We start from the raw sequence: 57,671 nt of genomic DNA, 5'->3' as shown, positions 1-57,671 counted from the left end.
GGCCATAATGCGTTATCGACCGCCGGCCTGGGCGAGGAGATGGCGGCCAAGAGCTGGCGCTCGATCCTGCGCCAGCTCGTGGCGCTGGGCTATGTGCGCGTCGAGCATGCCTATGGCGGGCTACAGCTGGACGGCTCATGTCGCGAATTGCTGCGCGGCGAAGAGACCCTGGAACTACGCATCGATCGCAAGGCCAAGAAAAGCCGCACGCCGCGTGTGAAAAAAGAGCTGCCACCAATCGAGATCGAGGACGAGCCGCTCTGGGAAGCACTGCGGGCGGTTCGCACCGAGCTCGCCCGCGAGGCCGATGTCCCGCCGTACGTGATTTTCCACGACGCCACGCTGCGCCACATGCTGGCGGCGCGGCCAACGGATATGGCCGCCTTCGCCGAGGTCCCGGGCGTGGGCGAGAAAAAACGCGAAGCCTATGGCAAGGCTTTTCTCGACGCGATCGCCGAGCACGCCTGACTCGGTGTGGTGCAAGCGCGCCGACAAACCCGGTGAGTTGCAACTAGGCCGGCGTACCGGCAAGCTTTCGCGCAATCCAGGCCAATGGCGTCGCGACCTGCGCGATCTGCCTGGCGCCCGTGCGATGCGAAATTCGCGCACGTTGGGGCAGGTGGACCTGAACGTGCTTGATTCATCGAAACGCTTTATCACCGGCCGCTAAGTGCCGTGCGCGCTCGATCGACATCACGCCGATGGTTATCTGCTCTCTTGTCGGACCCGAATGAGGTTTCATGAGCCAGAGCAACAATCAGATCAACGAAGACAGCAAGAAGCCGACGAAGGATCGCCTGAATCCGATCGTCTTCTACGGGTCCGCGGTTACGATCGTCTTTTTCTCGTTATGGACGATCCTGTTCACCAGCCAGGCTCAATCGGTCATCTCACTGGTTCAGGGCTGGATATCCAGCACGTTTGGCTGGTATTACTTCCTGACCGTTCTGATCTATCTGGTCTTCGTGCTCTACGTGGCCCTGTCGCGTTTCGGCAAGATACGGCTCGGGCCGGAGCAGTCCCGACCGGAGTTCAATCTGTTCTCGTGGTCGGCGATGTTGTTCTCGGCCGGTATCGGTATCGGTGTGATCTTTTTTGGCATCGCCGAACCGATCATGCAATACAACAACGCCCCCGACCGGCCGGTTGACGATGTGATGGCCGCGCGTCACGCCATGGAGCTGACGTTTCTGCACTGGGGCATTTCCGGCTGGGCGATCTATTCGCTGGTCGGCATGTCGTTGGCGTTCTTTTCCTATCGTTATGACCTGCCGCTGACGATCCGCAGCGCGCTGTACCCGCTGTTCGGCCAGCGTATTCACGGCTGGATCGGCCATACGGTCGATATCGCGGCCGTGGTCGCCACGGTGTTCGGGATCGCCGCGGCACTGGGCATCGGCATCGTCCAGCTCAATTTCGGGCTGGAGTACATGTTCGGCATCGAGGCCAACATCTGGACACAGGTGCTTCTGGTCGTGGCTATCGTCGGCTTCGCCACGATCTCGGCGGTCACCGGCGTCGAAAAAGGCATTCGTCGACTATCCGAGTTCAATATCCTGTTGGCCGTCGCGCTGCTGGTCTTCGTGCTGATTGCCGGTAACACCTTGTTCTTGCTGAACACGCTGGTGACCAACATCGGCGACTATCTGACCAATTTCCTGAGTCTGTCGACCGACACCTATTCGTTCCAGGGCGAATCCGCCCAGGGCTGGCTCGACGGCTGGACGCTGTTCTTCTGGGCCTGGTGGATTGCCTGGGGCCCGTTTGTCGGTCTGTTTCTGGCACGTATTTCGCGCGGGCGCACGATCGCTGAATTCGTGGCCGGCACGATGACGCTGCCCATCGCGTTCATGATGATTTGGATGTCGTTGCTGGGTAACTCGGCGCTCGACATGGTCATGAGCGGCAACGCCGAGTTCGGCGAAGCGGTGATGAACAACCCGCCATCGGGCATCTATCTGTTCCTTGCCCAACTGCCGATGCCGATCATCTCGACCATCGCCGTCACCGTGCTGGGCATTGTGTTCTTCGTCACCTCGGGCGACTCCGGCGCGCTGGTATTGTCCAACTTCACCTCGCATCTGAAGAACGTGAACAGCGATGCGCCGGTCTGGATGCGTATCCTCTGGGCGGTCATCATTGGTGTGCTCACCCTGTCGTTGCTTCTGGCCGGCTCGGGCACCAGCGGGCTGACAGCGCTTCAGAGCGCGGTCGTAGTTACAGGCCTGCCGTTCTCGATCGTGCTCTTTTTCATGATCGCGGGGCTGTGGAAAGGCTTGCGCATGGAGGCGTTCAAGTTCGACAGCCAGCGCGTCAGCCTGCCCGGCCATCTGTCGGGTCGAACCGGCGGACGCGATTCGGTCAGCTGGACACGGCGTGTCTCGCGGGCGATGAGCTTTCCCAGCTATCGCAACGTCATGCGCTATATGGATTCGGCCGTGCGCCCGGGCATGGAGGATGTGGCCGCCGAGCTGCGTGAACAGGGCATGACGATCGATGTCTTCACCCAGGGCGAGGGCGATGAGCGCCATGCCGGGCTGCATATCTCGCTGGGTGATGAGCAGGATTTCAATTATCAGGTCTGGCCGCGCAAGTTCCAGACGCCGACGTTCGCGATCCGGGCCTCGCAGGCCAGCTCGTATTATTACCGGCTTGAGGTCTTTCTGACCGAGGGGACACAGGGGTATGACCTGATGAACTACTCCAAGGGCCAGGTCATCGACGATATCCTTGACCAGTACGAGTCGCATCTGCATTTTCTGCATTTGAATCGTGTGGCCCCCGGTGACTCCAGCCTGCCCGACGGGCCGGAGCAGGCCGGTAACTAGGGCGTGTCGTCATGAGATAGGGCGGCGCACCGGCGGCCAAGCCGCGGCAAGACAAGGCATCGCGAGTGCAGCGTGGTTATTCCACGTAAAGGAGCGATAACGCAGGATTGCCGGGGCTTGGCCGCCGGCCCTCCGGGTTGCCCGCGCCGGACGCGCCATGCCGCGTTGCAAGCCTTGACCGTGGCACGCCACGCTCGGCGGCTCGCGCCTTGCCTGACACGCCCGGCGCGGGCAATGCGACGGCATATCTCACGACGACACGCCCTAGATCCCGGCTCGCACCTGCTAGACAAGTAAGCCCGGCCTTCGCGCCGGGCTTTTTCATGGCAAGTCCGCGAACGAATCGATGTTTGCGACAGGTTAGAATGGCGCCTCACTCAAGAGATGACCGATGCCATGGGCGTATTCGCCGAGATCGAGGCCGCGGCGGCGGCTCTGTCAGGCTCTGCCGAGGCCCTTGAGGCCCGGCTGGTCAGACCCGAGCCGCCCGAGTCGCTGGCCATGATCGGCAACGATCGATATCTCTCGGTCATGTGTCGGCGAATCTTTCGCGCCGGGCTCACGCATCGTCTCGTGGATGCCCGCTGGCCGGCCTTCGAAATCGCCTTCGACGAGTTCGAACCGGCCCGCGTGGCCGCGTTTACTGATGACGATCTCAAACGCCTGGCCACGGATGAAACGCTCATTCGCCACCGCAAGAAGCTGAACGCCGTGCGCGAGAATGCGATCGTCATGCAGACACTCATCGACGAATTCGGCACGTTCGGTGTCTGGCTGGCAGATTGGGAGGTCGATGAAACGATCGATCTCTGGCTGGAACTCAAGGCTCGCTTCGTGCAGCTCGGCGGCCAGTCGGGGCCGCGTTTCCTGCGCATGATCGGCAAGGACACGTTTCTGCTGACCGATTGGGTCAAGCAGGCGATGACCTACTGGGGCGTGGCCGACGACAAGCTGCATACCAAGGCCGGCATGGCCGCGGCCCAGGCGCGTTTTCTCGATTGGCACGAGGAAACCGAGCGGCCTCTGTGCCAGCTCAGCCAGATTCTGGCGTTTTCTATTTCCAAGCTATAGGGCCCGTTGATGTTTCGTACGACCCAACACGACACGACACAACGACAACGACGCTTTCTGGCCGGCGGTCTGAGCGTACTCCTGCTCGGGTTGAGCCTGGCCGGCTGCGGCTCGGACACGCCCGAACAGATCAAGCTGACCGGCCAGCTCGAAGCCAAGGCCGAGGCCCCGCATCTTGACGAGCAGACCAGCGCGCGTATCAGTCTGGTCGAGCATTCGGCCGCGTCCGGCCAGGATCAGATCGTGGCCGAGCGCACGGTCCACGGCATCCAACGCCTGCCGACCGGCTTCACCATGCGCGTCGGATCAGCACTACTGGACACGGCCAACGAGTACGGCCTGAGCGCTCAGTTACTGGACGACGACAGCGAGATCATCTGGCAAACGAATGCGCCGGTCGCCGTGGATGTCTTTTCCAAGGACAAGACAACACGACTCACGCTGATGCCGTATCGCGTGGCCCCGGAAGGCCCGTTCGTCACTTACCGCTGTAGTGACGGGTTCCAGTTCCAGCTGTCACATGATGCCAAGGGCGCCGTGGTACGGCTGGGCAAGCGTCAGATCAGTTTGCATGTCGCAAAGAGCCTGACCGCGGATGCCACCCGCTATGTCGATGCGCATAACGACGAGATCGTGAGCGAAAACGGCATGACCTCGATCTATTTCGACGGTATATCCCACCACGACTGCTCGGCCGTGTCCGAGGAGTCGGGGCCGGACAGCCCTGAATGATCCGTGGGCCAGGCGTCCACACCGATCAATGAATCCAGGGCCACGCGGTCGGCCCAGCCGGCCTCGGCCAGCATCGGCCGGTCATAGAACGCCGGAACATGGCCCAGGCACAGGATCGCGATCGGGCGGGCATCGCGCGGCATATCGAATAGATGCGCGATCGCGGCCGGCTCGAACATCGAAACCCAGCCCATGCCCAGGCCCTCGGCGCGCGCGGCCAGCCATAGATTCTGGATCGCACAGGCTGCGGATGCCAGATCCATCTCGGGCATGGTCCGTCGGCCGAAGACGTGTCGCTCACGCCCGTCGGCCAGCGCCACGATGAACACCTCGGCGCACTGATCCAGCCCCTCGACCTTCAAGCGCATGAAGGCATCGCCGCGCTCACCAAGTGCTTCGGCCGTACGTTGGCGTTCAGCCTCGACCGCTTGCTTGAGTGCCGCGCGCTTGGTGCTGTCACAGACACGAATGAAGCGCCAGGGCTGCATGTAACCCACGCTCGGTGCCTGGTGGGCAGCGGCCAATAGACGCTTGAGAACATCGGTATCAACCGGGCGATCGGTAAAATGACGCATATCGCGGCGTTCGGCGATCACGCGATAGATCGCCTGTATTTCCTCGCGCGCGAAATCGCGGGTGTGCGGTGTCTCGGACATAACAACACGCTGTTGAATCGAAACCTAGCCGTTGCAACTTGCAGGCGCCTTTGTAAGGCTTGCCGCTTTCCCGAGCCCGGTACGCCGCGTCCTTGTGATGACAAAGCCGCATCCTCCCAACGCGCTTGACGAACGCTCGCCGGTCCGCGGCTGGTGCCCCCGGGGGGCACGCCCCATGTGGGCCGCCGATGGGGCGTTGATCCGTCTGCGCCTGCCCGACAATCGTATCAGGGCCGGGCAGCTGGCTGCGCTGGTGCCGATTGTCCGTCGGCATGCCGCCAACGGGGTGATGGTGACCCGGCGGGCCAAGCTCGAGCTGCGCGGCGTGGCCAAGCCCGAGGCCGCGATCGCCGAACTCGGCCGGGCCGGTCTGCTGGAGCGTGGCCCGGCCGCCGATATGCCGGACGTGCTCGTGCTGGCTGATCGCCGCGACGAGCGCGGCGCGCATCGCCTGGATGAATCACTGCGTGATCGCCTGGCCCATGTTGACGGTATTGAGCGCCTGGCCGACAAGTTCTTGATTGTTATCGACGGCGGCGGGCCGCTGGCCGCACCCGCGCTCTCGGCCGATATACGCCTGGATGCGATCGGCAACGGGCGATGGCGGCTGGGCCTGGCCGGCGGGCGGTTTGATGCCGCGCCGGTCGTCGAACTCGGCGCTGATACGGTGGCGGATGTCGCTGCCCGCATCATCAAAAAACGATTGATGGATACAACCCCGGAACGCCTGCGCGGCCTGCCCCGCACGATGCTCCAGAATTTTCTGGCCGGGCACACGCCGGTGGGCGCGCCTGTCCCGGCCGCCGAGCCCCTGGCCGGGCTGGGGTATGATGCCGCGCTGGGCTGGCGGGTTCGTTTCGTCTTTGGCGTGCTGTCGATCAAGGCCCTGGCAGTACTGGCCGAAATCATCGACAACGGGTCGATCGGCCTGTTGCCGGATCGACGTCTGGTGCTGCCCAAACAAGCGTGGCTTGCGCGCCAGCGCTTGTATCAACACGAGGCAATCGATGATGATGCCGATCCCAGAAACGGCTTGAGCGCATGTATCGGCCAGGTCGGCTGTCGCTGGGCCAGTACCGATACCCGCGCCGATGCACTGGCGCTGGCCGCCCGGGCCCCGGAGATGGCTCGTCGCGGCCTGCATGTTTCGGGGTGTGCCAAGGGCTGTGCCCGGCGGGCGGCCAGTAGCGCCACGCTTGTCGGGCGCGACGGGCGCTATGATCTGATCCGTGGCGGGGCGCCCGGTGACGCGCCGCAGGCAACCGGCCTTACGCTGGCCGAGGCCGGCCACGCGCTGACCCGACGCGCCGGCCAGGCCGGCGAGCGCTGATTTCAACGAAAAGAGAGTCTGATACCGGTGACCGATCCCGTGATGCCACACGACTATATCCGCGACGGCCGCGCCATCTATGAGCGCTCTTTTGCCATCATCCAGGCCGAGGCCGATCTGGCGCGTTTCCCGGCTGATCTGCAGGATGTTGCCGTGCGCATGATTCATGGCTGTGGCCAGATCGATCTGGCCGCGGATATCGGCTACTCCGAGCACGTCGGCCAGGCCGCCCGCCAGGCACTGCGGGCCGGGGCGCCGATTCTCGTGGATAGCGAAATGCTGGCCCGCGGGGTCACCCGCAAGCGTCTGCCGGCCGATAACGAAGTCATCTGCACCCTGCGAGATCCGGCCACGCCAGCGCTTGCCCAGCGTATCGGCAACACCCGCTCGGCGGCGGCGCTCGAGCTGTGGGGGGATCGCATGGCCGGCGCGGTCGTGGCCATCGGTAACGCGCCGACAGCACTTTTTCATCTGCTGGATCTGATTGCCGCCGGTGCGCCGCGTCCGGCCGCGATCGTGGGCATACCGGTCGGCTTCGTCGGCGCCATCGAAAGCAAGCAGGCACTGGCGGCCAATACCCACGGCCTTGAGTGGCTGAGCGTGTTCGGCCGGCGTGGCGGCAGCGCCATCACCGCCTCAGCGCTCAACGCCCTGGCAAGTGACAGCCTGTGAGCCAGCCCATATCGCATCCGACATCATCGGCCATCTTGTACGGCGTGGGCACCGGCCCGGGCGATCCTGAACTGGTCACCGTCAAGGCGCTACGCGCACTCGAGACGGCACCCGTCGTGGCTTATTTCTGTAAACACGCCGGGCGGGGCAACGCGCTGGCCACCATGCAGCCGTATCTGCGCGCGGATCACGTCATGCTGCCCATGGCCTATCCCGTAACGACCGAACTGGCGCATGACACCGCGGCCTATTGCGACTGTATCGAGGCCTTTTTCGATCACTCGGCCGAGGCCGTGGCCGCGCACGTCACGGCCGGGCGCTCGGTGGCCGTGCTTTCCGAAGGGGATCCGTTCTTCTACGGCTCGTTCATGCACCTGTTTCTCCGGCTGCGCGAGCGTCTGCCCTGCGAGGTAATTCCCGGCGTGCCGGCAATGCTGGCCGGGGCGGCGCTGTTGCCGCGGCCCATCACCATGCGCGACGACGTCCTCTCGGTGATTCCCGGTACATTGCCGGATGCCGAACTGCATCAAGCGCTTGCGAGCGCCCAGGCCGCGGTGGTGATGAAGGTCGGGCGCAATCTGGGGCGTATTCGTGCCGCACTTACAGCCCTCGATGCCCTCGACCGGGCCTGGTACGTCGAGCGGGCCAGCCAGGGCGCCGAGCGGGTCATGCGCCTGGCCGACGCCCCGGTCGACAAGGCCCCGTATTTCTCGATGATTCTAATGCCGGGCACGGGGCGGCGGGTATGAGCGCGGCGCACGACGACGACGCCTGGTTGGCCGTGATCGGCACCGGGCCGGGCACGAGCGACTGGCTGACGCCGGAAACATCCGCGCTGGCGGCCCGCGCCACGGATCTCGTGGGCTATGGCCCGTATGTCGCTCGCCTGGCCGGTGCAACCCAGCGTGTGCATGCCTCGGATAACCGCTACGAGTTACAGCGCGCAGCCCACGCGCTGGATCTGGCCGCCGATGGGGCACGGGTCGCCGTGGTGTCCGGCGGGGATCCCGGCATCTATGGCATGGCCGCGGCCGTGTGGGAAGCACTCGAGCGAGCCGATCACACGCGCTGGGCCGGTGTCGCGATCCATATCGCGCCCGGCGTTTCGGCCATTCAGGCTGTCGCGGCCGCTGCCGGGGCGCCGCTGGGCAACGATTTCTGTGTGATCTCGTTATCGGACAACTTGAAGCCCTGGTCACTGATCGAGCAGCGCCTGCACGCCGTGGGCGCCGGCGATTTCGCCGTGGCGTTCTATAACCCGATCTCCCGGGCACGGCCCTGGCAGCTGGGCGCGGCCCTGGATATCCTTCGCGGCTACCGAACAGAATCCACGCCGGTCATCGTCGGCAGCGCCATCGGCCGGCCGGACGCCGATCTGTGCATCACCGATCTGGCCCGCGTCGTCCCGGCGCAGGCTGATATGCGCAGCCTCGTGATCGTTGGCGCGAGCACCACACGGGTCATCGCGACCGCCAACGGGCCCCGGGCATACACGCCGCGGGTTTATCCGGCCGATTATTGATGCGCGTCCAGGGCCGTTATCACCGCACCCGGCGCGTCGAATACCCGATCGGCCGCGGCCAGCACCGGGCGTTCGATCATCACGACCGGTACATTCAGGGCATGTGCTGCGGCCAGCTTGGTTTCAAGCATCGGCGCGCCGCTGTTCTTGGTGACCAGCACATCCACGCCGTAATCCTGCATAAGACGATATTCATCGGTCTCGGTGAAAGGCGGGCGGGCCCGGATGACGCTCGCCGGCGAGAAGACCGGGGTGGCCGGCGGGGCCTCGATGCTGCGGATCACCCAATGCTTGTCGGCCACATCGGCAAACGGGGCCAGCGAGCGTGCGCCCACGGTCAGAAACACATGCCGGCCATAGTCGCCGAGTGCGGCGGCCGCGGTCCGGGCATCGGGCACCGAGTGCCAGCGCATGCCCGTTTCGGCCATCCAGGCCGGGCGCGTCAAACGCCACAGCGGGACGCCCACGATCCGGGCCGCGTCGCCGGCGTGCGCCGACATCGTGGATGCAAAGGGGTGGGTGGCATCAATCACGAGAGCGATCGATTCGGTGCGCAGATACGCCACGAGCCCATTGACCCCGCCAAACCCGCCGCGCCGCGTGGCGATCGGCGCCGGCACGGGCCGGCGCGTGGCACCGGCAAGCGACAGTATGGCTCGGCAATCGTTGCGCTCGGCCAGTGCATCACAAAGCCGGCGGGCTTCCAGGGTGCCGCCAAGCACCAGCAGATTGATCACGGGCTTGTCGTTGGAGGCCATGGTGTCCAGTGAAAACGGGGCGATAGAAACACGCTCGAAAACGCCCTGGTTGTCGATCGTCGGCATCGGGCTGGGCGGCTGGCACGAGCTGGGCGCCCCGGCGCGTCAAGCGCTTCTGGACGCCGAGTTGATCGTGGGCGGCGAGCGCCACCTGGCCATGCTGCCGGGCGAGGTCGTGGGTGCCCGCACGGCCTGGCCCCAGCCGTTCACGGCCGGGCTGTCGATGATTCTGGCATATCGCGGCCATCCGGTCGTTGTGCTGGCCACGGGGGACCCGTTCTGGTTCGGCGCCGGGGCCAGCCTGTCGCGCCTGGTCACGGCCACGGAAATACAGGCCTGGCCCCAGCCGTCGGCGTTTTCTCTGGCCGCGGCACGCCTGGGCTGGACGTTGCAATACGTCGATTGTCTCTCGGTCCATGGCCGGGCCTTGACCGACGTGGTGCCGGCTCTGGCTGATCGGGCACGCCTGCTCGTTCTGTCCTGGGATGGCAGCACGCCGGCCGCGCTGGCCCGGCTGCTTACCGAGCGCGGCTTTGGTGCCTCGCAGCTGACCGTGGTGTCTCATCTGGGCGGGGCCGACGAGACGCGCGCCTCGGCACGGGCCGACGCCTGGCCGGCCGGCGACACGCCCGATCTCAACGTGGTCGGCGTGGACTGTGTCGCCGCCCCCACCACGCGCGTGCTTGGGCGCTCACCCGGCCGCGCCGAGGATTGGTTCACCGATTGCGGCCAGATCACCAAGCGCGAGATCCGGGCGATCGTTATCGGCCTGTTGGCCCCCGCGACCGGCGAAACACTCTGGGATATCGGCGCCGGCTCCGGGGCGATCGGTATCGAATGGCTGCTGGCCGATGCGCGCAATCAGGCCACCGCGGTCGAGATTCGCGCGGATCGGGCCGCTGCGATCGAATCAAAAGCCGCCGCACTCGGCGCGGGGCGTCTTCGGCTTCGCACCGGTGCGGCTGCCGAGGTGGTGGCTGATCTGGACGAAGTCCCCGAGGCAATCTTCATCGGCGGCGGGCTGACCACGCCGGGGCTTGTCGATACCTGCATGGCCCGTCTTGGCCCGCGCGGCCGGCTGGTGGCCACCAGCGTGACGCTCGAGGGCGAGGCGATCCTGCTGGCCGCGCATGCCCGCTGGGGCGGTACGCTGCGCCACGTGGCCATTGCCCGCAGCGCGCCGCTGGGCACGTTCACCGGCTGGCAGGCCCAGCGGCCGATCGTCATCTGGTCGAGCCAGGCCGAGGAAGCAGTCAAATGACGGTGTATTTCATCGGGGCCGGGCCGGGCGCGGCCGATCTATTGACCCTGCGTGGGCGGGATCAGCTGGCCGGCTGTGGCCTGTGTCTGTATGCCGGCTCGCTGATTCCGCAAGCGATTCTGGCGCACGTGCCGCCCGGCGTGCCCTGTATCAACACCGCCGGCATGGCGCTTGCCGATATCGTCGACCATATGGCGCGAGCCACGCGCGAGGGCCACGATGTCGCGCGGCTGCACTCGGGTGATCTTTCGATCTACAGCGCGCTGGCCGAGCAGCTGGCCGCACTCCGGGCGGCCGGTATCGCCTATATTCTGACGCCCGGCGTGCCGGCGTTTTCAGCGGCTGCGGCGGCGCTCGGCCAAGAGCTGACCGTGCCCGAGCTGGGCCAGTCACTGGTCATCACCCGAACCCAGGGCCGTGCCTCGGCCATGCCGGCCGGCGAGACGCTGGCGCGGTTCGCCGCGACGGGCACCACCCTGGCAATTCATCTGTCGTTGGCGGTCGTGGCCGATGTGGTGGAACACCTGGGCGGCTATTACGACAGGGATTGCCCGGCCGCGATCGTTCAAAGAGCCTCCTGGCCCAACGAACGGATCGTGCGGGCCCCGCTGGCCGAGCTGGTAGAGGCCGCACGGACATTGCCCGCACGGCGCAGCGCGATCATCTTCGTGGGCCCCGTGCTGGGACAGCACGACGACGGCGTGCTGCGGCGAAGCGCGCTGTATGACCCCACGCATATCAGCCAGTACCGCTGGGCCGATCAGGACCGTGGCAGCGACGTTTAACCGGGCATTTCGCCGCGGCTGGCGCGGGCCAGCACGTTGCCGGGTTTGTCGATGAGCACGATCTCGAGCGCGGTCGTGGCCGGCAGATAACGCGCCGCGACCTGCCAGACCGCGGCCGCAACCCGCTCGGCCAGCGGAATACCGGCGTGCCGGGCGATCGCCAGCGCGGCCAGGCTGGTGTTGGCCACGCGCATGGCGTCTCGGGTGGCCGTATCGGCCTCGGTGGCCAGGCCGGCCAGCCAGTCGAAATCGATACCGCCGCGCCGGCTGTGCAGATCCAGCCGGCCGGTGGCCAGCTTCGAGAACTTGCCGAAGCCGCCCACCAACGACAGCCGCTCGACCGGGTGGCGGCGCAGATATTTCAATACCGCCCCGGCAAAATCGCCCATCTCGATGAGCGCCATGTCGGGCAGGGCGAAGAGTTCCTGGGCCACGCGCTCGCTGGTGGCGCCGGTACAGGCCGCCAGATGGGGCACCGCGTTGGCTCGGGCGACATCGATCGCCTGATGAATCGAGGCGATATAGGCCGCACAGGAAAACGGGCGCACCACGCCGGTGGTGCCGAGTATCGACAGGCCACCGAGAATACCCAGGCGTGCGTTCATGGTCTTTTCGGCGATTCGCGCGCCGTCGTCGATACCGACGGTGACATCGAACCCGCCGTGATAATCCAGATGCGTGGCCGCACGGGCCAGGTGTTCGACGATCATCCGGCGCGGCATGGGGTTGATCGCCGGCTCGCCGACGGGCAAGGCCAGGCCGTCGCGGGTGACCGTGCCCACACCGGCTCCGGCATGAAAGATCACGCCCGGGGCATTCCGACGGGCGACTCGCACCCATACTCGTGCCCCGTGGGTGGCGTCCGGGTCATCGCCGGCGTCCTTGATACACCCGGTCTCAACGGTGGTGCCGTCATCGCAGACACGCTGGTCGTGTACGGCCAGATCGGTTTCGCGATTCTTGGGCAGCCACAGATGCACTTGACTCAACGCCTCGTTGGCCAGCAGGCGATAGGCCGAGGCCACGGCCGCTGCCGTGGCCGTGGCCCCGGTCGTCCACCCCGTACGCAGGCGTTTGATATCACCAGTGGGTGCCGCGGGCTGTTTCATCGATGCCCGGCGCCGGCCATCGCCCGGGTGATCGCCCAAATCACCGCCCGGCGCATCAAATCCCGTAGGCGCGGGGCGAGCCCGGCGCGCGCGCTGTCTGGTCCGCGCTTTCGATCAGGCGGGCCTGGCCGATCACGCCGCGCAGGTTGACCACATCCCCCACGATCAGAACCGCGGGCGGCGTCACGGTGTGCCGGGCCGCGATGCCGGGCAGGGTGCTCACCGTGCCGGTCAGCACGCGCTGTTCAGGCGTGGTGCCGCGCTCGATGAGCGCGGCCGGCGTATCGCGTTGCATGCCGTGGCGGGTCAGGGCCGGGCACAGGTTCTCGAGCGCCATCACCCCCATGTAGACCACCAGCGTATGGCCACCGCGCACCAACGAGGTCCAGTCATGATCCAGCTCGCCGTCGCGGCCGTGGGCCGTGAGAAACTGCACGCTGGCCGCCACGCCGCGATGGGTCAGCGGGATATCGGCATAGGTGGCACAGCCTGATCCCGCGGTGATGCCGGGAATCACACGGGTGGCGATACCGGCCCGGGCCAGGTCAATGAGCTCCTCGCCGCCACGCCCGAACACGAACGGATCACCGCCCTTGAGCCGCACCACGCGCTGGCCCTGACCGGCCAACTCGATCATCAGGGCATTGAGCGCGGATTGACGCATGTGATGATTGTCGCGCTGCTTGCCCACGAAACGACGCGTGGCACCGGCCGGGGCAAAATCCAGCAGGGCCGGGGCGACCAGCCGGTCATAGAGCACCACGTCACAGCCGGCCAGCGCCTGGCGCCCGTCGAGCGTGAGCAGGCCCGGATCGCCGGGGCCCGCACCGACGAGACACACCTGGGCGTGTTGCCAGAGATCATCGCGCTTTTGATCGTCGTGGCCGGTATCCAGAAGCTCAAAGTCGCCAAGGCCCGTGGTGGCATCCAGAAAGAGTTTGTCGGCGCGACGTGCCGCATCGCGCACGCGGGTGTTCACGGCCGCCTCATCATCGGCGGCAATGACAAGCCGTGCGGCTCGAATATCGTCCGTGGTAAACGCCCGCGCACACCAGTCCACATCGCTATGATCGGTCAAACCGGTCGGATCCGGCGGCCTGCGCGTCGCACACAGCCGAACCGGCATGCCGGCCCCGCGCAGCGTGGCCACCGCGGCCATTGCCTTGGCCGAGGCACCGACCACAAGCGCCGCTCGATCCCCGCCGGTCAGTCGTAGAGTCACACCCTGCATGCAAGACGATACGATCAATCCAGTGGGTAGTTTACGTTATCGATTGCCCAGTCGGTTGCGCAGGTCGCCAAAGCCGCCGTGGCGAGATCGGTCTGCCGGCGCGGACCCGCCAGCGCGCCGGGCTGCCCGCCGGCCAGGCGATCGGCCAGCACAAGTGCGGCCGCCTCGGCCACGCTATCGATACCGATCAGGGCCCGCAGGCGCGGCGAGCGGGTCAGCACACGCGGGCCGACGCGTGCCAGCTCGGGGCGTTCCAGTCCGACGATCGAGCAATCCAGAGACGCAGCCAGCGCGTGAATCGCGGGGGCTTTGATACGGGCCTGCCAGGTGGCAATGCCGGCCAGATCCGTCATCGCCAGCCCGTGATCGGCGGTGATTCGAGTGACCAGGCTGATCAGATCATCCGGCGGACATTGCGCTCGCAGACCGATCCCCAACACCCAGGATGTGCGGTGTCGCATTGACGAGAGATCCGTGCTCATGGCGCCTCCGTGACATGGCCTCGAGCCGAGGCCTGATTTGACCGGCCGACGCGCCTTGCTAGACTCGGCTGATCGGGTGCTCTGCCGGTTCGCCGCGCAGAGATAATCGGGAAGATGGTACGTGCGTTTTCGTGCCAGGCCATCACTGCCCCCGCAACGGTAGACGAGACAAGGTTCGTTGGTAACGCCACTGCGCCAAGAGCGTGGGAAGGCACGAACCGGATCGGCAACGATCGCTCGTGAGTCCGGAGACCGGCCCGCCACATCGACAACAGTACGGGTGAGTACATGAGCACAACCGCAACGACGACACACGCGCCGAGCACGCCCGCGCAATCGGCCACGCGCCAGATGGCGCAACTGGGCGGGGCCGCACTGATTGGGCTGTTCATCGTTTACGGCGTCGGGTTTTCACACATCATGCCGGTCCATAACGCGGCCCACGATGTGCGCCACTCGGCTGTCTTTCCCTGTCATTGATGGGCGTTGACCGGTAGTACACCGGGCACGCGCGGCGCGATCCGCGGCGCGATTTCATCAACAACAGGAATCGATATGCTGTTCCGACGACTGATCCTCTGCGCCGTGGCAATCGGCGTGGTGGCCGGCGTGGTGCTGGGTCTGGCCGAGCAGGTCACCACGGCACCGCTGATCGAGGCCGCCGAGCAATACGAAGTGGCCGACCACGCGGCGGCCGGTCATCATCACCATGACCACGCCTGGGCACCCGCCGACGGTGGCCAGCGCATGTTTTTCACCGTTGTCGCCAGTATCGGGGTCGCTATCGGCTTCGCCTTGATGCTGCTGGTCGCGATGAGCCTGGCCCGTGTGCTGCACGGCCGGCCAACCACTCCGTTGCGCGGGCTGGTCTGGGGGGCAGGCGCCTTTGGCGTCGTATTCGTGGCCCCGGCGCTCGGGCTGGCCCCTGAGCTGCCCGGCGCGCCAGCCGCCGATCTGGCGGCACGCCAGCTCTGGTGGATCGCCACGGTCGGGCTCGTCGGCTTTTCGCTGTGGACCGTGATCTTTGTGCCGGGGCGCATGAAATGGGCTGCTTTGTTGTTGCTGCCTCTGCCGTATCTCTACGGGGCACCGCTGCCGAGCGCCGAGCCGGGCAGCACGAACGCCGCACTCGTCACCCTGCATCAGCAGTTTGTCTGGGCTACGGCCGGTACCAATCTGGTGCTCTGGGTGATCCTCGGCGTGCTGTGTGGCTGGGCAATGCAGCGCTGGATCGCCCCGGCCCTGATCAACACGCCACGCCCGGAACCGGCCCGTGCCTGATCACGTGTCGGCGCCCGTACCCGCTCCCGCGCTGCCGTTCACGGCCGTCGTCGGCCAAAGCAGGCTAAAGCGGGCGCTGATTCTCGCCGCGGTCGAGCCGCGGCTGGCCGGTGTACTGATCTCCGGCCCGCGGGGCGTGGCGAAGTCGACGTTGGCGCGCGGGCTGGCAGCGATCGACCGTCGTGCGGCCGGGCGCTTCGTCACGCTTCCGCTGGGCGCCACGGAAGAGCAGGTCGTGGGCACCCTTGACCTGGCCAGCGCGCTGAATGGCGGTGAGGTGATCTTCAAACCGGGTCTGATCGGGCGAGCACACGGCGGTTATCTGTATATCGACGAGGTCAATCTGCTGGCCGATGCGCTGGTCGATGTGTTGCTCGATGTCGCCGCCTCCAAGACCCATCACGTCGAGCGTGACGGCATCAGCCGAACACATGCCGCCGAATTCGTGCTCATCGGCACGATGAACCCGGACGAAGGCGCGCTCAGGCCACAGCTGTCTGACCGCTTCGGGCTCTGTGTCGAGCTGGGCGAGAGGCTTTCCCCGACCGAGCGGCGTGCCATCGTCGATCAGCGCCTGGCCTTTGAGGCCGATCCCACGGGGTTCGTCGCCAGCTGTGAACACGCCGAGGCCGAGCTGGCCGCTCGAATCGAGACCGCGCGAGGCCATCTTGGCACGGTACAGACCCCGGACGCGGTCAAGGATGAGATCGCCCGGCGCTGCCACGAGGCAGCCGTCGAGGGCGTGCGCGCCGATCTGCACTGGCGCCACGCCGCGCGTGCCCACGCCGCCTGGCAGGGCAAGGACACGGTCGAGGGCGAGGATATCGAGGCCGTGGCGGATTTTGTGCTTTGTCATCGTCGTACGAGCGCCAGCCCGAGCCATGGCAACGGCAACAGCGAGACCAATGCCGACAATGACGACGGCGGGGCCGGTGACGCTGCCGATCACGGGCGCGAGCCCCCGTCACCACCGGCGACAGACACGACCGCGGGCAACGACGCCGGGAGCGACTGGGGCCACATGCCCCCGCGCCATGTCCAGCCCGCCGGCGCGTACGCTCTGGATACGACACGGCTTGTGCGAACCGGCGCGCCATTCCGGGCCACTGAGGCCACACCGGCCGGGCGTCGGCGCGGCCGTGACAGCACGTCGCAAGGCCCGGTGATGGCCGGGCCACGAGGGGCGCGTATCGATTGGTTTCAGACCCTGTCTCAGACAGCGCGCGACCCCGGCCGCCCGCGAGAGGCGGTCTATCGGCCCCGCGCGCAGCGCGAGTCGCTACTGGATTGTGTGCTGCTCGATATCTCGGCTTCGACGCTGGGCCAGCACAGCCAGGCCCGGGCACGGGCCGGCGTGCTGGCGATCGCGGCGGCCGCCTACCGCACGCGGCGTCATTTCGCACTCCTGGTTTTCGGCGGCGCGCGTATAGAGTGGCTGGTCACGCCACAGCGCGCACCGCGGGATATCAGCGATCGATTGGCGGCTTGTCAGACCGGCGGGGGCACGCCGCTGGGCCCCGCGCTCGCCCAGGCCGAGCGAGACCTGGCCAGCCATGCGGCCCAGACGCCGGGACAGCCGATCCGCAGCTGGCTGGTCACCGACGGCCGCAGCCGGGATCATATCCAGGACATTGCCTGGCCGTGGGAGATGATCGTCGTGGATGCCGAGACCGCGCGGGTTCGGCTGGGCCGGGCGGCTGGCCTGGCCGCCACGCTGGGTGCTCGGCATATCGATCTGGCGCATCTCGAGGCTGGCGCGTCGTGAGCCAGCACACGACGGTTTGCCCGGCACTATTCATCGCAGCCCCGGCTTCGGGCCAAGGCAAGACAACGCTCACTGCCGGCCTGGCGCGTCATCTGCGCGGTCAAGGCAAGCGCGTGGCCGTGTTCAAGACCGGCCCGGATTATCTCGATCCACAGGTGCTGGCCGCAGCCGCCGGTGAGCCGGTCGAGCCGCTCGATCTGTGGATGGCGGGTGAAGCTTACTGCGGCCAGCGGCTGTTCGAGGCGGCAAGCCGGGCCGATATCATTCTGGTTGAAGGCGCGATGGGCCTGTACGACGGCCAGCCCTCGAGCGCGGATTTCGCTGTACGTTTTGGCCTGCCGGTTGCCCTGATCTTCGACTGTCAGGGCATGGCCCAGACCGTCGGCGCACTGGCGGCCGGACTGGCCGGCGCCCGTGCCGCTCTCACCGTGACCGGGCTGTTGGCCAACAACGTGGGCAGCCAGCGCCACGCGGCTCTGATCGCCGAGGCCCTGCCGGGCGATATCCGCTTCCTTGGCCACGTGTCTCGTGACCAGGCTTTGACCTTGCCACATCGTCATCTCGGGCTTGTCAGCCCGGATGAGCCGGGTGCGGCACTTGACCCCGCGCTGTCGCACGCCGCCCAGATGATCGCGACGACGACGCTGATGGATGCCGCCCGCGACGTGGTGTTTCAGGCGTATCCGGCGGCCGTGCCCGGCCGATGGTTGGCAGGCCGGCGGATCGGCATCGCCCGCGATACGGCCTTCAGCTTCGTCTATGAAGCCAACGAGCGCTTGCTGGAAGCCATGGGCGCCGAACTCGTGGCGTTTTCGCCACTGGCAGACGCCAGCCTGCCGCCGGTCGATGCGCTCTGGCTGCCGGGGGGGTACCCGGAACTGCACGGGCCGGCGCTTGCCGCCAATACCGCAATGCGCGAGGCCTTGCGAGCCTTCCATGCCGATGACAAACCGATCCTGGCGGAGTGCGGGGGCATGCTCTATCTACAGGATCATCTGACCGAACTGGATGGCACCACGCACGCCATGATGGGCTTGATTTCCGGCCACGGCATCATGCGCGATCGCGGCGGTTGCCAGGGCATGCAGACCGCGCCTCTGCCCGAGGGCGATATCCGCGGGCATGCCCATCACCGCACACGGACCGAAGACGGCCCCACGCCGATCGCCCACGGCCGCCGGGCACGTCATCCCGCGCCCGGTGAGCCCATCGTGCGTGATCGGCGTTTGACCGCGACTTATCTACATCTGTTTTTCGGCGCCAACCCGCCGGCCGTGGCCCAGCTGTTCGGCGCCACATCGATCTGACCCGTTAGGAGCGTTTGCATGCAACTCGACAAGATCCACGCCACGGTCGTGACCGGCTTTCTGGGCAGCGGCAAGACCACGCTGCTATCCAATCTCATCAAGAACGCGACCAACAAGCGCATCGCTGTGGTCGTGAACGAGTTCGGCGAGATGGATATCGATGCCGAACTGCTGCGCGGCTGCCCGCTGGCCTGTGATGATGAGGCGACTGAAACCGAGGACGGCATCTTCGAGCTGGCCAACGGCTGTATCTGTTGCACGGTCGAGGAAGAGTTCGTGCCGGTGATGAAAAAACTGATCGAAAAACGCGACACTATCGATCATATCGTCATCGAAACCAGCGGCCTGGCCCTGCCCAAGCCGCTGGTTCAGGCGTTCAACTGGCCCGAGATCAAGCGGCATTGCACGGTGGATTCGGTGATCGCCGTGCTCGATGGCCCGGCGATCGCCGCCGGCACCTGGGCCCATGACCCCCACGCGGTGGATGCGGCCCGCCAGGCGGACGAGTCGCTGGATCATGACCCGTCGCTGGAAGAGCTGCTGGACGACCAGATCTCGGCCGCCGATCTGGCGATCGTGTCCAAGGCCGACCAGCTTTCCGACGACGAGCGACAAACCGTCGAGGTATGGCTACGCGAGCGGCTGCCGGCGCGGGTGAAAACATTGTTCGTGGAAAACGGCCAGGCCGATCCGGAAGTGTTGACCGGCCTGGATGCCGCCACCGAGGATCGTATCGAGAGCATCACCACGCATCACGATGCCCATCACGCCGCCGGGGAGTCCCATGAGCACGCCCACGATCATTTCGACTCCACCGTGGTCACGCTCGGCCGCGTGGATGCCGACGCGCTTTTGAACGGCATGCAGGAGCTGATCGCCGAGCAGACCATCTATCGCGCCAAGGGGTTCGTGGCCGCCGGCGACAAGCCGATGCGCCAGGTCGTGCAGGGCGTGGGTGAGCGAATCGCGCACTATTTTGACCGGCTGTGGGAGGCCGACGAGGCCCGCCAGACACGCCTGGTCTTCATCGGACACGATCTGGATCACGAGCGGATTCGCTCACGCCTGGCCACGGCTGAACTGGCGGACTAGCCCTTGTGCGCTGCCATGATAATCTGACTAGGCATCTCGTATCGTCTCGGTTCAATGTCCAATAAACAGAAAATCGTTGAAGAGATTGCTTACCTGAAACTTTGGTTGAGTGTGTTCCTGGTCACTTTATTGAGCCTCGGCGGATGGATCATGACGCGCGTTGGCACCACGTCGCCTGGTCTTGTCATATGTGCAGCAACGGCGTTTATCGGATTTTTCGTGATGTGCGCATTGCTTCATATCCGAATCAAGCTGGAAATCGACCGGCTGGAGAATGAATAATGGAAATTCTTGCCTCTATGGTTGTTTTGAGCATCAGCGGTTTTTTCGCTTATATCGCCTACGATCTGATGCGCTTCACGCGGCGTGACGATAAAAAATAATCGTTTCTTTTCATTGACTGTAAGCGTGGCGTTCAAAGTTTTAATTAAATGCATCTTCTAGCCGCCCAGCCCGGTGGTTTCAGCGATGATGAGGGCATCATCGATCTCGATCAGTCGCCGGGGGATGTCGTCATCATGGCCGCAGCCGACGGCATCCTGGGCCTGCTGGCCGAAACGCTCGATGCGATGCCCGCGGACATGCCCTCGGTGCGCCTGGCCAACTGGCGCAATCTGGCCAAGCCGGCCGCTCTGGATCTGTATCGCGACAAGACACTCGATCATGCGCGCGTGGTGATCGTGGCGCTCACCGGCGGGCGGGCCTATTGGCCCTACGGCGTGGAGCAACTCACGGCCTGGGCCGCCGAACACCCCGACCGTCAGCTGATACTGGTGCCCGGCGAGGATTATCCCGACGATGATCTGTTCGCCGCGAGCACCGTATCGCACGACACGGCCCGGCAAGTCTGGCGCTATCTGCGCGAGGGCGGGGCCGCCAATGCGCGAGCGCTGCTGAACTTCGTCGCGGGCCACTGCCTGGGCCATGACCGGCACTCGCCCGCGCCACAGCGCCTGGCACGAACCGTGATCTATCACCCGGGCCGCGCGAATGCCGACCTGGCCGACTGGCGGGCCAAGTGGCCGCGTGACCCGGCACGCCCGGTGGCACTCGTGGTGCTGTATCGCAGCCATCTGCAGAACGGCAACATGGCCGTGTTCGATGACCTGCTCGATGTGTTGACCGAGCGCGGACTCAACCCGGTGCCCGTCGCCGTGGCCTCCTTGAAAGAGCAGGGGTGTCTCTGTGCGCTCAACGGGGTGATCGAGGCCAGCCATGCCAGCGTGGTACTGAACACCACCGGTTTTGCCCTGCGGGCCGCCACCAATGCCGCCGCGGCTTCGGAGCCGGGCACCGGGCGCGCCATGTTCGAGCGTGATATTCCGGTGCTGCAACTCATCCTGGCCAGTACCACGCAGGCTGCCTGGCAGGCTCAGGATGCCGGGCTGCGCGCGCGGGATCTGGCCATGTATGTCGTGCTGCCCGAACTGGACGGGCGCATCGTGACCCGCGCGATCGGGTTCAAGACCCAGGCGTATCGCAGCCCGGCGGGCCAGATTGATGTGGTGCGCCATGCGCTGTTGCCCGAACGCGCGGCCGCCGTGGCCGACCTGGCCCATGCCTGGGCCCGGCTGCAGACCACGGACAACGCCGACAAGCGTGTCGCGCTGGTGCTGGCCAACAACCCCGGTACCGACGGGCGAATCGGCAACGGTGTGGGCCTGGATACGCCGGCAGCCACCCTGAACCTGCTCGGCGCCCTGCGGGATGCCGGCTATACCACCGGCACACTGCCCGTTGATGCCAAGACATTGATGGACCGTCTGCTGGCGGCGCTGTCCAACGACGCGCGCACCAACGATGCCAAGCCGACGCACCAGAGCATCGCGCTGGCCGATTACGAGGCCTGGTTCGCCGAACTGCCGGCGGCTGCCCAGCGCGCGGTGATTCAACGCTGGGGCCCGGCCACGGCCGATCCGAAGTATCAGGCCGGCCGGCTCCAGGTTGCCGGCCTGCGCTTTGGCAATGTCTTCGTGGGCCCACAGCCCGCCCGCGGCTTTGATATCGATCTGGCGGCGAACTATCACGACCCGGATCTGGTGCCGCCACACGGTTATCTGGCCTTCTATGCCTGGCTGCGCGCGGTCTATCATATCGATGCGCTCGTCAACGTCGGCAAGCACGGCAGCCTCGAATGGCTGCCCGGCAAATCCGTGGCGCTGTCGCAGACATGCTGGCCGGATATCGTGCTGGGCGCCATGCCCCAACTCTATCCCTTCATCGTCAATGACCCGGGCGAGGGCGCCCAGGCCAAACGCCGCAGCCAGGCCGTGATCATCGACCATATGACGCCGCCGATCGTGCGCGCCGAGACCTATGGCGATCTCGCCGAGCTGGAAGGCCTGGTGGATGAATACTTCGAGGCGATGGGCCTGGACACCCGCCGCGAGGCGTATCTACGCGACGCGATTCTGGCCCTGGCCCGGCGCAGCCATGTCGCCGAGGAGATCGCCGGCGATGACGGCTGTGATCAGGTCATTCTCGACCGGCTCGATACTTATATCTGTGACCTGAAAGAGGCCCAGATCCGTGGCGGCCTGCATCGGTTCGGTGAAATGCCCGAGCACCAGGTGCTGGCAGACACCCTGGTCTCGCTCGTGCGTATGCCGCGGGGGGACAGTGCGGCCGACCAGAGTATCGTCCAGGCACTGGCCGCGGATCTCGGCCTGGGCGATTTCGACCCGCTGCAATGCAGCGGCGTCACGTGGGATGGGCCGCGCCCCGATCGTCTGGCAGCGCTTAGCGATGCGGGCTGGCGGACCGATCACCACACGCGCACGCGTCTGGAAACACTGGCCGCCAACCTCGTTGCCGACAGCGTCCTGGCCGATACGCCGATCGACGCCGATGCGCTGCCTAAAACGGCTGCCTTGTTGAGCTATGTGCGGTCCTCGCTGCTACCCGCGCTGGAACGCGGCATCGCCGATGAACTGCGTCATACTCTGGCCGGCCTTAGCGGGCGTTTCGTACCGCCGGGCCCGAGCGGGGCGCCCACGCGCGGCCGGCTCGATACATTGCCCACGGGCCGCAACTTCTATGCCGTGGACAGCCGGGCGATCCCCACACGCACCGCCTGGGCGCTGGGCGAGCGCTCCGCCGAGGCGGTCATCGCCCGTCATCTTCAGGATCACGGCGATTACCCGCGTGAACTGGGGCTATCGGTTTGGGGGACGGCGACCATGCGCACCGGCGGCGACGATATCGCCCAGGCGTTCGCGCTCATGGGCATTCGCCCGGTCTGGGCGGGCGGCTCGAATCGCGTGGTGGATTTCGAGATCCTGCCGGCGTTCCAGCTCGGCCGGCCGCGGGTCGACGTCACGCTGCGCGTCTCGGGCTTCTTCCGCGATGCCTTTGCCAACCTCATCCGCTTGTTCGATGCGGCCGTCGAGGCCCTGGCCGATTTCGACGAGCCGGGTAATACCAACACCGTGCGCCAGAACATCGCCGCGCGCCAAGCCGATCTACAAGCCGATGGTCAGACAGCCGAGGCGGCCGCGCGCCAGGCACGGTATCGTGTCTTCGGCGCCAGCCCGGGCGCTTACGGGGCCGGCCTGTCCGAGCTGATCGAGCAGGGCGCCTGGCAGGACAAGACCGACCTGGCCAACGCCTATATCCAGCGCGGCGGCCATGCCTACGGCCAGAGTGCCTACGGTGAGCCGGCCCACGCCGCGTTCGTCGATCGCCTCGGCCGCTTGGAGGGCGTGATTCAGAATCAGGATAATCGCGAGCACGATATTCTCGATTCGGCCGATTATTTCCAGTTTCAGGGCGGCATGGCCAACGCCGCGGGTGCAGCCCGCGCCGGCGACATGCCGGCGATCTATCACGGCGATCACAGCAACCCGGCTGCACCGCGTATCCGCACCCTGAACGAAGAGATCAACCGCGTCATGCGCACGCGCGTCACCAATCCGAAATGGATCACGGCCATGCAGGGCCACGGCTACAAGGGCGCATTCGAAATGGCCGCCACCGTGGATTATCTGTTCGCCTACGATGCCACCACGGATACCGTGGCCGATTATCAATACGCCGCCGTGGCCGATGCGTTCGTCCACGACGACGACAATCGTGCGTTCATGGAGGAACACAACCCGCATGCTTTGGGCGACATGACCGAGCGCCTGATCGAGGCCATGCAACGCGGCCTGTGGGCCGAGCCCGGCGCTCATCGCGAACGCCTAGAAAACACGCTACTCGATCTGGAGGCGTCTCAGGAGGGCGCATCTCAATAAGCGCCTGATTCTTTATCTATCCGCAGATTTTGCCCGAACGCGGATTACCTCAAACACGAAGGCCAACATGTCGATTTCTGAACAAGACACGAAACATCTGGAGCGCTGTATCGAGCTGGCCACAATAGCGCTGGAGGCCGATGATGATCCGTTCGGCTCGGTGTTGGTCGATGCGCAGGGCATCGTGCTGCGCGAGGAACGCAATCTCGTCGGCGGCGGTGACGCCACCCAGCATCCGGAGTTCGCGTTGGCGCGTTGGGCGGCACAAAACCTGTCGCCCGAGGCACGCCGTACGGCCACGGTCTATACCTCGGGCGAGCATTGCCCGATGTGCGCAGCCGCCCACGCCTGGGTCGGGCTCGGGCGTATCGTTTATGCCAGCTCCATGGACCAGCTCGTCGAGTGGCTGGCCGCATTCGACGCCGCGCCGCCGCCGATCGCGCCACTGGCAATCAACCAGGTCGCGCCCGGTCTCGTCGTCGATGGGCCGGTGACGCATCTGGCCGAACAGGTGCGCAGGCTGCATGCCCGCGCACAGGGTAGTGTGTGATTCAGGCGTTTTTTGATCGAGCAATATAGTCGCGCGTGATATCCATCAGCGTCTGGTAACCGCGCTGGCCACGGACACGCGCCAGCCAGCCGTCCAGAGCCGGATACCTGCCCTCGCTCGGCAACACATCGGCAATTTCAGCAGTCGACAGATCCGAGGCGATCGCGATATCGGCATAAGAAAACGCCTCGCCGATCAGCCAGGGGCCACGATGGGCCAGGGCCGCGTCGAGTTCGGCGTAGACCGGCGGCAGTAATTCGCCCACGGCCGTTTCCACGCGTGCCTCGTCCGTGGCCTGGCCCAGGCGAACCGGTTTCACCACGCGCTCGAGCAGCGGCGCCAGCAGGGCCGGGCCGAGATCAGCATCGCCCCAGGTCTCCCACTGCACGATACGCGCCTGGCGCTGCGGGCTGGGGCCGCCCATCAGTTCACTACGCTCGCGGGTGACGAGATAGCGACAGATCGCCGCGGAATCCGCGATCTGGAAATCACCGTCAGCAAAACCGGGTATACGCCCGGCCGGGCTGGTCTTGCGAAAAGCCGAATTGTCACTGCCCGGCGCCAGTTCTTCGTGATCGCAGCTCAGATCCAGCGCATCGAGGGTGAATAGCACTTTGCGTACGAAAGGCGACAGGGGTACGCCGTAAAGTTTCATGGGCTTGGGTGTCCTTTCCGTATCTTGGATTGAAGTAAAACCAAACAAAGCCCGGCGACGGCCAGCATCACCAGGGCGGATACACCGGCCAGCATCGCATAGCGCGCTGTCACGCCCGCCTCGCCAGACAACGACTCGCTCGGGTGGTGGCCGATCGCAACCACGGCACCGGCCGCTGCGACCGCCAGTGCGGCCGAGCCGATACGCACGGTCTGAAATAGACCGGCCGCCATGCCGGCGCGTTCGGGCGCGATGGTGGCCATCGCCAGATTATCCATGCTGCCGTTGGCCGTGCCGCCGCCGAGCCCGATCAGCGATAGCCCGGCGACAAGGCCTATCGTGGGCCAGGGCGCCGGCGCGGTAAGGCTGGCCCAGACCAGCGCATCGCCAAGCGCCATCGTGGTGATACAGGCCAGTACAAAACCACGGATACCGGCGCGCGAGACAAGCCAGGGCCCCAACGGCGTGGCCGCGAACAACAGTACCGCCATCGGCAGAATCGAGGCGCCGGCTGCCGCGGGGCTGGCTCCCAGGCCGGCCACGGCCACCGCCGGCACATAGACCATGGATATGGCCACGCCGATCTGCCAGCACGTCATCGTGAGCGACATGACGCGAAACGTGGGGTTGGCGAACAGGCCCGGCTCGACCGCGGGGTGCGTTTGTGTCCGTTCAACCCAGACAAGCAGAACGAGTAGACCGATCGCCACGCCCACGAGCCCGGCGCGCAGCGTGGCCGTATAGCCGGAGCCCTGGATCGCCAGCACGACGAGCCCGAGACAGGCGACAAACAGCCCGATGCCGGCCGCGTCGATCGGCGGCGCGTCGGGGTTGCGCGAGGGCGCGATACGGCCCAGCAGGAGCGCGGCCAGCACGATGAACGGCAAATACACAGCAAACACCGCACGCCAGCCGAATTGATCCATGACCAGTCCGCCCACCAGTGGGCCAAAGGCGATACCGCTGCCCGCGGCCGAGCCGAACGCCGCGAACGCACGTGCCCGGGGTTTGTCGTCGTCGGGAAAACGGGCCGCCAGCAGCGCGGGACCGGTGGCCAGCAGCGTGCCGGCACCCAACCCGGCCGCCGCCCGCAGGCCGATCAGCCAACCCAGGCTGGGAGCGACGATCGCCAGGGCGTTGGCCAGGCCCACGACTAGAAGCCCTGCCGCGAACAGCCGGCGTCGCCCGAGCTTATCGGCTGCCACGCCGGCCACGAGGATGCTGGTGGCAAACGTCAGCATATAGCCGTTGACCAACCACTGCAGCGGCGCGCCCCCGGCATCGAACGTACGCCCGATCGCCGCCAGCTGAACGCCTATGACCGACTCACCGAAGGGCAGCGTAATCGCTGCGGCCACAACGGCCACGACCGTCCACAGGGCCGAGCCCCGAGCCGCGCCCCGCACGCTCATGGCGTGCTCGGGTCGGCGGAATCGCTGGCCTGCATGGCACGGCGCTCGTAGCGACGTGCGACAAGCGCACCGACGATGATCTGGGTCTGGTTATAGATCATGATCGGGAGAATAATCAGCCCCAGCCCTGGCTGATGGGCGAACAGGACATTGGCCATCGGCAGGCCGGAGGCAAGACTCTTCTTCGAGCCGCAGAACAACAGCGCGGCCTCATCCGCCCGGCCAAACCCCAGAACGCGCGCCAGTGCGACCGCCAAACCCATCATAAACGCAAGCAATACCGCACACAGCACAAGTGCGGCGGCCAGGGCGCCAAGCGGTGTGTCACGCCAGTAGCCGCTGGCCACGAACTGAGAGAACGCCGTATAGACAATCAACAGGATCACCCCGCGGTCATAGCGCGCCGCTGCGGTGGCATGGCGATCCATGAAACCGGCCAGCCACGGCCGAAGCGCTTGGCCGAGAGCAAACGGCAGCAATAGCTGGATCACGATCTGTACCAGTGCATGGCCCACATCCAGCCCGGCGCTACCGCTGGACTGCGCCAGGAGCATGAATACGAACGGCGTGGCCATCATGCCGAACACGTTCGATGCCGCAGCCCCGCAGATCGCGGCCGGCACGTTGCCGCGGGCAATGGCGGTGAAAGCGATCGACGAGGTGACAGCCGAGGGCAGGGCGCCAAGATACAGAAACCCCAGGCCCAAGGCGCTCGGCAAAAGCAGCGGCGCCGCCCAGGAGATCGGCAGCACGACCAACGGAAAAATCCCGAACGTCATGCCCAGAATCGCCAGCTGCAACCGCCAATGACCGGCGCCTGCGCGCACCGAGTCCGGCGAGAGGGCAGCCCCGTGCGAAAAGAACAGGCCCGCGATGGCGATTTCGTTGATCCAGCCCAGCACCGCGGCGGCCGTACCGTGTACCGGAGCAACCGCGGCCGCAACGATCACGGCCAACAAGAGCAGGGTGAACCGATCGATATAGCGCATCATGGCCCGAGCCAACTGAAAGACGGCGCCAAAGAATACGCGAAGGCGAAGCGCTTGTGAGCAGAGCTCGGTCGTCGTTCGAACGCCAAGAAACCAACCGTATGGTATTTTTAGTCGTGTTTTACTTGGAATGATGCATGCGCGAGCTTGTCTGGGCCTATGGTTTGCTGGTTTTCGCCATCGCGGCCGAAGTGGTGGGCACCACCTGCCTGGCCAAGTCAGCACAGTTCACACGCCTGTGGCCAACCCTGGGCATGATCGTGGCTTATATTCTGTCTTTTTATCTTTTGACGCTGGTACTTAGAACGATACCGCTAGGCGTGGCGTATGCCATCTGGGGCGGGCTCGGCATTGTGGCAACCACCGTGATCGGTGCCTTGGTGCTGCGCCAGCCGCTGGACGCACCAGCCGTGGCCGGCATCGGCTGCATTATCGCCGGCGTCGTGCTGATCAATGGATTTTCTGCTGCCGCGAGCCATTGATATGCCGGGCGCGCCAACGCGCATCACACGGCGCGTTCACGAATCAGGTTGCAAAAAGACATCTCATGAACAACGCGCATCAACGCCCCAAGGAACCCGCCCGCGTCAGGCGAGCTCTATTAGACGCCGCGCAGCAGATCGCGGTGGCCCAGGGCTTGCAGAACGTTACCGTCCAGGCCGTGGCACAAGCCGCCGGCGTCACCAAGGGCGGACTGCTGCATCACTTTGCCAGCAAACAGCGGCTGCTCGATGCGTTGTTCGCGGATCTGATCGAGGCTTATGAACAAGAAATCACCTCGCGTATGGCCAGCCAGACACAGACATACGGCGTATTCAGCCGGGCCTATATCGAGACCACGATGGCAGACATCACCGAGCCGAATCGCCATCCACGCGCAGCACTATGCGTGCTGGCGATCAGCGATGCAGGCATGCGCAAACTGTGGGCCGACCGGATGAACACGCTACGCCGCGCTCACGACGACACTGATGACGACATACAGCTTGCGATCGCGCGTTTCGCGGTCGATGGTTACTGGTTGGCGCAAATGATCGGCAGCGATGAGCGAGCGCCGGAGATAGTGCGCAAACACTTGATATCGCTGACGCGCTTTTCCTGAGCCGCGCGAGATGGAGGATCGACGAGACATGGGCCAGATGACGTAATCATCCTCGCACTATCGTACTTCCAAAAAGGTGCAACTTCGGAGACTGTTGTGAGAGAAATCCACGCTTGGGACTGGACTGATGCTCTTGCTATGTCGAAAAAGTGTTGCTCAACGTTTTGTCGACAGCTTGTTGCGCCTATGTCCCCAGTCGAGCGCAACATTTGTATAGCAAGCGACATTGAACCAAGCGAGTGTTGGATTACATTGTTGCGTTTGCGCGCCGATCGTATTCGGTCAGCCGTTTTCCAACGGTGAAAGCCGTTCGTGTTGTTGATTTGTAATCAAATAACAAGCAAAACCGTCGTGTATGGACTTCGAGCTACCCACTACGATGGCTAGGAAACTAGTCAGTCCATGATCCCCATCAGAAAGGTTTTTAGTAAAGGAGGTGACATCCAGCTGTGAAAGGGAAGGATTAGCTTCGGGATGTGTGTGCCAATAACCTACGAATAGCAAACCGCGCCGATTGGCGTCTTGGATTTCTTCACAGCAGCGCTTATGCGCTATTTCGAGCGAATTACGACGCGACCTGTCCGTTGAATGTGGCGGAGTTGCCTCAGAGATTAATATTTCGCTCCTCGAAGCATGACTGCGATCAGCAAATAAAAGGCCACCACGTTCTGGCTGCCAGAAACGGCGTTGCCGATGAACTGCCATCGAACTGCAAACGTCGTCAGACAGCAGAACTCGGCTGCTCAGATCGTTGCTAACTAGGATCATCATTCTTGGAATGGAGATCCGCCAATCTCGACCAGTCGATTTTATTGATTGCATTCTCAGACAGCGTTTCAGATTCCACTGAAATTTCGCCTCCAAACTCCCTTGTTCCCGCCGCGCTGGTCCACCAGGTCCATAATTGGCCACGAGCTATCTTGGACTGCAGGCTTGCCAAGGCCATTTGCGCGACCATATTTGCCACCGGTTGAATGCCGAGTAAGCCTGCGGGCTGAAATGTTGCCTGGCAGGCAGGTAAATTCCGCACTGTCGTACCTGCCGGCCAAACGCTACAACGGCGATGAAAGTGTCCCTTATCGGTAAAAAGAGATCGAAAGTTCTCATGCTTGCTACGGCGTAAAAAGGCGTGACCAGCGACACCGTATGGCTCGATCCAAGCGCAAACCAGTGGCGGAGCAACTGCAACGCCGAACTGCGAATCCAATAGAAATTGCTCGCAACGCCAGTCAGCTGTCGTGGAGATTACGAGATCGTAAGAACTTATATCGACCTCTGCACGAGCGGCATCTTCGAGTTTCCGTTTGACTGGAATGATCTCGACATCTGGAATGATCCGCTCGAAATGTCGCGCCAGGGCGGCGGTTTTATACTGGCCGATGGAGTCAACTCCGAGTACGTGACGACCGATATTAGCGGCTTCAAGCTGATCTGGGTCCACTAGAGTTATTCGCCCAATGCCCGCCCGGACAAGCGCTTCGCCTACTAAACTACCCAGAGATCCGCAGCCGACTAGCAGAACCCGCGAGGTCCGTAATGACAGTCGCTTTTGATCAATTGCACGGTCCAGAAGCCATGCTCGATCGGCCCTCATCACATCTATTGCACGAGGGGCCCAGGTGACAGGGCGCATTTTGTCCGCGTTTCGAGTTTCTTTCGCGCTCCTATACCCCGTACGAGGAGGCCACCGTTCGATATGCGGTTTTAGCTCGACAGCGACGTAAGCAGATCCGGCTTCGAAAGTGGCGCCGAAAATAACCCAGACGTAGGTGCGCTTAACGCTAGCCGAGTTCAATGTATCGCTTAGAAGCTGTGAGGCAGAGTCATCCAAAAGTGAATGGATGTCGACAAGCGTTCTAGGCATCCCGACCGGCAACGGTGTTGTTAGCGGGACATAAATAGCGACGGCTTGAGCCTCGGGGTCGTCTAGGCGAGTAAAATGGGCTCCCCAGCGCTCCATTTGCAGCGGATCACTCGCCACTAACACCAGCTGATCCCATTGCGCCATTTTTGACCGCTCACTTCGCTCTCTGCGGCCAGGTTTGATGACTAGCTGAGCGTCTAACTGACTTAAGCCATCCGGTACATCCAGCATCAAGACTGATCTGTGCCCGCGATATTTTTTAGGGTTGTTTGGTGGCCAATACGACAACCACTCGCTTTCGAATTCTGACTGCCGCTCCACATCATCGGTTGATGGGTGCACCAGATGGAGTACGTAGCTAATCCGATCGAAGATCATGTCTACGATCTGTTCAATAGGGGAGGCCTGGGGCTCGTTGTTTTCCGGCCACAAGCAAAGCAGCCCGCTTCGTTCGCAATGCGGCCACTTTTGATAGGCGCTAGGCTGAATAAAAACGCGCGGCAAGACTGACGGAAAGTCCGCCGGGATCAGAATTGTAAGTCGACGTTGTTGATCCAAGTAGTCTAAATCTGGCGGCAGTTCGATCCGAAACGCAGCACTCGGCTGAAAGTCGAGCTCAAAGCGGGGTAGCTGCCCCCCATGCAGAAGCGTCACGAGTCCTCGCTCTTTCAAGGGCTCAACGCGCGCCTCAATAAGTCCGATTAGCTCGCCGGATGGTTCGATCGAAGAAGCTCCGTTGTGACAGCCGGCCGTGCTAACCAAGTCGCTCGAGTGGCTCAGTCGACTGCGATTTCTTGCTTGCGCCGATACCAAAAGTCTTCTGGATTGCATCCGAATTTCTTTGGCGATCGGTTGCGTGAAGACTCAAGCCAAGAGGATCGTAATCCGCGATAATGGATTCGTCACAGAACGACTCCGCAAGTGATTTCGAGCGATGGCCGAAAGCACGATCGAATTGCTCGGCGAATTCTCCTTTGGAGTCAAACCCAAGCAATCCAAGTCGAATATCTCTTGATATCTGCCCGTGCCAGCTGCGAAACGCGAGCACCAGCATTTGATCGTCGTTCCATCGCTCGGCAAAATTCTCATCACGGCTCACTGGATTTTCTACACGGTACTGCTCACCTTGGCGTGGCTGATCAAAGCATCGAGGAAGCTCATCGATGATGGCAGTGATGGCGTCTATGGGACGCATCGGCTGTCCAGTTGATGCGTGAGCTACGCGTAGATATGAGTGACAGGCGAGCGTCGTAAGAAGCACAGAAATAGGCTTCTGTTTCGCATTCCCCGCGAGAGAGAAATATCTGTCCCGATGTGCTTTGAGCATTTTGATCGTGGCACGAAGCGGATCAAAAGCCGTGAGATCGCTATGACTTGGTAAAGGCTCTGCTTTTGCGGCCTCTCTGAACTCGATCGAGCCGTCATACTTCTCAAGAACGTACACGTCTTCTTCTGAGGCTCGCTGCACCCACTTAGCGAAATCGACCGGATTGCTTGGCTTGTAGCCGGTTTCGCGCGGGTTTTCGCACGCGCGCAGATCGGATACTTCTAACTCGCCCGAACCATCGGCGTTTGCATTGCATACGGCGTTGCGCGCCGGCGTGACATCCATATGGAAAGCCGGATCTTCATCGGCATAGAGGACGCGTATGCATCGGTTTTTCTCCTCGATGCCTTGTTCAGTACGCACTCCCTTATCCAACTCGTCTCGAACTAACTGGTAGAGAAACTTTGCGGGCAAGCCTTGGCCTCGCGGCAGCCAGGCAACAGCATCAACATCGACCTCGCCATTCTCCGGACGTATCACGGTCCGGGTTCGGAATGACCCTTGTGGCAAGAAAATTATGCCTTCCAACAGAGGATCGCTGGATCGATCAAGAATATCGGCAACCGTGTTATAGCGTCCATCAATGAGCTCATACTGTGCGGGTGTCAGTGAAATTCGTTCAAGATATTTCAGCAGCAGTTTTTCCCAAGTGGTGGTCTTTGAGCTCGGTGCTATGTTTTTCTTAAGACGACGGAACGCGTCTTCGCTCAGAAATACGTCACTGGTCATGGCTATCACTCGCTATATGGTCTAGCGGCAAGGTAATAGCCGCTGTGAATGCTCCGTCTCGTCCACGAGCGTCGTAGACACGTAGCGAGAATGAAATCTTGGGATTAACACATGCCCCAAACGCCAGTGCTAGCGGAGCCGGCATAGCTGGAAACACATGGACTGTGCCGTGGCCGATTCCGATATGTGATTCGATCGAATCAAGACAACGGCGCACGGCGTGACGGAATGCCTCAATGGTCTTGGGATTGCGAACCAGATCAGTTCCGGGGTTTGGCGTTGTCAACTCGAAGATCGGTATGTCGTCTCGGCCCAGCCCCTTGTGGACACGGGCGTGTTCTACTCGTGCAGTTAGTGACAAAACCAAGGCGACATCGTCAGAGTTCGAGAACGATGTTGGAGCCGTATGTTCAAAAGACACAGGGGGATCATCTGGTGCCTGAAAAGACCAGGATCCGCTACTCCGCTCGTATTGAAATGGCAGTGTTTCGCGCTTATCTCCGAGCCTATGTCCGATAGCCATTAATGCTGGCATCTCAGCTAGAGCGAAGACAGCGAGAGGTAAGCTCAACCGGTCGGCTTGCTCGAGCACAGGCTCAAGTTTGCGTCTGATGACAGAATCATGAGCTTGCCACCAGGCCTTTGTACCCGGTTCGGCCACATGATTTGGAAGTTCGATTTTTTGCGGTGCTCCACTAGGAGCTAGGCGAGAACTCTGTAATGCCTTTAGCGCGGAAGTCTCATCGATACTGAGGGTATGCCCCCCAATAGGGCCGTCGATCAGTAAGGGAATAGCTTGCTTTGATTGCGTAAAAGTCGCCGCGATTTCGACATTCTGCTCATGCTCTGTTTTCCATTGCCTGAGCAGTGATTCGCCATAATCACGGCCGTTGTTTTTATCAATCAAACCATGGCAGCTGCGGCACAACAGAATTAGATTCTTGGGATCGTCTGCCAATTTCTCTGAACGGTTTTCATCGCCACGTGGGCCGTTCTTGCTAGCACCAACGTTGTGCGCTAACTCACCAAGTTTCTTCGCGCCTAACAGATTAGGGTCCCTATGCAAGACGGCCCCACACCCTGGTCGGGCACATACGCCGGCCGACCGAACCCACACAATTAGAGCGGTTGCGTCGCTTAGGGGTGGGCGAGCATTAGACTTCGACCGCCTAGGTTGGCTTGCGCGTGTATTTTTGGGCTTGCTCATAATGATCATAATGTCTTATCATTTTGATCATGTCAAAGGCGTTCGAGTGAAGCACTCCAAAATGATGGTGAACTCAGAAGATCCCCGTGTCGCACATTTGAGCCGGGCGCAGTTACAGCGATTAATGGCGATAGATTTTCGGGCATACTTTTTGGGTCAGTTCAGCAGAGCCGAGATTGCAGAACGATTCGGTGTCGCTGCGGTATCGGTGACGAGGGATATTGCTTACTACAGAGAAACCCTGGGTGGGCATATCGAACTCGAGAAAAGAAGTAAACACTATCGCCCCGGCAAAGAATTCCAGCCCGTCTTCACTCATGATCCGGCACGAGCGTTACGAACGTTAAGTCGTGGTGGAAACGACGGCGGTTGGGAGACTGGGGAGGCTCTATTAATCGCGGAAGTACCTCCACGGTTGTCATTGCCTTCCACTAATATTTTAGCTGCCGTATCACGTAGCGTATTTCGAAGATATCCGCTGCGTATCCAATACCACTCTTTTAGCAGCGGCTGCGTAGAGCGTGAGATCGTGCCTTTCGCTCTGGCTTTCAACGGCCTTAGATGGCATGTCCGAGCATTCGACCGTCGACGAGAGAAGTTCAGCGACTTTGTTCTGACTCGTATTGATACAGCCAACGCGGGTACTGGAGGAGCCATCCAGGATTTCGAATGCCCAGAACATGACCTCGAGTGGAATAGAGTGATCGAGCTCGAACTAGCCCCCCACCCGAAAGAAGAGTATCCATACATCGTCGCGATGGACTACGGAATGCGCGCAGGAACATTGAAGGTGCGCGTACGTGCGGCGCTGGCACCATATTTCTTACGTCAGTGGATAGTGGACTGTAGCGAACATCATCTGTTAGACGGAGCCGAATATCGCCTTTGGCTTAGAAACTCACCGATTTTATATGGGATTTCCGGTGCGCACTTGGCGCCAGGATATAACGCTGTTGATAATCAAAGCTCCTTTAATTTCTAGTATTCACCCTTGGGACATTTAAGCTGATTAGTCAGTGCTACAGGAATTCGTCCGGAGGATAGCGGTCGCGCTAAACCATCTTTCTCCCGCCTGGGAAGTGACGGTGCAGGGTGGAAACGGCGCACCCCAACCGTTTGGCTATTTGCGACATCGGGATGTTCGAGTCTCGCATCAGAGCCATCGCGATAGCTTTGTCGGCTTCAGATAGTGCCGCGGGACGGCCACCAATGCGACCACGTGCACGGGCCGCTGCCAAGCCTGCGCCGGTCCGCTCGCGAATCAAACTCCTTTCAAACTCGGCCAACGCCCCAAATACGTGGAAAACGAGCCGCCCGCCTGCCGTCGTGGTATCGATGTTTTCAGCTACGCTTTTGAAGCCTATCTCGGCGTTGTCGAGGTATTCCACGGTCTCAATGAGTTGCTTGAGAGATCGCGCTAATCGATCCAGGCGCCATACGATCAAAGTGTCACCGGCGCGCATATAGTTGATTGCTGCCGAAAGTTGCGGGCGCTCGCGCTGGGCGCCGGATGCTTTCTCTTCGAAGACACGGTCGCATCCCGCTTCGCGTAGGGCATCCAACTGAAAATCTGGATTTTGATCCTGCGTTGAAACACGTGCATAGCCGACAAACATAGCCTGACCTCCGAAAACTCACCTGCAGCGAAGGTTTTCGGAGGCTAAGTTTCAAGACAGTGTTTTGAGACGGTAAAGTCAATTGCCGACGCCATTGGCTGGGGCTTATTCGTAGTCTCTCAAAAACGGTGGTTTTAGAGAGATTCAGCTCGTCAACTATCGGCCAGAAGCGGTCATCACTTGGATATGCGGTCGTCGCGTCGCTCTTCTCGAGCCCAAATAGAGAACGCACTAATAGACGCGTATGAGTAATCCGAGGTCTATCTCAACCTGAAATCTTCTACTACATCGAAGCGCTCTACCAATCTATCCGTCAGGGTAGTTATCTGGGCTAGATCGGTCCCGAGGCTTTCTCAGGAAACTCGGACGTCTCTACAGATCGTTACAAGCTCATCCGAGATAATCAAAGAGCAACGATGTTGTCCTCCCCGAATAGCTTTTCTGCTGTTTGCAGCGCCGTCGGCGACATCGTCTGGGTCGCCAAAACTGCGAGCCTTTTTTTCGGCCGAGAGATCGAAACGTAAAAGAGGTTTCGTGCTCGATAGTAGCCCTTCTCGTTCCTCGACGTGATCTCGCTTGTCGCCAGCAACTCAAGAAGCTGGGGCCAGTTATAGTGGTTCCATCCGCCGCCGAGCACGACAACAACGTTGTCGAACTCAGCGCCCTTAACGCTGTGCTGGGTCGCGAACGGCGTTTGGCCTTCGATAAACTCTGCGAGTCGCACTACTTCCTGGTAAGGCGCCTCGCGCACGAGGCTATGCTCCCGAAGAGATCGAGGAAGCTCACCCTCGTCCTCAGCCGAAGCGAGATCCTGCTCCCGTCTAGCAATCCTATCCGGCAGATGGGGCCGATGGGTTTCCTTTAAGAGGTCGATGACGTCGCCTACAGTACCGTTGATGCGTGCGTCCGCCAGCTTCGCCATATCATTCGCCCAGGCAAGTTTATCGCCGTGAGCGCTCAGTTTTGGCCGCTGGCCGAGGACCTTGAGCATGTCTCCGAAGCGCTTCTCGACGAAGGCCCGACACATCGGCTCGATGCTATCAATGAGGAAAGCGATAAGCGGATCCTCTTTCTTCGTGAAGGAGTCGTTATAGCGATAAGATTTGGCGATCGTGGGATAACCGCGCTCTGCGGCGATCGCGTTATGTGTGAGCATGAGGACCTTCGTCGTTTCTGGAGATAGATCCCATCCGTCCTGTTTGAGCGTTTCCATCAGCTTCGACATGAAATCCCGGCTGATCTCGGGGGGTGTGTCATTCTTAGACGAACGACTGCTTGTCCGCTCGCCCGTATAAGAATTCGCGTGGAAGAATCGCGCCTCGCCAAGCGCGTCTGGATCTTTGACGGCCTGCTTTAGGTCAGGGCGTAGTGCATTCAGCACGTCCACCACCGCTGGTACCGATCGAAAGTTCGAGCCTTTGTCGATGGGCTCAAGCGAAGGATATGCAGCCAGGCCATAGTCGCTTCGGTAAATCGTCTGCCAGTGATCTCCAAATAAGCCGATTCTTGGACCGGCTCCGGTGCTCAGGAAATGCTCTTCCAGCGCTACCATGAAATGCGGGTCGGTGTCCTGATACTCGTCGACGAACATGATCGGGAATGTAGCCGCAAAGAGGGCGCGGTACTTAGCGTTGTTTAAAAGTAGCGCCATTAAACGCGGAACATCGTCATGATGCAGAGTGATGCGCCTTTCATCGATTCCGAAGAAACCGAATTGATATTCCACAGTCTGGTTAGTGACGCCACCTGCCTCAGCGATTTTTTCCTCTTTGTCTGCGAGACTAGCGACCATCGCCCGCAGTTCCTTCTGGAACCTGGACATAAAACCCCAGCAAAAGGCATGGATAGTTTTGACTAGGATGGCCGGGTGCTCTTCAATCTCCTGAGAAATCTCTTCGCGCGCTACCTCTGTGTACGTTATGCAAGCAACTCTCTTATTTGCCCTTTGCAGCTCGCGCCCGCGCTCATTGATAAGCTTCTTGAGCGCCTCGACCAGCGAATAGGTCTTTCCGGCGCCAGCGCCGGCCTCCAGCCGGAAGTTGCGGCCATCATCTAGGCAGGCGTCGACCTTCGACTGTGCCTCTTCGGCGGCTTCGAGCGCTGGGTTGATCATCGGTCGAATCGCTGGCTGGTGTCCTCAACTGCCGCTTGGCTGCAGGAGGCATCTGCGACGTCGGCATCCATCGGAACTTCGTCTACCCGCTCAACGATAGGCGATGGATCCTCGGGAGACCACGGCGGTTCGGACAGCCACACCAGCCCTTGTTTGATATATTTCGGGACCGACCAATCGGGCTTTTCGATAGCGAATTGCAAAGCCGTGTCCGATTTATTGAGATCCTGCGCCATCTCCCATGCATGCCCCGCGCGATCTCCCTCTTCAGGTAGACCGAATAAATCTGGATTCGCCAGGATCAATGCGTCTTCAAAGCTTCGGCCGCACCAGCTTGAGCCGTCTTCCGCCACTTGGTATGCGAGCGACCGGTATCGGGTCAGCTTTTCCTCGGCCGTCTTTCCGTGGAGCGCTTCTATGCTGATCTGCTGTCCCTTTGGAATAGAGAACCAGTTGTGGATCGCGGCGTTGGAAGTGCGTTCGCCCTCGGAACAAGAGCATTTGACCCAGCGCGGCTTTTCCTTTGAGCTATCGAATCGCACCGCATCGATATCGGTGATGATCAGGCTTTTAAGTTCTAGAAAATCGAGCAGCGCGTAGAAGATGTGCGCGTAGGCTCCACCTACCTCGATCGCCGTGATGTATTGCCGGCCTAGCTTCTTCTCAGACGCGAGTTCTTTGTCCACGAGGCGCACTATGCGAGGCATGAGGATACGCTCTGTTGGCCCCTCAACGAGGATCGCTTTGTCGGCGAAATACAGGTCGCACCGGGTCAGGTTCATGTACTGATGAAGGAAGTCACGATCCTTCTTTTCGATCGTGATGCTGCCCTGACGGAAATCCTTGACCTTCGTGCGGCGTGATCCTGCCGTACCCCGCGGCGAGCTCAAAAAATAGCGGACTGCTTCGAAGGACGCCGCATTCGCAACGTGTGGGGAGTGCGTTGAGATAACGAACTGGACCTGCCAAACCGGCTCGTCCTTGTATTTTGCGGAGAGCGCCTTGATAGCAGCGTTTAGCTGGGAGATCAGCACCTCCTGCATCTGAGGATGAAGATGGGCCTCCGGCTCTTCGATGAAAACTAGGTGTGCGCCAGGCCTGATCGAGCGCGCGCGGTACGCCTTATGGAACGCCTCGAGCTGTAACAGCAGGTAGATCAGGTTACGCGTACCCAAGCCGTTATATCCCTCCGGCAAGTGAACCCCATGCTGCCCAGAGTAGAAGATCTTCGTGTGGTCCGAGAGTAGCGTCTCGACATTGAGCGATGTCTCCGGTCGCAGTTCGGCGTCGTTGAGACTAGGAAAACCGAACTCACTTAGTGCCGGCAGCAGGCTTTTCACCATCGTGTCGAAGTCTTCTTGGATCGTCTGTTCGATCTTGCTGACGGAGGCCTTTAGATTAGCCACCAGCGCTTGGTCGGCCTCCGCAGCCGTCAATGAGTTCGCAGTTTGAAATAGGGTGCCTAGCAGCCGTCCTATTACGGCTGTGTCACCTGGCTTATTACTGTCGAGTGTCCGCTGAGCGCCTACAAACCCGCATTGAATAAGAGCGGAAAGAGCACTGGTTCCTTCGAGTGTTAGAAAATTAGTCGGATCGCCGGGATCGATCGCCGTAACATTGGTGCGATACGCCTGTGGCAAAGTCTCACGTAAACCTCGGTAAAAGTGCGTGATAGCATCGCCACCGTCCTCGGCCTCTTGAACGTCGAATAGAGTCGTCAGTGACCCTGACGAGGCGGCATACTCAATCCGTGCGATGGCGGTTGAGCAATCGGGATCGAGATCAATCACAAAAGGTGCGAGTGGGCCCAACTCGCCCGCCGTGAGATCGTATTTGAACGTAAGCGTTACCGCGATTGTTGGCAGGAGAGCCAGCACCTCGTCCGGTGTGCTGCCGGCTTCGCGGTGCGCCTTGGCTTCGAGAAACTTCCCCCGCGTGCCGGCTGAGAAGTCTTCCAATCTAAACTTCGGGCCATGCTCCCCGGCGAACCGATCGAATATGTCGGTGAGCGAAGTCTTCCCGCTGTTGTTTCGCCCGACAATAACGGTGGCCGTTGGCTCGAGGTGAAGCTCGACGTTTTCCAAAAGCCGAAATCCCCAAACTTGTATCTTTTCAATAAGCATCTGCCTACCCCCTGCCGTCAAAGTCCGTTCTATCTAAGCAAGAATGCAGTCAAAAAATCAAAGGCTAAACACGTCAAGCGGATAGGAGGCGGAGAGCCTAGGGGAGCAAAGACGATTCTCGTTAAGAATAGATCGACCATTCTTGGATATTTGAATATTGCTCGCTCGAAAGTCAGTGCGAACTGGACGAGTCGATCGTCAAGAAGAGGGGCCGCTTTGGGTCGAAAGCGGATCAAGTGTCCAAGAACAGTTCGCGCTCACATCGACCATCGATCTCGGCGAGCGGACTATCAGTCTAACGGCGACTCCTCCAAAGAGGCAGCGACGATCTGCCTGAGTAGTGCGATCGGTGATTATTCAGTAATCGGCTCAACCAACGCTATTGGATCCACATTCATAGCGTCGGCGATAGCAGCAAGCGTATCGATTGAACAAGCGACTCGGGCGTTCTCTACACGACTTAAGTAGACTTGACTGAGCTCAGCATGCTCGCCCAGTTGCTCCTGCGCCCAGCCGCGTTCATTTCGCAGGCGTTTGATGTTGGACGCCACTCGCTTTCGCAAAGCCAAGACTTCGGATCTATTTCGCATCCGAAGAAGGATTTCGTCGCGGGCCACATAGCGCTATAAACTATCGTTTATATTTCGCCATGAGCTCAAAATGCTGCTCTCCCTGATTGACGATACATCTGACGGCATCGTCGATATAACGGTCGAAGTGCCGGATGTTTACGCATCGATAATCAGAGACCAAATTCACCAAATAAAAGATGCTACAGAGCGTGCTCGATTCAGCGAGGCTCTTTTGCGTCATCTTGCGCGCGTTATTGGCGATTTTGTGGATGGCGATATCAGGCCGCCAACCGAGAAACAGGTATTGTTCGCGTTCTCACTCGCGAAACGCCAGGGCGTAAAGGTGCCAAGGGAAGCTCTGATTTACAGAGGTGTGATGCATCGGTTTCTAACGGAACAACTCGACGAGTCGTCAGTTGCACCGCGGAATGGCACTGATGATCAGCCTAAGGGGTAAGCCGCCGTGTCCTCGCCTCAGCTGCGAGCTATTGCAGACTAATGAGGCGGTGGCTAATAATTGCGATCAATAGGAGTAATCGATCTTGCAGCTAAAATCGTCATTGATGCGATGGATTAAAACGCGTGACTACGAACACGCTCGGCGCGATGCCATAAAGCTGGGAGTCAACGCAGTCTGGTTCGGTGCCATCGCGATCGTGGTCGGAATTTATTTATCAAAGACAGCTGGAATAGTCGGAGGGGCGCTCCTTTTGTTTGCGGGCGTGTTGACCCAGGTGATGTTGATGACTAAAAGAGGCGATTAACTCCTTGCGGAACGCATCCAATTTCCGCCGATCGCGGACTTGGATTAGCTCTATCCGCGCGTTTCTGGAGGGAATAAAGAACGCACCGCTGGAACCTGTTCGTAAGATTCAAAAAATTTTTGCCAGGCCGAGTAGCCGCCCGTCTCGCCGATAGCAAGGATAATCGCTTTGTGGGAGGCAGTTAACAAAGCAACTTGCTGTTCCAGTTCGTCGATTCGTCGCTCTTTATTTGCCAGCTTGTCGAGTAGATTTTTTTGCGATGCTTTTTGGGCTCTTTTTGCCCACAGTCGCATTTCGCTTTGACGTTCGCTAGCGGCATCAATCAGCGCGCGGCGTTGTGCAGACCGAGTGACTGACGAAACAGCCATTCCGAGTTGTTTTGCCACAGCGCGATAGGTAATCGTTTCATCGCTGTCGATAAATGAGTCCAACATCGTTTCAAGACTCAGCGGCTGATCTGGCGGCGAATGAGCATCAGCAGGCATAGCGTTCACTTCCTGTTAGTCGAGCACAGAATGGCCATCGTCGCGGTCGGTGGGTTTTGACAAGTCGGGCCCGTTTGGAAATGGCTTAGCGCCTGGCTCGCAGTCCAATGCGCTTTGAACACCGGCGAGCCGACTAGCTGCATGACGAAGCTGATTAGCATAACCAACGCTCTCTGAAGACCGAGCCGCAATCTGTTGCTTGGCCTCCAATAGCTGCGCCTTAAGGCTCGATAGATTCTCACGATGTTCTGGCAGATCAGTCGTGGAGAAATGTCGGCATCCGTTATAGCACTCCAAGTGCTTCGGGCAGGGGTCGACCGTAAACGAATTGACGCAAAAGCCATAGGGCGTTGTGTGAAAGCCATCAGCCTCCACCGCTAGGAACTCGAAAGCTGCCTTATCGCCTTTCTTCTTTTGCAGCCGTCTGAATTCTCCGATGATTGATCCTTCGATCTTGCCTGCCATCGCCATGCGCAATACTTGCTGCGCTTTTGGCGGTAGTAAGTCGTTCGCCAACTTGGGAACTTCTATTGCATCTAACTCTTCTGCGAGGCTGCGGTGATCGTATTCGTAGCTCTGGGCGACGCTTCGTCTGCCAAACCGCTTGGTAATAATCGTGTCTGCAATACCGAGCCTAAATAGCTCTGTATTCTGCAGATGGCGCAGCGAATGTGTTGTCATCGTTAGCCTCGAGTCTGCTTCATTTTTCGCGTACTTTTCGAATAATGTTTTACCACCAGTTGAAGCGACTCGGTCGCCGATCGCGCGCATCATAGTCGGTGAAATCAGACGAGCGACGCCAAAATACTTTCGCACGTCACATATACCACCACTGCGCTCTTCGAGCAGACTGCGTCTCGGCAAGAGGAACAAGAAATCGCTAGAAGCTATTTCGCTGCCATCGGCGGATCTGAACACGCCCGTGTCGGGCAACTTGGTCGGCATCGCAGCACGTAGGAACGCTTCCAAGTCACGAATTCGGAAGGTTCCATCGATATAGTTCATTCGAGAGGAGCGAGGTCTGCGCGGAATACAGCCATATTGATTACGGCAGGGCAAGAGGGCCTCTCGCCCACGTCGGAGGCGGGTGAAGTAGATACGTACTTCATTACGCAACTTACCGCCGTTAGCCGCCAAATTTTTTTGACGCTGCTCAATCTCTTCAAGTATCGCAACGTCGTAGGATATTTTATATCGTGCCTCGAGGTTGTGGCGCTCAGGGTCGTCGTATACGAACGGGTTGCCGCTTAAATACGGAAACAATTGCGCAGGAGTGACATCCTCGTCTAGTCCAAAGTCAGGTAAGAGACGACCGCTCTTTATCTGTGCTGTGAGCGTTTGACGTAGCGGTGCCGTCAATTCCGCTATGCGATTTAGCGTCTCCGTCAACGGCTCTTCAAACGAATTGGGAATGTGCTGAATCTGAGGATAAAGCAGCTGGCCTTCGACGTCGGCTGACTGTTGTTTTTCGCCGAAATAACGTAGGACTAAAGACTGAGATATTCCCCCGTAGTCTCCGGCTGGCCTCCCATCAAGTGCGGAGTAGGCTCGAAGCTGACTCCAATCGGTCGGGATCATGCAAGCCTCGCCGATGCGCAATCCCGTCATAATCAACGTTTGACCTAGGGCCAAGCGCAGCGCATCTATAAAAGTCTGCGGTGATTCAGTAAAAACAATTCGGGTGAACTCCCAGAAAGCTTTCTCGTCCGGGAGCTTTTGCGCTTCATGCCGGTCTGCCAGTTGTGTTCTGAGACGGTTCGCACGCGGTGCCTGCCTAATCCACGCGACCGAACGATCTCCGTTGGCCCTTTTTACGGGGAGTAACGGGGAACGATCGGCCAGATGGTTGTAATCAATGACATACCGTATAACTGCTTCCGTTGTGTTTCTTAATTGTCCCGAAGGCTGAATCGAAGCGGCTACTTCCAGTGCTCGCTGGATATTGTCAAATGCCAACTCCCATGGCTCAGTATTGCCGGCGCAGGTTGCGATCAACTTCAATGGGCGCACGACTTGTCCAATAACGTGAGTTGGGCTATTCCTTTTGACCAGAATGCCATTGACCGCTGCCGCTTTGATCAAGTCTTGCCATGCGGCAGAAGGAGTAGCTAGCTGGATGAGCGATTTGTCCGTCTCGCGATAGTGAGCGTCGATGTGCTGGAGCGTTTTGGTGTCGAAACCAAAATTACGCAATAGGAGTCTGGGCGGTGATAACGCGCCGGCTAACGCGGTGAGATCCCATGCATCGACTTTCGATGCCTTACCTAAGGCATTAACCGGAAAATCCCAGGCTAAGCCATGCCTCTCCGCGAGCGCACGACTTGCGAATAAATAATCGGCGAAGAATCTAGCCATGAAGGTTATCGCCTGGCTTATCCTCGAAAGCGTCCAACTCCCCAATCAGCTCTTGCGCAGCTGAGAGCGTCTGCCTCAACTGCATAAAAGCAGGAGACTGCACTTCGCCGCGCGATGTTGCGTGGAAACGTTTGACGATTTCTCTGAGACTTTCAATGGTCTCGCGATGAATACGGTCATCACGCACCGGCATAAATTTGGCGCAGGTATAACAGGCGAGCACTGGGTTTTTTTGACAGAGACTCTGGCCAAGCTGACAGGCTCCGATACCGGCAATTGGGATGCCATGCGGAACGCCCCCAATTTGCTGGTCAGCAGGGCGTTTAAGCAGAGCTTTCTTGTCGATGCAGCGCGTTCGGGCAACTTCAGCTACCGCACTGTAAATAGGCGAGATAGCAAGCGCTTTATTAACCCGATCGGCTTGGGTCGGCGAAATATCGAAGTAAACCAAGCCAGTGTGATAGCTGGAATGACCCATGAACTCGGCAAGCTCCTCTTTGGTAGCGCCGGCGTCGACTAGCCGTTGGGCGCCTGTATGCCGGAGCTGATTAGCTGATAATAAGCGGCCCGCTATCTTTGACGTTATTTCTTGGATCAAGGCTGAGACTTGCGAGGGATTAAGGCCGAGGTAGGAGTCGGTTAAGGAGCCTTTGCGCGAGAGGAGGGCGGGGTTCTTTACACGTATGGCGTGAACGCGGGCGAATATGGGGCACCATTCCCGCTTAATTTTGCGTGTCATGGGCAGCCGTTTCCCAGAAGAGCGCTGCTTCACTTTCAGAAATGTGATGTGAACCGCATACGGCTCATTTTTTCCAGATTGGTATAGGCGGACGTCTGATAAACGAACTGCAGCCATTTGAATTGGCCGCATGGCAAACTGATAGGAGATAGCAAGCACACATGCGGCGCGAAGCGCCTCTACGTCGACATCTTTGAAATCCCCCAGCGGACCAATCTGGCGATTGACGCTATCCAAATAGTCTACGATCTCTGCTTCCTCTCGCAGCGTTAGGAATACGCTGCCGGCGCGGACAGCAGCGTAGGCGCGGCCAGTCGGCGGCGGAAATCGGAGTGCCTTCACATAATCGGCGTGATATGGCCTCAATTCTCCAACACATCGCTCACAACAGAACACCAACAGCGACTTAAGCGACGACAACGCGCTTGGTTTGCACATGGGCACCAATAGAAGATGCCAATCTTTCGCTAGTTGGTGAGGTGCTGCAGTTAATAGCTCAGTTAGTTGGTCGCTCCCCAATTTTCTTTCCACCTCACAAATCCCTTTAAAGTAACCGGAAACTGTAGCCGGATTAAGAACCTGCAGGGACTGGGAGGCCCAATGCCTAGCTAAGACAGCGAGCGCAGGTGTCGTAATGTTGGAAAAATTTAAACGACTCGAACTGCCATTAAATTTAACCGTCCAGTAAGGACCAAAATAACTCTCGTCTACAGACTGCCATTTGTTGGCAAAGCCATCCCAGTAACGAATCACCTCAGAGAGAAAAGATAGCTTATCGGCGTCCGCCGCGAGCCTCGCGGGCCTATCGAGTTGCTGAAATGCTAACTTGCGCCGCCTCATTGGTTGCTAACGCCTTCCAAACGTCTCAGTGCGTCTACATGTACCTCGAACGCGTCTTGCCATACGGTTGCCAGACGCTCTTCGAAGTAGGCACGTGCATATCGCTGGGGCATCGTCGACGTGCGTGACCATCCGAAGAGCACGCGTAATTTCTGCAACGCCATATCCATATCAGTTCCTGCATCAACAAATTGCCTCAGGCGCATTACGGCGCAGGTGTGGCGGAAATCGTGAGGGCGTATATAAGCAATTTTACGCAAACGCTTAAGCTCTGTTACCGCACTGGGCTTCAAACTGCTAGACAAAGTCGAGCAGATGACATTAATCGAGCGCTTTGAAAGTGGGGCGCCTGTTTGCGAGGTGAAGAGATAGCTATGCGAGGGTTTGCCTCGATAGCTGGTGCGATAGGTTTCTATAAGTCCAGCGAGGTCTGATGACGCAGGAATCTGTCGCGTTGCGTAATGATTTTTTAGCCTAGCTGGATCGGCACGCGGATCAACGCGTTCATAAGGGTTGGCTGCGATATCTAGCCAACATCTCGGGAGCTGTTTATTCGAGACCCATTCCTGCTTAATCGCATCTGCGGGAAGTGCTAGAACCTCCGAGCGACGTAGCCCTTGATGCAACATCAACAAGATGATTGAAAAATTTCGCCATTGAAGTGATTTGGTTCTAAACGGGTTCCGTGTTGAACCGGGAGTTAGAACATCGTACAAATCTTCGACAACTGCTGCTGGCAACGCCCGGACTGTTTCCGACCGCTTGCTCCTTGGCATCTGTAGCGACGTATAAAGCTGGTCGAGCCGCAACAATCGGTGGTGGATGCTATCGAGTGTTCGATCAGAAGACTTAGCTAAGCGGCTAACACACGTGCTGACGAAACCTACAGCGAGGCGCCAACCTTGTGAGGGCTGGAAAGTCTGAGTGGCATGATTGCGCTGGTATACGAAATGGCCTTCGAGAGCTTTTTCCAAGTCATCAAAGTCGAGTTCGGCAATGAGTTTGTCCAAACAGTCTTTACCGGTCTGACGCTCGACAGCCAGATATAAAGACTCGATGGCTCGCAGGTACTCAGATAACGTCGATCCTTGCAGAGCAGCGCCATCAAGTGCAGTCCACACCGTTGCCCAGTAGCGCGGTCGTCCGGTTGAGTCGACCAATGTCCAACCTATTAGGTTCGATGGAACGGAAGGATGACGAAGCCTGATACACGGCATAACGCAACACCTCAGATTGCTTGTTATCAATATAGCTGTTGCGCAAATAAATGCACGTTCATAACGAATCACGCAACACTTATAAAGTTACACCCTGTGCACATAATGTATATTATGTTAAATTAATAATACGCCGCTTAATTCGATCCAACAAACAGTCGCCTGTCGCGAATTCATAGCCAAACCGTTCGGCTATCGCCACGCGATTGCCCAACTACTCGACCAACCGCATGAAGGTATCGACCAGGCGCTGGGTCGGTGCCTGTCGCCCATCGCGCCAGGTCGCGGCCAGTTCGGCGATCTCGATGCCCACGACACGCTCGGGGCGGATCACTTGCAGCACGCGGGCCAGCTGATCGAAGCCGATACCATCGTCAACCGTGAAGTCAGCCGGCAGACATGCTGGATCGAACACGTCGCAATCCAAGTGGATATAGACCGGCGCATCGCCTAGCCAGTCGGCGAGCGCCGCGGCGTCGAAATCGTCAATGGCCACGCGCCGGATACCGCTGGCATTGATATAGGCCTGCTCGGCGGCGTCGATATCGCGCGCGCCGACGAGCGCGACTTGATCGACGGGCACGGCCGCACCCAATCCGCTATCCCAGCGACCAATTGCCGCAGCCAGTACCATGCCCCCCAAATAGCCGCTGCTACTTTCTTGCGGCGTATTCAGATCCGGGTGGGCATCGATCCATAACAGCCGTGCCCGAGGATGTTGTTTAAAGACTTCCGGCAAGGTCGCCATGGCAACACTGCACCGCGGCAAGAGCCCGATGATTCGGCGATTGCCGCGCAGGCTTTTCGCCCAGCCGGCCGCTGCCTGTTCCAGCCCGCCGCGCATATCGACAAGCTGATCCTGCCAGTCCTCGAGCTGATTGGCCGAGGTACGCACCGAGCGCTGGCCGATACGTTGCGGGGCCACCCCCAGCCGACGCTCGAACACGCCGGCCAGCTGTACTGCACCGTCGAGTCCGCCGCCTGTGGCATCGGCGCTTTCGCCTTGATACAGCAACAAATCGATATCGCGAACACGCATGAGGCTGAGCCCCGCTACTACACTACAGACAGCCGGTGAGTCTGCGCGGCGGTGGGTTCGGACTCAACCGGCGCTTGCCCCGTACATGGCTAGCGTGCTCGAATACGGCTTATGCGACCGTTTTCATGGCCAATCGCGACATGGCTGATCTACGGGCTGGCGTTCTGCCTGGCCTGTAACGCCTTGCTGTGGTCGGCGCATGATCTGACCGGACCGGGCCACGGCCAAGCGATAGCTGGCGCATTTGCCGAGCGCCCCGCCGCCGACGGCACGCAGCCCGCAGTCACACAGGCATCGTCCAGCGCGCCCGATGTGTCGGCCACGCATTGTGGCCACGCCGAGTTGCATCATCTGGGCATCGTCAGCCCCGACGCCGTGCTTGCCAGCGCTGGCAAGCCGGCGCACGTCGCATATATTGCGCCGAGCTATACCAGCGTGGTGCCCCAACCGCCGATTACACCGCCCATAGCCTGAATCCCCTCGCTTTTTTCTTTTTTGCGATGAGGATTCATGTATGTCTGCAATACGTTTGCGGCTGGGCGTGTGTGCGCTCGGCCTGGGACTCGGTGGATTTATAACGACGGCGGGTGCCGTCACCCAAATCCCCCAACCGTTAACGCTTAACGCCGCGCTTGATTGGGCCGGTGACTACAACCCCGCCCTGCGTGCGGCCAAGATCCGTGTGGAGCAACTCACCGGTAAGGCCATTCATGCCGATGTGGCGGTACCTTCAAACCCGCGCATCGAGCTCGGCGCCGGCCAACGGTCCACTGCTGGCGGTAGCGGTACCGACCTGAATATTCAGCTCAGCCAAGAATTCTGGGTTGCCGGCCAAGGCGGCCTTCAGGAATCAGCGGCCAATAATGAGTTGGCGGCTGCCCGAGACCAGTATCGATATCTGGTCTCGGCAACCACGGCACGCGTGAGAGCGGCCTTTTTGTCCGTTATCGTGGCCGATAAAGCGGTGACGACCGCTCGCCGGGTCGTCAAAGCCAACCAAGCGCTTTACGACTACGCCAAGCGGCGTATGGACGCCGGTGCCGGTACCCAGTTGGAACTCAACGCCGCACAGTTGGGTGTGAGCCGGGCGACAGCCGTGCTGGCGCAAGCTAAAAACCGACGCCGGCGCGCGCGCCTGGCGCTCGATGATCTACTGGGGATCAACCCCCGTCGGGGGCTCGCGGTCGTGGGCGAGCTGAGCATCGATCCACTGCAACTTCCCGATCGCGCCGACTTGCTCGAACGCGCCGTACGTCAGCGTTCTGATCTGGTGGCTGCCGCGGGCCGCGTGGCTGCCGCTCGCGAGCGCTTGAAACTCGCGGATCGACAGATCATTCCGAACCTGACCGTATTCGGCTTCTATCGCGAAGAAAACGGTGGCAATGGCCAAGGCCCCCGTCGTCGCGGCGCCACCATCGCCGGCGGCGGCGTGTCATTCGAACTGCCGGTGCTTCATCGCTATGCGGGCGAACGCAAAGAAGCCGCCGCCGCGCTCGATCGGGCACAACTCGAGCAAGAAAATCTGCAACGTGATGTCCGGATCGAGGTGCTTCGAGCGTTATCCGATTATCGATCGGCACGCACCCAGGTCGAGGCATTGAACAGCGCGGTATTCGATGCCGCCCAGCAAAGCGTTGAGCTGACCAAGCGGGCGTTTCAAGCCGGCGAAGTGGGTGCCCCGGCCATCACCGCGGCCCAGAACAACCTGATTTCGGTGCGCGCCGAGTATCTCTCGGCTCTCGATGGGCTCATCAATGCGACAACCGATCTCGAACGCGCGACCGGTGGTTTGATCGCTATCGCCACCGACAGCGCGCGCACCGGAGACCAATAATGTCTGAATCCAATTACGTTTATGCCGCAATCGGCGTCTTGCTCACCACCGTGTCGCTCGCCAGTGGCTGTGATGCGTCGTCACCCGAAGAACAATCTGCTCCGGCGGGCGCGCAACCGCAACCATCGAGCAAGACAGAGACACAGACCGACAACACTGCCGAGCACGATGAGGCACACGCCGCAAAACCACGCCGAATTCATCTGACACCGGAACAACGCGAGCAGTTGCCGATTCGTGTCACCCAGGCGCCGGCCGGTTCGGCCGAGGACACGATCCAGGCGCCAGCCGACGTGCGTTTCGATGCCGACAAGGTCGCAGAGATTGGGCCCCGGCTGGCCTCGAAAGTCGTGGCCGTGAAAACGGACCTGGGCGAGCGGGTTGCCGTAGGCGATCCGCTGGCGGTGCTCGATAGTGTGGCCCTTGGCAAGGCCAAGGCCCGTTATCTGACCACAACGGCCCAATACCGCAACGCCCTGGCCGTTTATAAGCGCAAGCAGGATCTGGCCGAAGACAAGATCATCAGCCAGGCCGCGCTCGACGAAGCACGGGCGACGTATCAATCGGCGCGCGCATCGCGACGTGCGATACGTGCGGAGTTGAAGCTCTACGGGCTGACCGCCGATCAGATTGCCGCAATCGATACCACCGACGGCGATGCGCCACTGTCCCGCTTCACGTTGCGTGCCCCTATCGCGGGCACGATTCAACGGCGCGACGCGGTCATCGGCCAGACCGTGGCGTCCAACGAAACCCCTTTTCAGGTCGTCGACGCGTCACAGATGTGGGTGATGATCCACGTGGCCGAGAACAACGCAGCCCGCATGCAACCGGGACTGGCTGTGTCGTTGCGGGTTCGATCGCTTCCCGGCCGACGTTTCGAGGGCACGACCAACTGGGTATCCGAAGCGCTTGACGCCGATTCTCGAACGCTGACGGTGCGCGCCGTCGTGGACAACACGGACAGGCGCCTCAGCGCCGACATGTTCGGTACGGCCACTATTCAAACCGAGGGCAGCAAAGATTATGCGCTCGTGCCAACCGACGCGGTTCAGACCCTGGATGGGGATGAGTCGGCCGTTTTCGTACCCGGCAGCGAGCCCGGTGCGTTTCGCGTGGTGCCCGTCACGCTGGGACATGAAGGCAACGGCCAGGTGGAGATCCGTGACGGTCTCGCAGCAGGCGACGCTGTGGTCACCGGCGGCGCGTTCGATCTGATGTCGGCACTGACCAGCGGCTCGCGTAGCGCGGCCCACGGCCACTGATCGAGGTACGCTCTATGATTTCTCGATTCGTTAGGATGGCACTCGCTAATCGGGTGCTCACACTCGTGGCCGTCACCGCCCTCGCCTTGGCCGGTGTCTATTCATTCAGCAATGTCCCGATCGACTCGTACCCGGACGTCACACCTTCAATGGTGCAGATCTATACCTCCAGTCCGGGGCTGTCGCCGGTCGACGTCGAGACCCAGGTCTCGTATCCGGTCTCGATCGCCATGTATGGCCTGCCGGGCCTGGAACGGGTACAGAGCACCTCGATCTTTGGTCTGTCACGGGTCAATGTGTACTTCGAGGACGGCACCGATATCTATTTCGCGCGGCGTCTGGTGATGGAGCGTCTGGCCAAGGCCCGTGAACAGATCCCCGAAGGCCTGGGCGAACCGCAGCTGGGACCGATCACCAGCGGGCTCGGCCGCGTGATGATGTATACGGTCGAAAACACGCAACCCGGCCAATACACGCCGACCGAGCTACGCACCGCGCAGGATTGGATCGTCAAGCCACAACTGCGCACCGTGTCCGGGGTGACCGGCGTGCTGTCGATCGGCGGATACGAAAAACAGTATCAAATCACGCTCGATCCGAACGCGCTGTCGGCCCGTAATATCACCGTGGCCGAGGTGCGACGGGCTATTGCGGAAAACAACCGCAACGTCGGCGGATCGTTCATCAATCGCGGCGGCGAGGAATACATCATTCGGGGCTATGGCTGGGTAAGCCCCGGCGAGGAGGGCCTCGACGATCTGCGCACGATTCAGGTCACCGAGAACAATGGCACCCCGGTGTATATCGCGGATATCGCCGAGGTCGGATTTGGCCCGGCCATCCGGCGCGGCACGATGATCGCCGACGGCGAAGAGGCCGTTGGTGGTTTCGTGCTCAAGCTGTTCGGCAGCAATACGCAGGCATTGCTCGACAAGGTCGAGGCCAAGGTCGATACCATCAATCAGGCCCTGCCCGAGGGCATGCGGGTCAAGCCTTTTTATTCCCAGGCCAGCCTGATCGAAAAAGCCTCTGGCACCGTCGAGGATGCGCTGCTGGAAGGCTCGATTCTGGTCTTCGTGCTGCTCTATCTGTTCCTGGGCAACCTACGCTCTACCCTGATCGTGATTGCCAGTCTGCCCTTGTCCGTGCTTATCGCATTCATTGCGATGGACTACGTGGGGTTATCGGCGAATCTCATGAGCCTGGGCGGGCTGGCAATCGGTATCGGCATGATGGTCGATGGCTCGGTCGTCATGATCGAAAACATCTTCCGGCATATGGAAGAACGCGCGGACGAAGACGTATCGCATTTACGTCTGGTCGGTGAAGCAGCGGCGGAAATCGCTCAACCGGTCACGTTTGCCATCGCGATCATCGTGCTCGTCTTCACCCCGCTATTCACCCTGCAGGGCACCGAAGGCAAGTTGTTTTCGCCGATGGCTTATACCATCTGTTTTGCGCTGGTCGGCGCGCTGGTCATGGCGCTGACGTTCGTGCCGGTGATGGCCTCGTTCTTGTTCAAAAAAGGCAGTGCGCACGGGGAACCGCGGCTCATCGGCTGGCTCAAGGCCGGATACCGCCCCGTGCGCGACGCGGCGATCAAAGCGCCAATCGCCGTGCTTAGCCTGGCCATCGTGCTGTTCCTGAGCAGTTTGGTGATCTTTCCGAGCCTGGGGACCGAGTTCATCCCGACCCTACGCGAAGGCACATTTATGGTGCGCTCGACGTTGCCGCCGGGGGCCAGCCTCAAAACCACCCAGGCCTACGCCAAGCGGGTGCAGGCCGTGATGCGTGAGTTCCCGGAAGTCGAAGGCGTCTATTCTCGCGTTGGGCGTGCCGAAGTCGGCGGTGATCCGGAACCGGTCAACGTCATCGCTTCGGTGGTTAACCTGAAACCGTTGGATAAATGGCGCGCCGGGCGCGACTACGAGCAGCTTCAAAACGCCATGGCCCAGCGCGTGGGCGACGCGATACCCGGGCTTGCGAATAATTTCTCTCAGCCCATCCAGCTGCGAACCGATGAGCTGTTATCCGGCGTATTGGCTCAGGTGGTCGTGAGTATCTACGGCGATGATCTCGACAAGCTCGCCAAGACCGGCGAAGAGATCGCGGCCATCGCGCGAGACGTACCGGGGGCTGCCGACGTACGGGTGCAGCAACAAGGTGGCAAGCCACAGATCGTGGTTCGGCCCGATCGCGAGGCCCTGGCACGCTACGGTATTCCGCTGGATGAAGTACTGGGCGTGGTCGAAACCGGTATCGGCGGCGCGGCCGTTGGCCAAGTGTTCGAGAACATTCGGCGTTTTGATATCTTTTTGCGCTTCGATGAAGCCGCCCGAAACCGGATCGATGCTATCCGGAATCTGACGTTTCGGACCTCCGAAGGCGCGATGATTCCGTTATCCCGGGTCGCGGATGTCGAGGTCTATCGCGGGCCCAAGAAGATCTCGCGGGCCAAGGCCAGCCGACGTTTGTTCGTCCAGCTCAACGTGCGGGGCCGCGACATGGGCGGCGTGGTGCGTGATATCCAGCAACGTGTCGCGGACAACGTCGCCCTACCGCCGGGTTATTTCGTCGAATACGGCGGCCAGTTCGAGAATCAGCGGCGGGCGATGGCCCGGTTATATGTGGTGGTGCCCATCACCATGGCACTGATTTTCTTGCTGTTGTTCGTGGCCTTTTCGAGTTTGCGCTACGCCGCACTGATTTATCTCAACGTGCCGTTCGCCATCACCGGTGGCATATTCGCGCTGTGGATGTCGGGGCTGTATCTCTCGGTGGCCGGCGCGGTCGGCTTCATCGCAGTATTCGGCGTCGCGGTGCTCAACGGTGTGGTGCTGGTCTCGTATATCAACCAGTTGCGTGAGCAAGGGATGTCGACCGAAGACGCCGTACGGATCGGCGCCGAGCATCGCCTCCGCCCCGTGTTGATGACGGCAAGCGTTGCCATTCTCGGGCTCGTGCCCCTGCTGCTGGCCAACGGTATTGGGGCGAACGTCCAGCGACCCTTGGCGGCGGTCGTTGTTGGCGGCTTGATTACATCGACCCTGCTGACGTTGTTGGTCCTGCCGGCGATTTATCGCTGGTTCGCCGAGCCACGTCGCGCTGAGGACGTCGAGCGCCGGTAGAGGCGTATCGCCTAGCCCGTGGCGGCGTCGTTCGTATCGGCGCCGCCACAATTTAGTGTGCGCGGATTCGCGTCTTTAGCTGGGCCAGAGAGATATCCGCCCATATTGACTTATTTCAGGACATCACAATGAAAGAATTAAACACGAATATGCGAACCAACAATAGGCTGGTCACAAGTGATCCTGCCGCTCGGGCGAGGCGCCTCGGGAGAACAATCCGATGACAGAGCATCAACACGGCCACGGCCATAGTCACGGCGGCGCCAGCAGTACTCGGGTGCTGATCCTATCGCTTGTATTTACCACCGCTTTCGCCGGCGTCGAAGTATTGGGCGGGATCTGGGCCAATTCGCTGGCCTTGATTGCCGACGCCGGGCACATGATCACGGATTCCCTATCACTGGGCATCGGCGCATTTGCTGCCTGGTTGAGCCGGCGTCGTGCATCCAAACGCCATACCTACGGCTTTGCACGTGCCGAGACGATCGGCGCGCTGGTCAATACGCTTTTCATGTTGGGGGTCGTCGTCTGGATTGTGGTGGCCGCTCTCGACAGACTAACCGCGCCCGTCGAGGTGGGCGGCGTACTCGTCATGGTTATCGCTTTTATCGGACTTCTCGTGAACGTTGCGGTGGCCTGGCTTTTGATGCGCGGCGAAAACAACATGAATGTTCGTGCCGCGTTGTTGCACGTCATGGGCGATCTCGCCGGCTCTGTCGCCGCGCTTGCGTCCGGGCTCGTGATTTATTTGACCGGCTGGCTGCTGATCGATCCGTTATTATCACTGTTTATCAGTGTGTTGATCGGCATTGCGAGCATCAATGTGTTACGTGATGTATTGCACGTTCTAATGGAAGGCACGCCCAAAGACGTTGATCCCACCGAAATCACACAGGCTCTACGCGGTATTGATGGCGTACTCGGCGTACACCATCTTCACGTCTGGTCGTTATCGTCGAGTCGCCATGCGTTATCCGCCGAAATCGAAGTCGAGGCACTCGAAGCGTGGGAAGTGATCATGCCTCGATTGCAGCGTGTTCTGGGGGATCGTTTCGACTTGCATCACTGTACCCTTCAACCCCAAACGCAACGCTCGAGAGCTCGCGCCGAGCCGGCTATAAGCTGTCAGTCATTCGACCCATAGAGGCGTAACATCTAGCGGGCGAGCAAACGGCGTGGGCGTGATTCGGGTGCTGCGACATTCGACAATGCCCATGCCGATTGACCGCGTAGAGCCTGCGCAGCAAAAATTGCTCGATGCGTAGGGGCATAACGACGGAGCATCAAAAGAATTGCTGCGATTGGCGCGATCTTCGCCGGCGGGTAAACACGACGAGCATACGTTATCGCGGCCGGCTTTCTTGCTGCAGCGATCGTTCAAGCACCGCGCGCTGTGTCTCGGTTTACAACCTCGATCTCATGCGGTGTCCGCCGCGCCATCATCTGGCCGATCGGCACGCATGAGCTGTTCGCGGATGCTGCCCAGTTCCTTGAGGGTCGTGATGACTTCGGCCAGGCGGTCTTCCGGCCATTGGGTCACGAAGTCTGGCACCACGCCGTCGCCTTGTTTCATATGGCTTTCGACGGCTAGCGCGTCGGTCAGGTTGGCCTCGAAGCGCACGATATCGGGCAAGACCTTGGCCAGTTCGACCCGTGGCACGGCCGCTCCGCCGATATCGACATGATCAGCCGGAATGTTCGATGCATCGATAGAACTCATAAATATGTCCGCTCCGATACGCAGGTCTTGACTATCGGTTTATTTCTTGGCGCGTTTGGGCTTACTGGCCTTGGCGCTTTTGGCATGTCGTGGTTTTTTGCCGCGGGCATCCAGCGACGCTTTCTTGCCGGCCTTGTGTTTCTTCGCCCCGGGGGCGGCGGGGATCGGCTCGTTCGAGGCGCTGATCGACAGATTTTGACGACCGATGGCCACGCTCTTCAAATGCGCCATGATCTCAGGCGGCAGATCCGAGGGGAGCTCGATCAGGCTGTGTGATTCGCGAATATCGATGCGCCCAATTTGCTTGGCGGCCAAGCCCGATTCGTTGACGATCGCACCCACGATATTACGCGGCGCCACTTCGTGCTCGCGCCCGATCTCGATCCGGAAGGTCGCCAGCGGCCGGCCTTCATCGAGATGCGGGGTGGCCGGCCGCGCCCCGGATTTCTCGGTGATTTGTTGGGCTCTTTCGCCCAGATACAACCGGCGCTCGCCCTGGGCCATGCGCGCCAGGCCAGCTGCCAGATCCAGCGGCTCGATCTCGTGCGTGCGACAGAAAGCCGCCACCAGCGAGCGCTCGCCGTCGAGATCACCAGCGGCTACGGCCTCGGCCATTCGGGTCTTGAACCGCTCGACGTGGCGGCTGTTGATCTCGGCCGGCGTAGGCAGATCCATGGCCTCGATGGCCTGGCGCGTGACGCGCTCGATCGATTTGAAGCGGCCCTTGTCTTTCGGCGTGGCGAAGAGGATGGCATCGCCTGCCCGCCCGGCACGCCCGGTGCGCCCGATACGGTGGATATAAGATTCGGGATCGGCCGGCATATCGAAGTTGATGACGTGGCTGATGCGCTCGACGTCCAGCCCGCGGGCGGCGACATCGGTGGCCACGATCACATCGATCTGCCCGTTTTTGACCTGGGCCACCACACGCTCGCGTTGCGCCTGGGCCACATCGCCGTTCAAGGCCGCACAGGCCACACCCAGAGCTGAAACCTCGGCGGCAATCGTTTCGGTGGTCTTCTTGGTGCGCGCGAAGACGATCATCGCGTCATATGGCTCGGCCTCGAGCAGCCGGGCCAAGGCCTCGGATTTGCTCACGCCGCGCCCGACGATCCAGTAACGCTGTCGGATATTGTCGGCCGTGCCGGTCGCTGCGGCCACGGTGATGTGCTCGGGCTCGTGCATGTGCTGGGCCGCGATCTTGCGGATCGCCCCCGGCATGGTCGCCGAAAACAGGGCCACCTGGCGCTCGGACGGCGCCTGGGAAAAGATCCACTCGACATCATCGATGAAACCCATGCGCAGCATCTCGTCGGCCTCGTCGAGCACCAGCCAACCAAGCTGCGACAGATCGAGCGCGCCACGCTTCAAGTGATCGATCACTCGGCCCGGCGTGGCCACCACCACATCGACGCCGCGCTTCAACGCCGACAGCTGCGGCCCGTAGGGCGCACCGCCATAGATCGCCAACGTGGAAAAGCCTGGAATGCCGGCGCCGTACTGCTCGAAGGCCGCAGCAACCTGCATGGCCAGTTCCCGGGTCGGTGCCAACACCAGAACGCGGGGCTTCTTCTGCCCGGCACCCGCCTCGGCCAATCGGCTCAGGATCGGCAACGCGAAGGCCGCTGTCTTGCCGGTACCGGTCTGGGCCTGGCCCAATACATCGCAACCCGCCAGAAGCGGGCCGATGGTCTGGGCCTGAATCGCCGAGGGCGTGTCGTAGCCGGCTTCGGCCACGGCAGCGCGCACGGCAGGTGCCAGGCCCATGGCATCAAAGGATGCAGGCGTTTGATCGGGTTCGGAATTAGACATGCAATCCTGCGCGTGGCGGCGCGTGAGCGTGGGCCGCGATCGGCCCGGCGGCGCAGTTTACCGCAAAAGCAGGCGCGCCGATGCGCTATCGCGCCCT

50 protein-coding genes and 1 riboswitch (1 of these 51 running past the window's edge) are annotated in these 57,671 nt (G+C 60.9%); of the genes, 27 read left to right on the top strand and 23 right to left on the bottom strand.

The window, feature by feature from the left end; translation table 11 throughout:
• From recQ to SAJA_RS13940, 4 genes are all read left to right on the top strand, one after another.
• On the top strand, window positions 1-468 hold the final stretch of the coding sequence (gene recQ, locus SAJA_RS13955) for a DNA helicase RecQ (protein WP_123659281.1). It extends 1,329 nt beyond the left edge of the window; only the last 468 of its 1,797 coding nucleotides appear in the window; the start codon falls outside the window, past its left edge; its stop codon occupies window positions 466-468.
• A 272-nt stretch (window positions 469-740) separates the two neighbouring features.
• Complete coding sequence (gene betT, locus SAJA_RS13950) at window positions 741-2,828, top strand: choline BCCT transporter BetT (protein WP_123659280.1); 2,088 nt, start codon at window positions 741-743, stop codon at window positions 2,826-2,828.
• Window positions 2,829-3,212: 384 nt separating this feature from the next.
• The gene (locus SAJA_RS13945; protein WP_123659279.1) at window positions 3,213-3,899 is read left to right on the top strand and encodes a DNA-3-methyladenine glycosylase I; all 687 of its coding nucleotides are present in this window, start codon (window positions 3,213-3,215) and stop codon (window positions 3,897-3,899) included.
• Window positions 3,900-3,908: 9 nt separating this feature from the next.
• Window positions 3,909-4,631, top strand: coding sequence for a YbaY family lipoprotein (locus tag SAJA_RS13940; RefSeq protein WP_123659278.1), 723 nt, complete (start codon window positions 3,909-3,911; stop codon window positions 4,629-4,631).
• Here SAJA_RS13940 and bluB read toward each other — a convergent pair.
• Window positions 4,559-5,287, bottom strand: a complete 729-nt coding sequence (gene bluB, locus SAJA_RS13935) for a 5,6-dimethylbenzimidazole synthase (RefSeq protein WP_123659277.1) — start codon at window positions 5,285-5,287, stop codon at window positions 4,559-4,561. The genes SAJA_RS13940 and bluB overlap by 73 nt on opposite strands.
• 175 nt (window positions 5,288-5,462) lie before the next feature.
• On the opposite strand from bluB, the gene SAJA_RS13930 reads away from it, so the two are divergent.
• Genes SAJA_RS13930 through cobJ form a run of 4 tightly spaced genes read left to right on the top strand, consistent with a single transcriptional unit; the run spans window position 5,463 to window position 8,811 of the window.
• Window positions 5,463-6,617, top strand: a complete 1,155-nt coding sequence (locus tag SAJA_RS13930) for a hypothetical protein (RefSeq protein WP_123659276.1) — start codon at window positions 5,463-5,465, stop codon at window positions 6,615-6,617.
• A gap of 42 nt (window positions 6,618-6,659) precedes the next feature.
• Window positions 6,660-7,289, top strand: coding sequence for a precorrin-8X methylmutase (locus tag SAJA_RS13925; RefSeq protein WP_123659275.1), 630 nt, complete (start codon window positions 6,660-6,662; stop codon window positions 7,287-7,289).
• Complete coding sequence (locus tag SAJA_RS13920; protein ID WP_245963339.1) at window positions 7,286-8,038, top strand: precorrin-2 C(20)-methyltransferase; 753 nt, start codon at window positions 7,286-7,288, stop codon at window positions 8,036-8,038. The genes SAJA_RS13925 and SAJA_RS13920 overlap by 4 nt, the downstream gene beginning before the upstream one ends.
• Complete coding sequence (gene cobJ / locus SAJA_RS13915) at window positions 8,035-8,811, top strand: precorrin-3B C(17)-methyltransferase (protein WP_123659274.1); 777 nt, start codon at window positions 8,035-8,037, stop codon at window positions 8,809-8,811. Before SAJA_RS13920 ends, cobJ begins: the two co-directional genes overlap by 4 nt.
• Here cobJ and SAJA_RS13910 read toward each other — a convergent pair.
• Window positions 8,805-9,635, bottom strand: coding sequence for a cobalt-precorrin-6A reductase (locus SAJA_RS13910; protein WP_123659273.1), 831 nt, complete (start codon window positions 9,633-9,635; stop codon window positions 8,805-8,807). The two genes, cobJ and SAJA_RS13910, sit on opposite strands and share 7 nt — an antisense overlap.
• On the opposite strand from SAJA_RS13910, the gene cbiE reads away from it, so the two are divergent.
• Together cbiE and cobM are read left to right on the top strand one after the other, a co-directional pair.
• Window positions 9,568-10,830 (top strand): precorrin-6y C5,15-methyltransferase (decarboxylating) subunit CbiE, encoded by a 1,263-nt coding sequence (cbiE, locus tag SAJA_RS13905; RefSeq protein WP_123659272.1) that lies wholly within the window; start codon window positions 9,568-9,570, stop codon window positions 10,828-10,830. The genes SAJA_RS13910 and cbiE overlap by 68 nt on opposite strands.
• A complete protein-coding gene (gene cobM, locus SAJA_RS13900) occupies window positions 10,827-11,615 on the top strand; it encodes a precorrin-4 C(11)-methyltransferase (RefSeq protein WP_123659271.1) in 789 nt (262 codons plus the stop codon). The genes cbiE and cobM overlap by 4 nt, the downstream gene beginning before the upstream one ends.
• Here cobM and SAJA_RS13895 read toward each other — a convergent pair.
• The 3 genes from SAJA_RS13895 to SAJA_RS13885 are packed head-to-tail and all read right to left on the bottom strand — an operon-like array spanning window position 11,612 to window position 14,437.
• Window positions 11,612-12,724 carry a cobalt-precorrin-5B (C(1))-methyltransferase gene (locus tag SAJA_RS13895; protein WP_123659270.1) on the bottom strand — a complete coding sequence of 371 codons (1,113 nt, stop codon included), beginning with the start codon at window positions 12,722-12,724 and terminating at the stop codon, window positions 11,612-11,614. The genes cobM and SAJA_RS13895 overlap by 4 nt on opposite strands.
• Window positions 12,725-12,779: 55 nt before the next feature.
• Window positions 12,780-13,955 (bottom strand): uroporphyrinogen-III C-methyltransferase, encoded by a 1,176-nt coding sequence (gene cobA / locus SAJA_RS13890; RefSeq protein WP_123659269.1) that lies wholly within the window; start codon window positions 13,953-13,955, stop codon window positions 12,780-12,782.
• Window positions 13,956-13,969: 14 nt separating this feature from the next.
• Window positions 13,970-14,437, bottom strand: coding sequence for a cobalamin biosynthesis protein (locus SAJA_RS13885; RefSeq protein WP_123659268.1), 468 nt, complete (start codon window positions 14,435-14,437; stop codon window positions 13,970-13,972).
• A gap of 57 nt (window positions 14,438-14,494) precedes the next feature.
• Window positions 14,495-14,712: riboswitch (cobalamin riboswitch) on the top strand.
• Window positions 14,713-14,725: 13 nt separating this feature from the next.
• Between SAJA_RS13885 and SAJA_RS13880 the strand changes: the two genes are divergently transcribed.
• The 8 genes from SAJA_RS13880 (at window position 14,726) to SAJA_RS13845 (ending at window position 24,667) form a co-directional block, all read left to right on the top strand.
• The gene (locus SAJA_RS13880) at window positions 14,726-14,917 is read left to right on the top strand and encodes a CbtB domain-containing protein (RefSeq protein WP_123659267.1); all 192 of its coding nucleotides are present in this window, start codon (window positions 14,726-14,728) and stop codon (window positions 14,915-14,917) included.
• A 75-nt stretch (window positions 14,918-14,992) separates the two neighbouring features.
• Window positions 14,993-15,718, top strand: coding sequence for a CbtA family protein (locus SAJA_RS13875; RefSeq protein ID WP_221180263.1), 726 nt, complete (start codon window positions 14,993-14,995; stop codon window positions 15,716-15,718).
• Window positions 15,711-17,483, top strand: a complete 1,773-nt coding sequence (locus SAJA_RS13870) for an ATP-binding protein (RefSeq protein WP_123659266.1) — start codon at window positions 15,711-15,713, stop codon at window positions 17,481-17,483. The genes SAJA_RS13875 and SAJA_RS13870 overlap by 8 nt, the downstream gene beginning before the upstream one ends.
• Window positions 17,480-18,790 carry a cobyrinic acid a,c-diamide synthase CobB gene (locus SAJA_RS13865; RefSeq protein ID WP_123659265.1) on the top strand — a complete coding sequence of 437 codons (1,311 nt, stop codon included), beginning with the start codon at window positions 17,480-17,482 and terminating at the stop codon, window positions 18,788-18,790. The genes SAJA_RS13870 and SAJA_RS13865 overlap by 4 nt, the downstream gene beginning before the upstream one ends.
• A gap of 18 nt (window positions 18,791-18,808) precedes the next feature.
• On the top strand, window positions 18,809-19,882 hold the full coding sequence (gene cobW, locus SAJA_RS13860; protein WP_123659264.1) for a cobalamin biosynthesis protein CobW: 1,074 nt from the start codon (window positions 18,809-18,811) through the stop codon (window positions 19,880-19,882).
• A 54-nt stretch (window positions 19,883-19,936) separates the two neighbouring features.
• Window positions 19,937-20,164: a hypothetical protein gene (locus SAJA_RS13855; protein ID WP_123659263.1), complete on the top strand. Its 228-nt coding sequence runs from the start codon at window positions 19,937-19,939 to the stop codon at window positions 20,162-20,164.
• Between the two features lie 149 nt (window positions 20,165-20,313).
• Complete coding sequence (gene cobN / locus SAJA_RS13850; RefSeq protein ID WP_123659262.1) at window positions 20,314-24,117, top strand: cobaltochelatase subunit CobN; 3,804 nt, start codon at window positions 20,314-20,316, stop codon at window positions 24,115-24,117.
• Window positions 24,118-24,190: 73 nt separating this feature from the next.
• Entirely contained in the window at window positions 24,191-24,667 is a 477-nt protein-coding gene (locus tag SAJA_RS13845; RefSeq protein WP_123659323.1) for a deaminase, read from the top strand.
• 1 nt (window position 24,668) lies between these two features.
• Here the strand turns inward: SAJA_RS13845 and SAJA_RS13840 are convergent, their stop codons facing one another.
• The 3 genes from SAJA_RS13840 to SAJA_RS13830 are packed head-to-tail and all read right to left on the bottom strand — an operon-like array spanning window position 24,669 to window position 27,723.
• A complete protein-coding gene (locus SAJA_RS13840) occupies window positions 24,669-25,322 on the bottom strand; it encodes a glutathione S-transferase family protein (protein ID WP_123659261.1) in 654 nt (217 codons plus the stop codon).
• The gene (locus SAJA_RS13835; RefSeq protein ID WP_123659260.1) at window positions 25,319-26,734 is read right to left on the bottom strand and encodes an MFS transporter; all 1,416 of its coding nucleotides are present in this window, start codon (window positions 26,732-26,734) and stop codon (window positions 25,319-25,321) included. The genes SAJA_RS13840 and SAJA_RS13835 overlap by 4 nt, the downstream gene beginning before the upstream one ends.
• The gene (locus SAJA_RS13830) at window positions 26,731-27,723 is read right to left on the bottom strand and encodes a bile acid:sodium symporter family protein (protein WP_221180261.1); all 993 of its coding nucleotides are present in this window, start codon (window positions 27,721-27,723) and stop codon (window positions 26,731-26,733) included. Before SAJA_RS13830 ends, SAJA_RS13835 begins: the two co-directional genes overlap by 4 nt.
• 137 nt (window positions 27,724-27,860) lie before the next feature.
• Here SAJA_RS13830 and SAJA_RS13825 point away from each other — a divergent pair, with 137 nt between their 5' ends.
• Together SAJA_RS13825 and SAJA_RS13820 are read left to right on the top strand one after the other, a co-directional pair.
• Window positions 27,861-28,205, top strand: coding sequence for a DMT family transporter (locus SAJA_RS13825; protein ID WP_123659258.1), 345 nt, complete (start codon window positions 27,861-27,863; stop codon window positions 28,203-28,205).
• Between the two features lie 65 nt (window positions 28,206-28,270).
• Window positions 28,271-28,825, top strand: a complete 555-nt coding sequence (locus tag SAJA_RS13820) for a TetR/AcrR family transcriptional regulator (protein ID WP_123659257.1) — start codon at window positions 28,271-28,273, stop codon at window positions 28,823-28,825.
• A 282-nt stretch (window positions 28,826-29,107) separates the two neighbouring features.
• Here SAJA_RS13820 and SAJA_RS15620 read toward each other — a convergent pair whose 3' ends face one another.
• The 4 genes from SAJA_RS15620 to SAJA_RS13800 all read right to left on the bottom strand — a co-directional run bounded on the left by SAJA_RS15620 (window position 29,108) and on the right by SAJA_RS13800 (window position 33,811).
• On the bottom strand, window positions 29,108-29,593 hold the full coding sequence (locus tag SAJA_RS15620; protein ID WP_425471671.1) for a Mov34/MPN/PAD-1 family protein: 486 nt from the start codon (window positions 29,591-29,593) through the stop codon (window positions 29,108-29,110).
• Window positions 29,580-31,343 carry a ThiF family adenylyltransferase gene (locus tag SAJA_RS13810; RefSeq protein ID WP_184999904.1) on the bottom strand — a complete coding sequence of 588 codons (1,764 nt, stop codon included), beginning with the start codon at window positions 31,341-31,343 and terminating at the stop codon, window positions 29,580-29,582. The genes SAJA_RS15620 and SAJA_RS13810 overlap by 14 nt, the downstream gene beginning before the upstream one ends.
• Before the next feature lie 100 nt (window positions 31,344-31,443).
• Window positions 31,444-32,745: a nucleotidyltransferase domain-containing protein gene (locus SAJA_RS13805; protein WP_123659254.1), complete on the bottom strand. Its 1,302-nt coding sequence runs from the start codon at window positions 32,743-32,745 to the stop codon at window positions 31,444-31,446.
• Window positions 32,735-33,811, bottom strand: a complete 1,077-nt coding sequence (locus tag SAJA_RS13800) for an SAVED domain-containing protein (protein WP_184999903.1) — start codon at window positions 33,809-33,811, stop codon at window positions 32,735-32,737. The genes SAJA_RS13805 and SAJA_RS13800 overlap by 11 nt, the downstream gene beginning before the upstream one ends.
• 151 nt (window positions 33,812-33,962) lie before the next feature.
• Here SAJA_RS13800 and SAJA_RS13795 point away from each other — a divergent pair, with 151 nt between their 5' ends.
• Complete coding sequence (locus SAJA_RS13795) at window positions 33,963-34,934, top strand: helix-turn-helix transcriptional regulator (protein ID WP_221180260.1); 972 nt, start codon at window positions 33,963-33,965, stop codon at window positions 34,932-34,934.
• A gap of 70 nt (window positions 34,935-35,004) precedes the next feature.
• On the opposite strand, the gene SAJA_RS13790 is transcribed toward SAJA_RS13795, so the two are convergent.
• The 4 genes from SAJA_RS13790 to SAJA_RS15565 form a co-directional block, all read right to left on the bottom strand.
• Window positions 35,005-35,568 (bottom strand): recombinase family protein, encoded by a 564-nt coding sequence (locus SAJA_RS13790; RefSeq protein WP_123659252.1) that lies wholly within the window; start codon window positions 35,566-35,568, stop codon window positions 35,005-35,007.
• Window positions 35,569-35,971: 403 nt separating this feature from the next.
• Window positions 35,972-37,681, bottom strand: coding sequence for a UvrD-helicase domain-containing protein (locus SAJA_RS13785; protein WP_123659251.1), 1,710 nt, complete (start codon window positions 37,679-37,681; stop codon window positions 35,972-35,974).
• The gene (locus tag SAJA_RS13780) at window positions 37,678-39,804 is read right to left on the bottom strand and encodes an ATP-dependent nuclease (RefSeq protein WP_123659250.1); all 2,127 of its coding nucleotides are present in this window, start codon (window positions 39,802-39,804) and stop codon (window positions 37,678-37,680) included. The genes SAJA_RS13785 and SAJA_RS13780 overlap by 4 nt, the downstream gene beginning before the upstream one ends.
• 353 nt (window positions 39,805-40,157) lie before the next feature.
• The gene (locus SAJA_RS15565) at window positions 40,158-40,394 is read right to left on the bottom strand and encodes a helix-turn-helix domain-containing protein (protein WP_342777555.1); all 237 of its coding nucleotides are present in this window, start codon (window positions 40,392-40,394) and stop codon (window positions 40,158-40,160) included.
• Between the two features lie 70 nt (window positions 40,395-40,464).
• On the opposite strand from SAJA_RS15565, the gene SAJA_RS13770 reads away from it, so the two are divergent.
• Window positions 40,465-40,833 carry a hypothetical protein gene (locus tag SAJA_RS13770; RefSeq protein WP_123659249.1) on the top strand — a complete coding sequence of 123 codons (369 nt, stop codon included), beginning with the start codon at window positions 40,465-40,467 and terminating at the stop codon, window positions 40,831-40,833.
• A gap of 357 nt (window positions 40,834-41,190) precedes the next feature.
• Here SAJA_RS13770 and SAJA_RS13765 read toward each other — a convergent pair whose 3' ends face one another.
• The 5 genes from SAJA_RS13765 to SAJA_RS13745 all read right to left on the bottom strand — a co-directional run bounded on the left by SAJA_RS13765 (window position 41,191) and on the right by SAJA_RS13745 (window position 47,815).
• Window positions 41,191-41,625, bottom strand: a complete 435-nt coding sequence (locus SAJA_RS13765; RefSeq protein WP_221180258.1) for a hypothetical protein — start codon at window positions 41,623-41,625, stop codon at window positions 41,191-41,193.
• Window positions 41,626-41,640: 15 nt separating this feature from the next.
• Window positions 41,641-43,980 carry a hypothetical protein gene (locus SAJA_RS13760; RefSeq protein WP_123659248.1) on the bottom strand — a complete coding sequence of 780 codons (2,340 nt, stop codon included), beginning with the start codon at window positions 43,978-43,980 and terminating at the stop codon, window positions 41,641-41,643.
• A complete protein-coding gene (locus SAJA_RS13755) occupies window positions 43,973-45,559 on the bottom strand; it encodes a site-specific integrase (RefSeq protein ID WP_123659247.1) in 1,587 nt (528 codons plus the stop codon). The genes SAJA_RS13760 and SAJA_RS13755 overlap by 8 nt, the downstream gene beginning before the upstream one ends.
• The gene (locus SAJA_RS13750) at window positions 45,556-46,680 is read right to left on the bottom strand and encodes a site-specific integrase (RefSeq protein WP_184999902.1); all 1,125 of its coding nucleotides are present in this window, start codon (window positions 46,678-46,680) and stop codon (window positions 45,556-45,558) included. The genes SAJA_RS13755 and SAJA_RS13750 overlap by 4 nt, the downstream gene beginning before the upstream one ends.
• A gap of 310 nt (window positions 46,681-46,990) precedes the next feature.
• On the bottom strand, window positions 46,991-47,815 hold the full coding sequence (locus SAJA_RS13745; protein ID WP_123659246.1) for an arginase family protein: 825 nt from the start codon (window positions 47,813-47,815) through the stop codon (window positions 46,991-46,993).
• Window positions 47,816-47,926: 111 nt separating this feature from the next.
• Here SAJA_RS13745 and SAJA_RS13740 point away from each other — a divergent pair, with 111 nt between their 5' ends.
• The 5 genes from SAJA_RS13740 to SAJA_RS13720 all read left to right on the top strand — a co-directional run bounded on the left by SAJA_RS13740 (window position 47,927) and on the right by SAJA_RS13720 (window position 55,186).
• A complete protein-coding gene (locus SAJA_RS13740; protein ID WP_123659245.1) occupies window positions 47,927-48,289 on the top strand; it encodes a hypothetical protein in 363 nt (120 codons plus the stop codon).
• A 40-nt stretch (window positions 48,290-48,329) separates the two neighbouring features.
• Window positions 48,330-49,649 carry a TolC family protein gene (locus SAJA_RS13735; protein ID WP_123659244.1) on the top strand — a complete coding sequence of 440 codons (1,320 nt, stop codon included), beginning with the start codon at window positions 48,330-48,332 and terminating at the stop codon, window positions 49,647-49,649.
• Complete coding sequence (locus SAJA_RS13730; protein WP_123659243.1) at window positions 49,649-50,914, top strand: efflux RND transporter periplasmic adaptor subunit; 1,266 nt, start codon at window positions 49,649-49,651, stop codon at window positions 50,912-50,914. The genes SAJA_RS13735 and SAJA_RS13730 overlap by 1 nt, the downstream gene beginning before the upstream one ends.
• Window positions 50,915-50,928: 14 nt before the next feature.
• A complete protein-coding gene (locus tag SAJA_RS13725) occupies window positions 50,929-54,042 on the top strand; it encodes an efflux RND transporter permease subunit (protein ID WP_123659242.1) in 3,114 nt (1,037 codons plus the stop codon).
• 220 nt (window positions 54,043-54,262) lie between these two features.
• Complete coding sequence (locus SAJA_RS13720; RefSeq protein WP_123659241.1) at window positions 54,263-55,186, top strand: cation diffusion facilitator family transporter; 924 nt, start codon at window positions 54,263-54,265, stop codon at window positions 55,184-55,186.
• Between the two features lie 273 nt (window positions 55,187-55,459).
• Here the strand turns inward: SAJA_RS13720 and SAJA_RS13715 are convergent, their stop codons facing one another.
• A complete protein-coding gene (locus SAJA_RS13715; RefSeq protein WP_123659240.1) occupies window positions 55,460-55,762 on the bottom strand; it encodes a hypothetical protein in 303 nt (100 codons plus the stop codon).
• Window positions 55,763-55,801: 39 nt separating this feature from the next.
• Window positions 55,802-57,574, bottom strand: a complete 1,773-nt coding sequence (locus tag SAJA_RS13710; RefSeq protein WP_123659239.1) for a DEAD/DEAH box helicase — start codon at window positions 57,572-57,574, stop codon at window positions 55,802-55,804.
• Window positions 57,575-57,671 lie beyond the last annotated feature (97 nt).

The sequence above is a fragment of the Salinisphaera japonica YTM-1 genome, assembly GCF_003788585.1.
GTDB classification, from domain to species: Bacteria; Pseudomonadota; Gammaproteobacteria; order Nevskiales; family Salinisphaeraceae; genus Salinisphaera; species Salinisphaera japonica.
This window is presented reverse-complemented; position numbering and strand designations above follow the sequence as displayed.

Excerpts from the sequence above, each read along its gene's own strand:
- cobW (WP_123659264.1), top strand. The coding sequence starts at position 18,809 with ATGCAACTCGACAAGATCCACGCCACGGTCGTGACCGGCTTTCTGGGC.
- SAJA_RS13730 (WP_123659243.1), top strand. The coding sequence starts at position 49,649 with ATGTCTGAATCCAATTACGTTTATGCCGCAATCGGCGTCTTGCTCACC.
- cobM (WP_123659271.1), top strand. The coding sequence starts at position 10,827 with ATGACGGTGTATTTCATCGGGGCCGGGCCGGGCGCGGCCGATCTATTG.
- SAJA_RS13790 (WP_123659252.1), bottom strand. The coding sequence starts at position 35,568 with ATGTTTGTCGGCTATGCACGTGTTTCAACGCAGGATCAAAATCCAGAT.
- SAJA_RS13945 (WP_123659279.1), top strand. The coding sequence starts at position 3,213 with ATGACCGATGCCATGGGCGTATTCGCCGAGATCGAGGCCGCGGCGGCG.
- SAJA_RS13780 (WP_123659250.1), bottom strand. The coding sequence starts at position 39,804 with ATGCTTATTGAAAAGATACAAGTTTGGGGATTTCGGCTTTTGGAAAAC.
- SAJA_RS13720 (WP_123659241.1), top strand. The coding sequence starts at position 54,263 with ATGACAGAGCATCAACACGGCCACGGCCATAGTCACGGCGGCGCCAGC.
- cobN (WP_123659262.1), top strand. The coding sequence starts at position 20,314 with ATGCATCTTCTAGCCGCCCAGCCCGGTGGTTTCAGCGATGATGAGGGC.
- SAJA_RS13875 (WP_221180263.1), top strand. The coding sequence starts at position 14,993 with ATGCTGTTCCGACGACTGATCCTCTGCGCCGTGGCAATCGGCGTGGTG.
- SAJA_RS13795 (WP_221180260.1), top strand. The coding sequence starts at position 33,963 with ATGTCTTATCATTTTGATCATGTCAAAGGCGTTCGAGTGAAGCACTCC.
- SAJA_RS13760 (WP_123659248.1), bottom strand. The coding sequence starts at position 43,980 with ATGGCTAGATTCTTCGCCGATTATTTATTCGCAAGTCGTGCGCTCGCG.
- cobA (WP_123659269.1), bottom strand. The coding sequence starts at position 13,955 with ATGCAGGGTGTGACTCTACGACTGACCGGCGGGGATCGAGCGGCGCTT.
- SAJA_RS13770 (WP_123659249.1), top strand. The coding sequence starts at position 40,465 with ATGCTGCTCTCCCTGATTGACGATACATCTGACGGCATCGTCGATATA.
- SAJA_RS13725 (WP_123659242.1), top strand. The coding sequence starts at position 50,929 with ATGATTTCTCGATTCGTTAGGATGGCACTCGCTAATCGGGTGCTCACA.
- SAJA_RS13805 (WP_123659254.1), bottom strand. The coding sequence starts at position 32,745 with ATGACCAGTGACGTATTTCTGAGCGAAGACGCGTTCCGTCGTCTTAAG.
- SAJA_RS13785 (WP_123659251.1), bottom strand. The coding sequence starts at position 37,681 with ATGATCAACCCAGCGCTCGAAGCCGCCGAAGAGGCACAGTCGAAGGTC.
- SAJA_RS13740 (WP_123659245.1), top strand. The coding sequence starts at position 47,927 with ATGCGACCGTTTTCATGGCCAATCGCGACATGGCTGATCTACGGGCTG.
- SAJA_RS13885 (WP_123659268.1), bottom strand. The coding sequence starts at position 14,437 with ATGAGCACGGATCTCTCGTCAATGCGACACCGCACATCCTGGGTGTTG.
- SAJA_RS13895 (WP_123659270.1), bottom strand. The coding sequence starts at position 12,724 with ATGAAACAGCCCGCGGCACCCACTGGTGATATCAAACGCCTGCGTACG.
- SAJA_RS15620 (WP_425471671.1), bottom strand. The coding sequence starts at position 29,593 with ATGATCCTAGTTAGCAACGATCTGAGCAGCCGAGTTCTGCTGTCTGAC.
- SAJA_RS13745 (WP_123659246.1), bottom strand. The coding sequence starts at position 47,815 with ATGCGTGTTCGCGATATCGATTTGTTGCTGTATCAAGGCGAAAGCGCC.
- SAJA_RS13820 (WP_123659257.1), top strand. The coding sequence starts at position 28,271 with ATGAACAACGCGCATCAACGCCCCAAGGAACCCGCCCGCGTCAGGCGA.
- SAJA_RS13910 (WP_123659273.1), bottom strand. The coding sequence starts at position 9,635 with ATGCCGACGATCGACAACCAGGGCGTTTTCGAGCGTGTTTCTATCGCC.
- SAJA_RS13880 (WP_123659267.1), top strand. The coding sequence starts at position 14,726 with ATGAGCACAACCGCAACGACGACACACGCGCCGAGCACGCCCGCGCAA.
- SAJA_RS13830 (WP_221180261.1), bottom strand. The coding sequence starts at position 27,723 with ATGCGCTATATCGATCGGTTCACCCTGCTCTTGTTGGCCGTGATCGTT.
- SAJA_RS13840 (WP_123659261.1), bottom strand. The coding sequence starts at position 25,322 with ATGAAACTTTACGGCGTACCCCTGTCGCCTTTCGTACGCAAAGTGCTA.
- SAJA_RS13835 (WP_123659260.1), bottom strand. The coding sequence starts at position 26,734 with ATGAGCGTGCGGGGCGCGGCTCGGGGCTCGGCCCTGTGGACGGTCGTG.
- SAJA_RS13755 (WP_123659247.1), bottom strand. The coding sequence starts at position 45,559 with ATGAGGCGGCGCAAGTTAGCATTTCAGCAACTCGATAGGCCCGCGAGG.
- SAJA_RS13855 (WP_123659263.1), top strand. The coding sequence starts at position 19,937 with ATGTCCAATAAACAGAAAATCGTTGAAGAGATTGCTTACCTGAAACTT.
- SAJA_RS15565 (WP_342777555.1), bottom strand. The coding sequence starts at position 40,394 with ATGCGAAATAGATCCGAAGTCTTGGCTTTGCGAAAGCGAGTGGCGTCC.
- SAJA_RS13930 (WP_123659276.1), top strand. The coding sequence starts at position 5,463 with ATGTGGGCCGCCGATGGGGCGTTGATCCGTCTGCGCCTGCCCGACAAT.
- SAJA_RS13735 (WP_123659244.1), top strand. The coding sequence starts at position 48,330 with ATGTCTGCAATACGTTTGCGGCTGGGCGTGTGTGCGCTCGGCCTGGGA.
- betT (WP_123659280.1), top strand. The coding sequence starts at position 741 with ATGAGCCAGAGCAACAATCAGATCAACGAAGACAGCAAGAAGCCGACG.
- SAJA_RS13925 (WP_123659275.1), top strand. The coding sequence starts at position 6,660 with ATGCCACACGACTATATCCGCGACGGCCGCGCCATCTATGAGCGCTCT.
- SAJA_RS13715 (WP_123659240.1), bottom strand. The coding sequence starts at position 55,762 with ATGAGTTCTATCGATGCATCGAACATTCCGGCTGATCATGTCGATATC.
- SAJA_RS13765 (WP_221180258.1), bottom strand. The coding sequence starts at position 41,625 with ATGCCTGCTGATGCTCATTCGCCGCCAGATCAGCCGCTGAGTCTTGAA.
- SAJA_RS13940 (WP_123659278.1), top strand. The coding sequence starts at position 3,909 with ATGTTTCGTACGACCCAACACGACACGACACAACGACAACGACGCTTT.
- cbiE (WP_123659272.1), top strand. The coding sequence starts at position 9,568 with ATGGTGTCCAGTGAAAACGGGGCGATAGAAACACGCTCGAAAACGCCC.
- bluB (WP_123659277.1), bottom strand. The coding sequence starts at position 5,287 with ATGTCCGAGACACCGCACACCCGCGATTTCGCGCGCGAGGAAATACAG.
- cobJ (WP_123659274.1), top strand. The coding sequence starts at position 8,035 with ATGAGCGCGGCGCACGACGACGACGCCTGGTTGGCCGTGATCGGCACC.
- SAJA_RS13710 (WP_123659239.1), bottom strand. The coding sequence starts at position 57,574 with ATGTCTAATTCCGAACCCGATCAAACGCCTGCATCCTTTGATGCCATG.
- SAJA_RS13825 (WP_123659258.1), top strand. The coding sequence starts at position 27,861 with ATGCGCGAGCTTGTCTGGGCCTATGGTTTGCTGGTTTTCGCCATCGCG.